This window comes from Frigidibacter oleivorans, assembly GCF_003993775.1.
In the GTDB taxonomy this organism is placed as follows: domain Bacteria; phylum Pseudomonadota; class Alphaproteobacteria; order Rhodobacterales; family Rhodobacteraceae; genus Frigidibacter; species Frigidibacter oleivorans.
In genome coordinates, this window is record NZ_RJRZ01000001.1 from 548969 (window position 1) to 597227 (window position 48259).

Annotated in this window: 49 protein-coding genes (1 of these 49 only partly in view); 2 read left to right on the plus strand and 47 right to left on the minus strand. The window is 68.4% G+C overall.

Annotation, left to right across the window (positions count from 1 at the left end; translation table 11 throughout):
• The 13 genes from EEY80_RS02835 to EEY80_RS02895 form a co-directional block, all read right to left on the minus strand.
• Nucleotides 1–1273 carry the 5' portion of a DNA cytosine methyltransferase gene (locus EEY80_RS02835; RefSeq protein WP_235829689.1) on the minus strand. It extends 86 nt beyond the left edge of the window, so the window shows 1273 of its 1359 coding nt (coding positions 1–1273); its start codon is at nucleotides 1271–1273; the stop codon falls past the left edge of the window.
• 19 nt (nucleotides 1274–1292) lie between these two features.
• Nucleotides 1293–1727, minus strand: coding sequence for a very short patch repair endonuclease (locus tag EEY80_RS02840; protein WP_126975012.1), 435 nt, complete (start codon nucleotides 1725–1727; stop codon nucleotides 1293–1295).
• A 19-nt stretch (nucleotides 1728–1746) separates the two neighbouring features.
• The gene (locus EEY80_RS02845; protein ID WP_126975013.1) at nucleotides 1747–2640 is read right to left on the minus strand and encodes a cation diffusion facilitator family transporter; all 894 of its coding nucleotides are present in this window, start codon (nucleotides 2638–2640) and stop codon (nucleotides 1747–1749) included.
• 60 nt (nucleotides 2641–2700) lie between these two features.
• Complete coding sequence (locus EEY80_RS02850; RefSeq protein ID WP_205749011.1) at nucleotides 2701–3699, minus strand: LysR family transcriptional regulator; 999 nt, start codon at nucleotides 3697–3699, stop codon at nucleotides 2701–2703.
• A gap of 112 nt (nucleotides 3700–3811) precedes the next feature.
• Nucleotides 3812–5338, minus strand: a complete 1527-nt coding sequence (locus tag EEY80_RS02855; RefSeq protein ID WP_126975014.1) for a carboxylesterase/lipase family protein — start codon at nucleotides 5336–5338, stop codon at nucleotides 3812–3814.
• Nucleotides 5335–6111: an ABC transporter permease gene (locus tag EEY80_RS02860; protein ID WP_126975015.1), complete on the minus strand. Its 777-nt coding sequence runs from the start codon at nucleotides 6109–6111 to the stop codon at nucleotides 5335–5337. Before EEY80_RS02860 ends, EEY80_RS02855 begins: the two co-directional genes overlap by 4 nt.
• 2 nt (nucleotides 6112–6113) lie before the next feature.
• Entirely contained in the window at nucleotides 6114–6989 is an 876-nt protein-coding gene (locus tag EEY80_RS02865; protein WP_126975016.1) for an ABC transporter permease, read from the minus strand.
• On the minus strand, nucleotides 6986–8056 hold the full coding sequence (locus tag EEY80_RS02870; protein WP_126975017.1) for an ABC transporter ATP-binding protein: 1071 nt from the start codon (nucleotides 8054–8056) through the stop codon (nucleotides 6986–6988). Before EEY80_RS02870 ends, EEY80_RS02865 begins: the two co-directional genes overlap by 4 nt.
• 22 nt (nucleotides 8057–8078) lie before the next feature.
• Nucleotides 8079–9125, minus strand: coding sequence for an ABC transporter substrate-binding protein (locus EEY80_RS02875; RefSeq protein ID WP_126975018.1), 1047 nt, complete (start codon nucleotides 9123–9125; stop codon nucleotides 8079–8081).
• A 35-nt stretch (nucleotides 9126–9160) separates the two neighbouring features.
• Nucleotides 9161–10186, minus strand: coding sequence for a dipeptidase (locus EEY80_RS02880; protein WP_205749012.1), 1026 nt, complete (start codon nucleotides 10184–10186; stop codon nucleotides 9161–9163).
• Nucleotides 10186–10803 (minus strand): 2-hydroxychromene-2-carboxylate isomerase, encoded by a 618-nt coding sequence (locus tag EEY80_RS02885; RefSeq protein ID WP_126975019.1) that lies wholly within the window; start codon nucleotides 10801–10803, stop codon nucleotides 10186–10188. The genes EEY80_RS02880 and EEY80_RS02885 overlap by 1 nt, the downstream gene beginning before the upstream one ends.
• Nucleotides 10796–12220 (minus strand): FAD-dependent oxidoreductase, encoded by a 1425-nt coding sequence (locus tag EEY80_RS02890; RefSeq protein WP_126975020.1) that lies wholly within the window; start codon nucleotides 12218–12220, stop codon nucleotides 10796–10798. The genes EEY80_RS02885 and EEY80_RS02890 overlap by 8 nt, the downstream gene beginning before the upstream one ends.
• A gap of 203 nt (nucleotides 12221–12423) precedes the next feature.
• Nucleotides 12424–12885, minus strand: a complete 462-nt coding sequence (locus tag EEY80_RS02895; protein ID WP_126975021.1) for an Lrp/AsnC family transcriptional regulator — start codon at nucleotides 12883–12885, stop codon at nucleotides 12424–12426.
• Nucleotides 12886–13100: 215 nt separating this feature from the next.
• Between EEY80_RS02895 and EEY80_RS02900 the strand changes: the two genes are divergently transcribed.
• Nucleotides 13101–14492, plus strand: a complete 1392-nt coding sequence (locus EEY80_RS02900; RefSeq protein WP_235829698.1) for an aminotransferase class V-fold PLP-dependent enzyme — start codon at nucleotides 13101–13103, stop codon at nucleotides 14490–14492.
• A 19-nt stretch (nucleotides 14493–14511) separates the two neighbouring features.
• Here the strand turns inward: EEY80_RS02900 and polA are convergent, their stop codons facing one another.
• The 4 genes from polA to ku all read right to left on the minus strand — a co-directional run bounded on the left by polA (nucleotide 14512) and on the right by ku (nucleotide 21150).
• The gene (polA, locus tag EEY80_RS02905; protein WP_126975022.1) at nucleotides 14512–17364 is read right to left on the minus strand and encodes a DNA polymerase I; all 2853 of its coding nucleotides are present in this window, start codon (nucleotides 17362–17364) and stop codon (nucleotides 14512–14514) included.
• A 125-nt stretch (nucleotides 17365–17489) separates the two neighbouring features.
• Complete coding sequence (locus EEY80_RS02910) at nucleotides 17490–17675, minus strand: zinc-finger domain-containing protein (RefSeq protein ID WP_126975023.1); 186 nt, start codon at nucleotides 17673–17675, stop codon at nucleotides 17490–17492.
• A gap of 95 nt (nucleotides 17676–17770) precedes the next feature.
• Nucleotides 17771–20263 (minus strand): DNA ligase D, encoded by a 2493-nt coding sequence (gene ligD, locus EEY80_RS02915; RefSeq protein ID WP_126975024.1) that lies wholly within the window; start codon nucleotides 20261–20263, stop codon nucleotides 17771–17773.
• Nucleotides 20263–21150, minus strand: a complete 888-nt coding sequence (gene ku / locus EEY80_RS02920) for a non-homologous end joining protein Ku (protein WP_126975025.1) — start codon at nucleotides 21148–21150, stop codon at nucleotides 20263–20265. Before ku ends, ligD begins: the two co-directional genes overlap by 1 nt.
• Before the next feature lie 157 nt (nucleotides 21151–21307).
• Here ku and EEY80_RS02925 point away from each other — a divergent pair, with 157 nt between their 5' ends.
• A complete protein-coding gene (locus EEY80_RS02925) occupies nucleotides 21308–22387 on the plus strand; it encodes a hypothetical protein (protein WP_126975026.1) in 1080 nt (359 codons plus the stop codon).
• Nucleotides 22388–23003: 616 nt separating this feature from the next.
• Here the strand turns inward: EEY80_RS02925 and EEY80_RS02930 are convergent.
• From EEY80_RS02930 to EEY80_RS03075, 30 genes are all read right to left on the minus strand, one after another.
• Nucleotides 23004–23768: a hypothetical protein gene (locus tag EEY80_RS02930; RefSeq protein ID WP_126975027.1), complete on the minus strand. Its 765-nt coding sequence runs from the start codon at nucleotides 23766–23768 to the stop codon at nucleotides 23004–23006.
• A gap of 388 nt (nucleotides 23769–24156) precedes the next feature.
• Complete coding sequence (locus EEY80_RS02935; protein ID WP_126975028.1) at nucleotides 24157–24513, minus strand: hypothetical protein; 357 nt, start codon at nucleotides 24511–24513, stop codon at nucleotides 24157–24159.
• Nucleotides 24510–26984, minus strand: coding sequence for a hypothetical protein (locus EEY80_RS02940; protein WP_126975029.1), 2475 nt, complete (start codon nucleotides 26982–26984; stop codon nucleotides 24510–24512). The genes EEY80_RS02935 and EEY80_RS02940 overlap by 4 nt, the downstream gene beginning before the upstream one ends.
• An 84-nt stretch (nucleotides 26985–27068) precedes the next feature.
• Nucleotides 27069–30434: a TipJ family phage tail tip protein gene (gene gpJ / locus EEY80_RS02945; RefSeq protein WP_126975030.1), complete on the minus strand. Its 3366-nt coding sequence runs from the start codon at nucleotides 30432–30434 to the stop codon at nucleotides 27069–27071.
• Complete coding sequence (locus EEY80_RS02950; protein ID WP_126975031.1) at nucleotides 30431–30859, minus strand: C40 family peptidase; 429 nt, start codon at nucleotides 30857–30859, stop codon at nucleotides 30431–30433. Before EEY80_RS02950 ends, gpJ begins: the two co-directional genes overlap by 4 nt.
• Nucleotides 30856–31383, minus strand: a complete 528-nt coding sequence (locus tag EEY80_RS02955; protein ID WP_126975032.1) for a hypothetical protein — start codon at nucleotides 31381–31383, stop codon at nucleotides 30856–30858. The genes EEY80_RS02950 and EEY80_RS02955 overlap by 4 nt, the downstream gene beginning before the upstream one ends.
• The gene (locus EEY80_RS02960; protein WP_235829690.1) at nucleotides 31380–31736 is read right to left on the minus strand and encodes a hypothetical protein; all 357 of its coding nucleotides are present in this window, start codon (nucleotides 31734–31736) and stop codon (nucleotides 31380–31382) included. Before EEY80_RS02960 ends, EEY80_RS02955 begins: the two co-directional genes overlap by 4 nt.
• Before the next feature lie 70 nt (nucleotides 31737–31806).
• Nucleotides 31807–33972: a phage tail length tape measure family protein gene (locus tag EEY80_RS02965; protein WP_126975034.1), complete on the minus strand. Its 2166-nt coding sequence runs from the start codon at nucleotides 33970–33972 to the stop codon at nucleotides 31807–31809.
• On the minus strand, nucleotides 33969–34220 hold the full coding sequence (locus EEY80_RS02970) for a DUF1799 domain-containing protein (protein ID WP_268885641.1): 252 nt from the start codon (nucleotides 34218–34220) through the stop codon (nucleotides 33969–33971). Before EEY80_RS02970 ends, EEY80_RS02965 begins: the two co-directional genes overlap by 4 nt.
• 95 nt (nucleotides 34221–34315) lie before the next feature.
• Nucleotides 34316–34645, minus strand: coding sequence for a hypothetical protein (locus EEY80_RS02975; RefSeq protein WP_126975036.1), 330 nt, complete (start codon nucleotides 34643–34645; stop codon nucleotides 34316–34318).
• Between the two features lie 19 nt (nucleotides 34646–34664).
• Nucleotides 34665–35597 (minus strand): hypothetical protein, encoded by a 933-nt coding sequence (locus tag EEY80_RS02980; RefSeq protein ID WP_126975037.1) that lies wholly within the window; start codon nucleotides 35595–35597, stop codon nucleotides 34665–34667.
• A gap of 2 nt (nucleotides 35598–35599) precedes the next feature.
• The gene (locus EEY80_RS19975) at nucleotides 35600–35761 is read right to left on the minus strand and encodes a hypothetical protein (protein ID WP_164738112.1); all 162 of its coding nucleotides are present in this window, start codon (nucleotides 35759–35761) and stop codon (nucleotides 35600–35602) included.
• The gene (locus tag EEY80_RS02985; RefSeq protein WP_126975038.1) at nucleotides 35758–36189 is read right to left on the minus strand and encodes a phage tail terminator protein; all 432 of its coding nucleotides are present in this window, start codon (nucleotides 36187–36189) and stop codon (nucleotides 35758–35760) included. Before EEY80_RS02985 ends, EEY80_RS19975 begins: the two co-directional genes overlap by 4 nt.
• A complete protein-coding gene (locus EEY80_RS02990) occupies nucleotides 36189–36614 on the minus strand; it encodes a gp436 family protein (RefSeq protein ID WP_126975039.1) in 426 nt (141 codons plus the stop codon). The genes EEY80_RS02985 and EEY80_RS02990 overlap by 1 nt, the downstream gene beginning before the upstream one ends.
• Before the next feature lie 140 nt (nucleotides 36615–36754).
• Nucleotides 36755–37126: a hypothetical protein gene (locus tag EEY80_RS02995; protein WP_126975040.1), complete on the minus strand. Its 372-nt coding sequence runs from the start codon at nucleotides 37124–37126 to the stop codon at nucleotides 36755–36757.
• Between the two features lie 167 nt (nucleotides 37127–37293).
• The gene (locus tag EEY80_RS03000; protein ID WP_126975041.1) at nucleotides 37294–38187 is read right to left on the minus strand and encodes a Mu-like prophage major head subunit gpT family protein; all 894 of its coding nucleotides are present in this window, start codon (nucleotides 38185–38187) and stop codon (nucleotides 37294–37296) included.
• Nucleotides 38188–38197: 10 nt separating this feature from the next.
• The gene (locus EEY80_RS03005) at nucleotides 38198–38629 is read right to left on the minus strand and encodes a hypothetical protein (RefSeq protein ID WP_126975042.1); all 432 of its coding nucleotides are present in this window, start codon (nucleotides 38627–38629) and stop codon (nucleotides 38198–38200) included.
• Complete coding sequence (locus tag EEY80_RS03010) at nucleotides 38629–39702, minus strand: phage protease (RefSeq protein ID WP_205749013.1); 1074 nt, start codon at nucleotides 39700–39702, stop codon at nucleotides 38629–38631. The genes EEY80_RS03005 and EEY80_RS03010 overlap by 1 nt, the downstream gene beginning before the upstream one ends.
• Nucleotides 39703–39808: 106 nt before the next feature.
• Complete coding sequence (locus EEY80_RS03015; RefSeq protein ID WP_126975043.1) at nucleotides 39809–40306, minus strand: phage virion morphogenesis protein; 498 nt, start codon at nucleotides 40304–40306, stop codon at nucleotides 39809–39811.
• Between the two features lie 87 nt (nucleotides 40307–40393).
• Nucleotides 40394–41656 carry a PBECR3 domain-containing polyvalent protein gene (locus EEY80_RS03020; protein ID WP_126975044.1) on the minus strand — a complete coding sequence of 421 codons (1263 nt, stop codon included), beginning with the start codon at nucleotides 41654–41656 and terminating at the stop codon, nucleotides 40394–40396.
• Nucleotides 41649–43271, minus strand: coding sequence for a DUF935 domain-containing protein (locus tag EEY80_RS03025; RefSeq protein ID WP_126975045.1), 1623 nt, complete (start codon nucleotides 43269–43271; stop codon nucleotides 41649–41651). The genes EEY80_RS03020 and EEY80_RS03025 overlap by 8 nt, the downstream gene beginning before the upstream one ends.
• A gap of 1 nt (nucleotide 43272) precedes the next feature.
• Nucleotides 43273–44937, minus strand: coding sequence for a hypothetical protein (locus EEY80_RS03030; protein ID WP_126975046.1), 1665 nt, complete (start codon nucleotides 44935–44937; stop codon nucleotides 43273–43275).
• Nucleotides 44934–45617 (minus strand): hypothetical protein, encoded by a 684-nt coding sequence (locus EEY80_RS03035; protein ID WP_126975047.1) that lies wholly within the window; start codon nucleotides 45615–45617, stop codon nucleotides 44934–44936. The genes EEY80_RS03030 and EEY80_RS03035 overlap by 4 nt, the downstream gene beginning before the upstream one ends.
• Nucleotides 45618–45721: 104 nt before the next feature.
• The gene (locus tag EEY80_RS03040) at nucleotides 45722–45979 is read right to left on the minus strand and encodes a hypothetical protein (protein WP_126975048.1); all 258 of its coding nucleotides are present in this window, start codon (nucleotides 45977–45979) and stop codon (nucleotides 45722–45724) included.
• 3 nt (nucleotides 45980–45982) lie between these two features.
• Nucleotides 45983–46576: a DUF3486 family protein gene (locus EEY80_RS03045; protein ID WP_126975049.1), complete on the minus strand. Its 594-nt coding sequence runs from the start codon at nucleotides 46574–46576 to the stop codon at nucleotides 45983–45985.
• A gap of 1 nt (nucleotide 46577) precedes the next feature.
• Nucleotides 46578–46877, minus strand: coding sequence for a VpaChn25_0724 family phage protein (locus EEY80_RS03050; protein ID WP_126975050.1), 300 nt, complete (start codon nucleotides 46875–46877; stop codon nucleotides 46578–46580).
• 25 nt (nucleotides 46878–46902) lie between these two features.
• On the minus strand, nucleotides 46903–47241 hold the full coding sequence (locus EEY80_RS03055) for a DUF2730 family protein (RefSeq protein ID WP_126975051.1): 339 nt from the start codon (nucleotides 47239–47241) through the stop codon (nucleotides 46903–46905).
• A gap of 138 nt (nucleotides 47242–47379) precedes the next feature.
• Nucleotides 47380–47634 carry a hypothetical protein gene (locus EEY80_RS03065; protein WP_126975053.1) on the minus strand — a complete coding sequence of 85 codons (255 nt, stop codon included), beginning with the start codon at nucleotides 47632–47634 and terminating at the stop codon, nucleotides 47380–47382.
• Entirely contained in the window at nucleotides 47634–48011 is a 378-nt protein-coding gene (locus EEY80_RS03070; protein WP_126975054.1) for a hypothetical protein, read from the minus strand. Before EEY80_RS03070 ends, EEY80_RS03065 begins: the two co-directional genes overlap by 1 nt.
• A gap of 10 nt (nucleotides 48012–48021) precedes the next feature.
• Nucleotides 48022–48259 (minus strand): SH3 domain-containing protein (locus EEY80_RS03075; protein WP_407920707.1); only part of this gene is annotated, 238 nt, incomplete at its 5' end.

Sequence of the window (48259 nt, forward strand, 5' to 3'; positions counted from 1 at the left end):
GGCTCGGCGGAGCTTCGACCCCGAAGCGCGCGGCGGCACTGGAGAGGTCGAGCGACAGCAGCGCCGGATCGCCGAGCGGGATCGAACCCTCGGGCCGGGTCGGCGCGATCCCCAGCGCTTTCATCACCTCGCCGGCGATCGCCTTGGCGAGCGGCGGCGGCACCGCGTTTCCGATCTGGCGCGCGCCGTGCCATTTGGTGACGTTGAACCGAAACCAGTCGGGGAAACCGTGCAGGCGGGCCATCTCGCGCACGGTGATGCAGCGGTCGTAACGGTAGTGGATAGGGCGCGGGCTGGTGAACGCGCCGCGCGCGCCGTCGGTCCCGGCCCGCAAGGTATTGGAAACGCCGTCGCCGTGCAGCTTGAAGAAGCGGCTGATGGGCTCGACTTCGCCCGGCCCGGTGCCGGAGAAGCGCAGGCGCGAAATCTCGGTATGTTCTGTTCGGGCGCTCGATGTCAGGATGCCGGGCTTCCATTCGCGAACGTAACCGTAGTCCCATGCATCGTTGGCGGTGCAGCGCATCCGCGCGGCGTAGGCAGAAGGCTCGCCGAACGCCGTCGTGGCGACCGCATCGGAACCCAGCAGGGTCCGGAAGCGGTCAGCATCGGGCAGATCGCCGAGCGCGTCGGTGCAACTAGGCCCATCCGGAAGATCGCCGATCCGCTGGCGCTTGCCCCGAATATTGGTCAGGGCGGCGGGATAGTCCGGCAGCGCTTCGCCCTTGCGCGCGCCGAACAGGATCAAACGCTCGCGGCTCTGAGGGGTGCCGTAGTGACCGGCATTCAATACACGCCATGGCTCGCGCACCTCGTATCCGGCGGCATCGAATGCCCGGATCAGCTCCTTCAGGAACGAGCGGTGACGGCCGACGGTGAGGCCCTTCACGTTCTCGAAGACGAAGGTGCGGGCCTTCAGTTCGGCGACGATGCGGACGAAATCCCGGACCAGCTTGTTACGCGGGTCGTCGAGAACGCGGTGGCCGATCAGGGAGAAGCCCTGACAGGGGGCGCCACCGAACACGCAATCGACTTCCCGCTCGCCGATTCCCGCCGCGACGCGAATCGCGGCCGCGCTGAGGCCTTCGACGGAACGCGGAATGACGGGGGTCCTCGGGAAGTTGAACTTATGAACGGCGCAGTGAACCGGGTCGATCTCGACGGCGGCAGCCACGTCGAAACCGGCCTGTTCGAAGCCGAGGCTGAGGCCTCCCGCCCCTGCGAATAGGTCGATCCCGATCGGTCTCATATCCCTGTCCGATTTGTCGTTTCTCATCTCTTCGTCGATCCTAGCGCTATGCCTGTGGCCTGTCGATCGGATTTTCAGGGTTGTCCAGAAAGGCTTTCAATCGGGTTCCGAGCGCATCGAGGTCGCCCAACTCGCATTGCCAGACGACGAAGCACCGCCAGCCGAGCGATTCGAGTTGTTCTATCTTCGTTCTGTCCCGATTGATATTCTGTTCAAGCTTCGGCTGCCAATAGTCCAGCCGGGATTTCGGTAGTCGGCCCTTGGAGCAGCCATGTCCGTGCCAGAAACAGCCATGAACGAAGATCGCCTTTTTCCGGCCGACGAACGCGAGGTCTGGACTGCCCGGCAGCGCCTTGCGATGCAGCCGATAGCGGTAGCCCATACCGTGAAGTAAGCGCCTGACCACGAGTTCGGGCTTCGTATGCTTCGCCTTAACAGCCTGCATGATCCGCCGCCGTTGCTCGGGGGTTCTGCTGTCCAAGTGCTGACTCCTGCCAAGATCACCCCGCGCAGCCCGAGGCGCGGGTTTCCACCTCGAAGGTGGAATGCGCGAGCCTGAAGTCGCGGCGCAGCATCGCCTTGACCCGCGCCACCACCTCGGGCGCGGCGTGGCCCTCGGCCAGCACCAGATGCGCCTCGACCGAATTGCGCCGCTCGTCGATCTGCCACAGGTGCAGGTGATGCACGCCCTCGACCCCCTCCTCGGCCGCGATGGCCTGGCGCAGGTCGTCGCGTTCCATCCCGGGGGGGGCCCCCAGCATCAGGATGCGGATCACCGGCCCCAGATCCTGCGCGACATGCCACAGGATATAGGCCGAGATACCCAGCGTGATGATCGGGTCCGCCAGCCGCCAGTCGAACATCAGGATCAGCGCGCCGCCGACGATCACCGCGACCGAACTGCCCGCATCGGCGAGGTTGTGCAGGAAGGCCGCGCGGATGTTCACGCTGTCCTGCGCCAGCCGCCATGTCAGCGCGGCGGTGATCAGGTCGATGACCAGCGCCACCCCCGCCAGCACGATGACGATGCCACCCGCCACCGGCTGCGGGTCGAGGATGCGCAGCACCGCCTCATAGGCCAGCCACAGCGAGATCAGGATCAGCGCGGTATAGTTGACCAGCGCCGCCACCACCTCGGCCCGGCCATAGCCGAAGGTCATGGTGGCATCGGCGGGCCGGCGGGCGATGCGCCGGGCGGCGAAGGCCACGATCAGCGACACCGCGTCGGAAAAGTTGTGCAGCGCATCGGCGATCAGCGCGACCGAGCCCGACAGGATGCCGCCCGCCACCTGCGCGACGGTCAGGACCAGGTTGACGACAACGGCGAGCGCGACATTGCGTTCGGCCCCGGCATGGGCGTGGGAATGGCCGTGATGGCCATGATCGTGCGGCATCGGTGGTTCCTGCGTCTCGACTCGCGGCCGGTCCAGTATCGCACCCGGTCCGGTGCAGGCTCAAGCGATCTGCCCGGGCTCGGCCGGCACCGCCTCCGCCGCCCAGTCCTCCAGCCGCCGGAAGCCCGGCACCGTGGCCGCGGCGGCCTGCAGCGCGTCGATCAGTCGCTGGACCAGCGGCGACAGCGGCCGCCCGGCGGCGGTGATGATGCCGAAGCGGAACGGGATGCGGAAGGCCAGCGGCACCACCGACACGCCCGCGACCGGCAGGCCCGTCGAGGTCAGCGATTCCACCAGCGCGATGCCCAGCCCCTGCCGCGCCAGCGCGATCGAGACGGGGCTGGAATTGCTGTCGATCAGCGCGGCAGGCTCGACACCCTCGGCCGCGAGCGACTGGTTGATCGACAGCCGCAGACGGAACGGGTTGTGCGAGGCGATCAGCCGCTCGCCCCGCAGGTCCGCCGCCGTCGCGATCCCGGCCCCGGCGAGCCGGTGTCCCTCGGCTACCACGGCGACGCAGGGCACCTCGGCCGTCCAGTGCACCTCCACCCCCGGATTGTCGAGCGGCAGGCTGGTCAGCCCCAGATCGGCGGTTCGGTCCGCGACCGCCTGCACGACGGTTTCGGCCGAGGTCGAGCGCAGGTGCACCCGCGGGGGGATGTCCTCGCGGGCAAGGCCCGCCAGAACCATGGGGATGATGCTGGCGGACATGGAGGGCAGCGAGGCGATCTCGATGGGTTCCGGCGCGGCGGTGGCGATGCCGCGGGCCCGTTCGGCGATGGTGCGCAGACCGCCGAGGATCAGTTCGGCCTGCGCGTAGAACGCGACCCCCTGCTGGGTGGGCGAGATCCGCGGCCCGTTGCGATGCAGCAGCGGAAAGCCCAGTTCCGCCTCGAGCTCCTGGATCAGCCGGGTCACGGCCGGCTGCGACCGGCCAAGCGCCCGGGCCGCCCCCGTCATCGACCCGATCGAGACCACCGCGACGAAGGCCTCGAGCTGCCGGGTGTCGAGATAGGGGCTGCTCATCGCGGCCGGCGGGGGAAGAGAGGCGTCCTGCATGGACCGATCTTCGGGCCATGGCGCCGGATGTCGAGTCCCCGTTTCGCGGGGCTTGCGGAAAATCCCGCCGCTGCGGCCACGGCGCCGCGACAGGCATCATGGCGGGGCCGGGTCAACTGCGCACCGCCCCGCCAGCCCACAGGTCGAGCCGCGCGCCGAACGGGTCGCGCGCCAGCCGCGCGCCCCCGGCATCGACATGGATCACGCCTGCCCCCTCCGGGTCATGGCGCGGCGCCGTGCAGCCCTCGGTCGCGGGCTCCTCGCCCCGGATGAAGGACAGCCACAGCGCATGGCTGCGCCGGGCCAGTCCCGCATCGGCGGATCGCTGGCGCGGGGGCAGGGGGGACTGGTCCATGCCGGGCCGGAACCAGACATGCCCCACCTCGGCCCCGTGGGCGGCGCCGGTCTCGTCCGGTCCGGTCCCGCCCCACAGGTATTTCCACACCGGCCGGTGCCGGCCCTGCGCGCGGGCAAAGCGGATGGCGGGGTTTTGGAACACCAGATCGCCCCCCACCGCCCGCCAGATCCCCGCCGGCCCGTGCCCGGGCAGGGCGGCGCGATAGCGGGCGACGATCTCTTCCCCGGTCAGGCCCATCGGCCGCACTCTCTGGTCCAGCAGCCGGGCCGCGCCTTCCATGTCGAGCCAGGCGGGCAGCACGCCGGAATGGGTCAGGTATTCGGCCGTGGTGCAGCCGATCATCATCGGCACCGGCGCGGTGGCGCCCCGCTCGGCTAGCGCCTCGGGATGGTCGGGCAGCGAGACCCCGTCGATCACCGGCACGAAGGGCACGCCCAGCATCGCCGCACGCCCGTCGCGGGCGGCATCGTGGCGGTCGTAGCTTTCGTTGCAGAGGTCGCGCTGCGCGGCGATCAGCCGGTCGAGCGGGACGGTCTGCAGCCGGTCGGCCGGCAGGTCCAGCGCCGCGGCCATCCGCCGTGTCAGCCGGGCCGCATCCTCGGGCAGGTTCAGCCCGGTGGAGGCGCCCGATTGCGGCATCGCCCGCGCGAACAGGCCCCGCGCCGCAGGCATCGCCATCACCGCCGCGACAGAGAAGCCGCCGGCGGAGCGGCCGGCGAAGGTCACCCGCGCCGGATCGCCGCCGAAACCCGCGATGTTGCGCTGCACCCAGTCCAGCGCCGCGATCTGGTCCAGCAGCCCGCGATTGTCGGGGCAGCCCGGCAGGCTGAGAAAACCCATCGCGCCCAGCCGGTAGTTCACCGTCACCTCGACCACGCCCGAGGCCGCGAAGGCGCCGGATTGCAGCACCGGCTCGTTGGCCGAACCCACGGCATAACCCCCGCCATGGATCCAGACCAGCACCGGCGCCCGCCCCTGCAGGCCCGGCGTGCGGATGTTGACGGTCAGGAAATCCTCGCCCGCGGCGAGGATGGAGGCGGCGGCCCGGCCCACCGGCCCGTAGGTCGGCAGTTGCGGGCAGATCGGCCCCAGCCTGTCGGCCGCGCGCAGCCCTGCCCAGGGCGTCACCGGCTCGGGCAGCTGAAAGCGGTTGCGGGCGGTGACCGGGGCCGCATAGGGCACGCCCAGAAAGGCCAGCGTCCCCTGCGGCTCGTGCAGGCCCGCGACACGGCCCGCCTCGGTCTCGACAACCGGGCGGGCGGGTGCGGGCGCGGCGGTCACAGCGCCTTCCTCAGGCCCACCAGCCGCTCGACGGCGATCACCACGGCGATCGAGATCAGGATCAGGATCACCGACAGCGCCGCGATCTGCGGGTCGGTGGAGATCTCGAGGTAGTTGTAGATCTCGGTCGGCAGGGTCGAGGTCTTCACAGACACGATGAACAGCGAGATCGTCGCCTCGTCGAACGAGATCAGGAAGGCGATCACCCCGCCCGCGATCAGCCCCGGGCGGATCAGCGGCAGCGTGATCCGGCGGAACACCGTCAGCGGCGCCGCGCCATGGACCATCGCCGCCTCTTCCACGCGCCGGTCCACGGCCATCAGGCTCATGGTGATGGTGCGGACGGTGTAGGGGACGGTGATCCCCAGATGCGCGAGGATGATGCCGCGATAGCTGTCCAGCAGCCCCAGCGGCGCCAGAACCAGCATGATCCCCACCGCCAGCACGATATGCGGCACCAGGAAGGGCGCGAGCACGAGGAAGCTGATCGCCTCGCGCCCCCGGAACTTCCACCGCACCAGCGCCAGCGACAGCAGCGTGCCCATCGTCACCGCGGCCAGCGAGACGGCGAGCCCGATCACGACGCTGCGCCCGAAGGACGAGATGAAGGCCGCGTTCCGGAACACCTTGGCATAGCTGCCGAAGGACCAGGATTCGGGCGGGAAGGCCAGGTAGTTGCGGGTGTCGAAGCTGACGACGAAGACCACGAGGATCGGCGCCAGCAGGAAGAGGTAGAGAAGGACGATCAGCCCGGACCACAGGACACGCTGCATTCTCACCCCTCCAGACCGCGCAGCGCGCGTTGATAGAGCACGATCACCGTCGAGAAGATTCCCAGCAGGATCATCGCCAGCGCCGCGGCCAGCGGCCAGTTCAGCGTCACCGTCGCCTCGGAATAGATCTCGGTCCCCAGCACGAAGACCCGGCCGCCGCCCATCAGCCGCGGCGTGACGAAGGACGAGATCGCCAGCACGAAGACCAGCAGCGCCCCGGTCAGCACGCCGGGCAGCGACAGGGGCAGGATAATCCGCCAGAACACCCGCAGCCGGTTGGCGCCCAGCATCGCCGCCGCCTCTTCCAGCGCGGGGTTGAGCCGGCCGAAGCCCGCGAGCATGGCGAGGATGGCATAGGGCATCAGGATCTCGATCAGCGCGATATTGGCACCGAGGCTGTTGTTCGACAGCCGGATCGGCGCATCGGTCAGCGACAGCGCCGCGAGGGTGGAGTTGATGACCCCCCGGTCCCCCAGCAGCACCATCCAGCCATAGGTCCGAACCACCGCCGAGGTCAGCAGCGGCGCCACCGCCAGCGCGGTCAGCACCCCCCGCCAGCGGCTTTGCGTGCGGGCGAGGAACAGCGCGATCGGATAGCCGAGAAGCACCGCGAACACGCTGACGGTGACGCCCAGCCACAGCGTGTTCAGCCCCACCTGCCAGTAGAAGGGATCGGTCAGCGCCGCGCGGTAGTTGGCCAGCGTCAGCTCGCTGCCGAAGGCGGTCATCCCGCCCGCCGACAGCGAGGCCCGGGCGAGCCACGCCATCGGCAGCAGGAAGGTGCACAGCAGCGCCAGCAGCCCCGGCACCAGCAGCATCAGCACGATCAGCCGGTTGCGCCCGGCCGGACACTCGGCGGGATAGGCGGTGGCGCTCATGCCCCGCCTCCGCCGATCAGGGTGACATCGACCGGCGCCACGGTCAGGGTGATGCGGTCGCCGGTCTGCGGCAGCGCCCCGGCATGGGTATGCATGTCGGCCAGCATCCGGCGCCCGGCCACGTCGACGGCCAGCGTCAGGATCTGGCCGCGATAGGTGACCTTCTCCACCTGCCCGGCAAAGCGGTTGGGGCCGGGGGCCGCATCCTGCGCCAGCTTCAGCCGGTGCGGGCGCACCATCAGCTTCACCGCATCGCCCGGCGTGCCCGCGCCGTCGAAGGCGAGCGTGCCGATGCCCTCGACCTCGGCCAGGCCGGGGGCGCTGATCCGGCCGGGGAAGAAGTTGCCCGCCCCGATGAAGCCCGCGACGAATTCGCTGGCCGGCGCGTCGAAGATCTGCCGCGGCGTGCCGATCTGTTCCAGCCGGCCCGCCGACATCACCGCCAGACGGTCCGCCATCGACAGCGCCTCGTCCTGGTCATGGGTGACGAAGATCGCGGTCACGCCGGTGCGGCGCTGGATGTCGCGGATCTCGTCGCGCATCTCGTCGCGCAGCTTGGCGTCGAGGTTCGACAGGGGTTCGTCCAGCAGCAGCAGTTCGGGCTCGATCACCAGCGACCGGGCAATGGCGCAGCGCTGCTGCTGGCCGCCCGACAGCTGGGTGACGCGACGATCCCCCAGACCGCCGAGCTTCACCATGTCGAGCGCGCGCGCCACCTTCTGCGCGCGCTCGGACTTCGGGATGTTGCGCATCTCCAGACCGAAGGCCACGTTTTCGGCCACGGTCATGTGCGGGAACAGCGCATAGGCCTGGAACACCATGCCCATGTTCCGGCGATAGACCGGGATCTGCGAGATTTCGCGCCCGTTCAGGCGGATATGGCCCGCGGTCGGGTCGATCAGCCCGGCGATCATCCGCAGGATTGTGGTCTTGCCGCAGCCCGAGGGGCCGAGAAGGGCCAGCATCTCGCCCCGCGGCAGGGCGAAGCTGACATGGTCGACCGACGGCCGGGCCGCGCCTGGATAGGTCTTGACCAGGTCTTCGACGATGATGTGCGGATCGGCCATCGGGATGTTCCTGCCTCGGATGTCAGTTTTGGGCGATGACTTCGCGGTTGATCCGCTGGATCCACTGCGAATAGACCGTCGCGATCCACGGCCAGTCCAGCGTCATCTGCGCGGCCTGCGCCTCGGGCGAGCCGTAGATGCGCTGCGCCGTCTCGGGCGACAGTTCGACTTCGGTGTTCACCGGACCGTAGAAGCTCTGTTCGGCGAAGGTCGCCTGCGCCTCGGCCGACAGGGCATAGTCGATGAAGGTCTTGGCCGCCTCGGCCTCGGTGCTGCCCGCGACGAGGTTGATGGTGTTGGTCTGGCCGATGGAGCCTTCCTTCGGCGCCGCGATGCCGATGATCCCGCCCTGCGTGTCATGCAGGTACTGGGCGCGGCCGTTCCAGCAGATCGACAGGTCCACCTCGCCCGACTGCACCACCGCATAGCAATCCGGCGCCGGATCCCAGGTCGAGACGTTGGGGGCGAAGGCGTTCATCGCCTCCAGCGCCGGGTCGATGGTTTCCTTGTAATCCGCGCCGGCCATGTGGTTCAGGATCGGCAGCAGGATCACGCCCCGCGTGTCGGCCATGCGCGCGGCGATGCGGCCCTTGTATTTCGGGTCGGCGAGGTCGGACCAGCTGGTCGGCGGTTCGGTGACGGTCTCGGTGTTGTAGAGGATCGTCAGGTTGTCCTGGCTGAAGGCGATGGACCTGTCGCCGTCGATGCGCGCCCAGTCGGGCTGCTTGGCAAGGTTGGGCACCTCGGCCGGGTCGAGCGGGGCGAAGATGCCTTCCTGGTTGGCCTTGATCGCCACCGACACGTCGATCAGCGCCACATCCACCGTCGGATCGGATTTCTGCAGCGTCAGCAGGGCCAGCGTCTCGGCCGAGTTCTTCGACTGCTGGTACTGGATGTCGATATCGGGATGCGCGGCCTCGAAGGGCTCGATGATGAACTTCTGGTAATTCTCGGCGAAGACGCCCGAGAAGCCGACCACGGTGACGGTGGCCGTCTGCGCGCCGGCGGAACCGGCGGCGGCAAGGGCTGCGGCAAGCGACAGCGCCGAAATCGAATGCTTCAGTGTCATGGTCCTACCTTCCTGTTGATTGTCCGCCGGGCCTGTCATCCGGCCGGGGTCCAGCTGCGGTCGAAGAGATCCATCCAGTTCCCGCCCAGGATCTTTCGCACGGTCTCGTCTCCCCAGCCGCGGGCCAGCATGCGCGCGGTGAGGTTGGGCATGTCCGTCATCCGCCGGATACCGGCGGGCTTGTTGATCTTGACGCTGCCGAATTCGGTCAGCGTGCGGGCCGTACCCTTGTCGCGGTTGGCCCACAGCAGCCAGTCCGAGGGGCGCGGCCGGTCCAGCGAGAAATCGGTTCCGATGCCGACATGGTCGACGCCGACGAGGCCGATCACGTGTTCCATCGCGTCGAGCACATCCTCGACCGTCGCCTCGTTGCCCGCCTTCAGCCCCGGCGCGAACAGCGAGAGGCCGATCAGCCCTCCCTTTTCCGCGCAGGCCAGGAACAGGTCGTCGGGCTTGTTGCGCTTCACGTCATGCAAGGCGCGTGGCAACACATGGCTGATGCAGACCGGCGACCGGGAGGCGGCGATCGTGTCCGCCGTGGTCTTGTCGCCCACATGGCTGAGGTCGCACAGCACGCCCAGCCGGTTCATCTCGGCCACCACCTCGCGACCAAAGCCGGTCAGGCCGCTGTCATGCTCTTCCAGATAGCCCGCACCCGAATAGTTCTGGGTGTTGTAGGTGAGCTGCATGATGCGGACGCCCAGATCGGCGAAGATCTCGACATGGTCCAGCTTGTCCTCGATGGGCGAGGTGTTCTGCCAGCCGAGGATGATGCCGGTGCGGCCCTCGGCCTTGGCGGCGCGGATGTCGGCGGTGCTGCGGACCGGGCGCAGGATGTCGGCATTCTCGCGCAGGAACCGCTTCCACATCGAGACATAGCCGATGCCCTCGACGAAATTCTCCCACAGCACCGTCGAGACATTGACCGCGGTGATGCCGCCCGCCCGCATCTCCTCGAAAATCGGGCGGCCCCAGAGCGAAGTCTGAAGCCCGTCCACGACGATGGCCGCGTCATGCAGCGCCTGTGCCTCGGGTGGCACCGTCCAGACCCGGTCTTCCATCACGCGATTTCCTTCTGCTTGGCCGCGGCCAGCGCCTCGACCACGAAATCCAGCCGGTCCTGCCCCCAGAACAGCTCGTCCTCGACCACATAGGTCGGGGTGCCGAAGATGCCCCGCGCTTCCGCCTCGGCAAGGTTGCCCTGCCATTCCGCCACGATCTCGTCCGGCTGCGGATCGCGCACCAGCGCCACGCCATCGGCGCCCAGCGTGTCGGCCGCGATCTGCTGCAGCGTGGCAAGGTCGGCGATGTCGCGATCCTCGGCCCACAGCGCGCGCTGGATCGCGAAGGAAAAGCCGGTGGGGTCCAGCCCCGCGCGCTGCACCGCGATCACCGCCTGCGCGGCCGTCTCGATGGTGCGGCAGGGATAGAAGCGCGGCTGCAGGTTCAGCGGGATGCCGAGGCGGCGGCGCCAGCGGCGCAGTTCCACCTCGTGATACTTCTGCCGATAGTCGGGGCGGGTGCGCAGCGGGATGCCGCCATTCGCCTCGATGATGCGGATCGGGCGCAGGACCAGTCGCGCGCCGGCGTCGCGGGCGATGGCGACCATGCGCTCGGCGCCGAGATAGGCCCAAGGCGACGAGATGCCATAGAAGGCCTGCAGGGTCAGTTCAGACATGTGTGGTTTCCTCGAGATCGGCGTCGGTCCATTCGTCGCCCAGCAGTTCGGGCGTGGCGAAGGCGCGGAAGCGGGCAAGATGCGGGTCCGCATCCTCGACGAACAGCGAACGGGCGATGCCCTGCGCAAGACGCTGCGCGCCGTCGCTGATCGCGGGCACGCCGCTGGTGATCTTGCCGTGGCTGGGGACCGCCGGATAGGCGAAGCAGTGGATATGCGAGACGTTGTCCCCCGGCCGTTTCGGCAGGAATTCGAAGGCGGGGCCGAGATAGGGCATCGCGCCGATCCCGTCATGTTCCATGTCCGGCGCCGGCCGGTGCATATCGCGCCACAGCAGCACGCGCCCCTCCAGCGCGGCGAATTCCGGGCGTTCGCGCAGATCGGCGGAAAAGCCGGTGGCGAAGATCACGAAATCGACCGGGTAGCGGCCCTTGGGGGTGACGACCGTCACGCCCTCGCCCTCTTCGACCAGATCGAGGATCGGGCTCGCCAGGTGGAAGCGGGCGCCGGCATTGCGCGCGACGCGCTGCACCGAATGGCGCGGCGGCGGGATCTGCGCGCGCTCGCCCTCGACCATATAGGCCCATTTGACCGCGTCGGGCAGGCCCAGATAGCCATGGGTCATTCCCGGGCTGCCGATGCCGGTGAACTTGTCGACCCGGGGAATGTCCGGGCGGCGCACGAAGATGTCGCAAGAGGCGGCTCCGGCCTCCAGCGCGGCGGCGGCATTGTCCATGGCCGAGGCACCGGCACCCACCACCGCGACCCTGCGGCCCTTCAGCGCCGCCATGTCGATCATGTCGGCCCCATGCGCGACGAAGCGGGCATCGACCTTGCGCGCGACCGCGGGCAGTGCCGGCGCGCCCAGACCGTCCAGCCCGGTGGCCAGCACCACCCGCCGCGCCAGGACCGACGCGGCACCTTCGGACCCTTCGAGGTCCAGCCGCACCAGCGCGCCTTCGGGTTGCACCGCGGTCACCCGCGTGTCGTTGGTCACCGGCAGGTCCAGCACCCGGCGATACCAGACCAGGTAGTCCATCCACATCTCGCGCGGGGCCAGCACCATCCGGTCCCAGGCCTCGCGGCCGAATTGCGCCTCGTACCAGGCGCGGAAGGTCAGCGACGGCACCCCGAGGGCGGGGCCGGCCGCCTCTTTCCGGGTGCGCAGCGTCTCCATCCGGGCGAAGGTGACCCAAGGGCCTTCGCGCCCCGCCGGGGCCTTGTCGAAAGCGCGGATATGGGTCACCCCCAGCCGCCGCAGCGCCGCCAGCGTCACTAGCCCCATCACCCCGCCGCCGATCACCGCCACGTCGAGCACGCCCTCGCGCGGGATCATCCAGTCCTTCGGCGGCTGGTTGAGCCAGAGCAGGTCTTCGGCAAGGCGCTGTTCGAGGGCGGCGAGGCTGTCGGGGATCATGGGCAAACCGGACTTTGGCAGGCGGACAGACAATTCATATTTCGCATTGTTGTCGCATTACTATGCCACAAATGAAACATGCGTGGCAGAAGTTTCTATCCGCCCATAAATTCAGCCGAAATCCTAGGCTTGTGCCGAAGAAGCATACGCGTTCCGCGGCGAATCGCCGTGCGGGCCGGATCGGGACCGTTCTGGGCAGGGTGTCAGACCGGCATCGGCCGGTTGTCGGCGATGGCTTCCATCGTGATGGCGGAGGACACCGTTTCCAGGTCGATCTTCGAGATCAGCCGCTGATAGACGGCATCGAAGGCGACCATGTCGCGCGCGAAGACCTTGATCATGTAATCGTAGTCGCCGGCGATCCGGTAGAAGTCGATTACCTCGGGGATGGCCAGCACCGTGCGCCGGAACTCGGCCAGCCAGTCGGCGGAATGGTGGCGGGTGCGGACCATCATGAACACGGTCAGCCCCAGCCCCACCTTGTGCGGGTCGAGCCGCACGCCCTGCCCCACGATGACACCCTCGTCGCGCAGCGCGCGCAACCGGCGCCAGCAGGCGTTCTGCGACAGGCCCACCGCCTCGGCCAGATCGCGCTGCGACAGGCTCGAGTCCCGCTGCAGGACTCGCAAGATCGCTCGATCAATATTGTCCAGTTCCCGGGTCATGACCGATCATTTGACCCAAGATTGGCGAAGTTCAAGCAAAAGTTTCAGAACCTGATCGCGGCGCCCTGCCCTAGACTTGCGGCATCGCAGCCAGGAGCCCTTCCGTGAAAGACACCGCAGCCGACATCCAGCCCGACGACTTCGCCTCTGCAGACCATGCCGACGGACCGGAGGCGGCGCTTGCGGACTTCGCGTCGGCGCTGCGGCAGGGGGATGTGCTGGCCAACCTGCGGGCGGGGCTGATCGGCGACGACGTGCCGGTGCCGGGGCCGTTCGGGACGCATCCGATGGTCTATGCCGATTACACCGCCTCGGGCCGGGCGCTGCGGCAGATCGAGGATTTCGTGATGACCCGGCTGCTGCCCTGGTATGCCAACAGCCATACCGAAGCCTCGTTCTGCGGCGCCTATGTCACCCGGATGCGCCGCGCCGCACGGGCCGAGATCGCCCGCATCTGCGGCGCGACCGCGGATCATGCGGTGATCTTCGCCGGCTCGGGCGCCACGGCGGGGCTGAACCGGCTGGTGGGCCTGTTCGGGATCGACGCGGCGGTGCGGGCGGGGCAGCGGCCGCTGGTGCTGATCGGACCCTACGAGCATCACTCCAATATCCTGCCCTGGCGCGAAAGCGGGGCGGAGGTGATCGAGGTCGGCGAGGCGGCGACCGGCGGCCCGGACCTGGCAGAGATCGAGCGGCAGCTGATCGCGGCGCAGGGGCGGCCGGTGGTGGGCAGCTTCTCGGCCGCGTCGAACGTTACCGGCATCCTGACGGATGTCGATGCGGTCAGCCGCCTGCTGAACCGCCACGGCGCCCGGGTGGTCTGGGACTATGCCGGGGGCGGCCCCTATCTGCCGATCGACATGGCGGCGGGCGGCCCTGCGCAGAAGGACGCGGTCGTCGTCTCGCCGCACAAGTTCATCGGCGGGCCGGGCGCCTCGGGCGTGCTGATCCTGCGCCGGGGCGCGGTCGCACGCGACCGGCCGGTCTGGCCGGGCGGCGGCACGGTGCGCTTCGTCTCGCCCACCGGGCAGGACTACTCCGGCGATCTGGTGGCGCGGGAAGAGGCGGGCACGCCGAACGTGGTCGGCGACATCCGTGCCGCGCTGGCCTTCCTCGCGAAAGAGGCGATGGGTCAGGACCGCATCGCCGCCCGGCTGGAAGACCTGCGGCAGCGGGCGCTGGCCATCTGGTCGAAGAACCCGGCGATCCGCCTTCTGGGCGATCCCGCGGCACCGGCGCTGCCGATCTTCTCGATGCAGATCGGCGACCCGGCGACCGGCCGGCCGGTCCAGCACCAGATGTTCACGCGGATGCTGTCCGACATCCACGGCATCCAGGCGCGCGGCGGCTGTGCCTGCGCCGGTCCCTATGCCCACCGGCTGCTGGCGCTGGATGCCGAGGCGTCGGACGAGATCCGCGCCCGCATCCTGGCCGGGGACGAGGCGGCGAAGCCCGGCTGGACGCGGCTGAACCTGAGCGTGCTGCTGACGGATGCCAAGGCCGACCGGCTGATCGCGGCGGTGGACGCGCTGGCGCGCCATCCGCATCCGCCGCAGGGCCGCTACGAGATGGACCCCGCCACCGCGCGGTTCCGCCACATCGCCTGACGGCGCCGGGCCGGGGTGCCTAATGCGCCTCGGCCCAGTTGGCCCCCTGCCCCGCATCGACGACCAGCGGCACGTCGAGACCCACCGCCGGTTCCGCCGCGCCCTCCATCACCGCGCGGGCGCGGGCGATCAGGTCGTCCACCGCCTCTTCCGCCACCTCGAACAGCAGTTCGTCATGCACCTGCAGCAGCATGCGCGCGGGCAGCCCGGCGATGGCCGCAGGCATCCGCACCATCGCCCGCCGGATGATGTCCGCCGCCGCGCCCTGGATCGGCGCGTTGATCGCGGCGCGGCGGGCGAAGCCGGCGGTGGGGCCGCGGGCGTTGATCTCGGGCGTGTGGATCTTGCGCCCGAACAGCGTCTGCACGAAGCCCGTCTCGCGCGCGAAGGCGACGGTCGCGTCCATATATTCGCGGATGCCGGGGAAGCGTTCGAAATAGGTGTCGATGAAGGCCTGCGCCTCGGCCCGCGGGATGCGCAGGTTGCGGGCAAGGCCAAAGCCGGAAATGCCGTAGATCACCCCGAAGTTGATCGCCTTGGCCTGACGGCGCACCATCGGGTCCATCCCTTCCAGCGGGACGTTGAACATCTGGCTCGCCGTCATCGCATGGATGTCGATGCCGTCGCGGAACGCCTCTTTCAGCGCGGGAATGTCGGCGACATGGGCGAGGATGCGCAGCTCGATCTGGCTGTAGTCGAGGCTGACCATCCGGTTGCCCGGCCCGGCGACGAAGGCCTCGCGGATGCGCCTTCCCTCGTCGCTGCGCACGGGGATGTTCTGCAGGTTCGGGTCGGTCGAGGCGAGCCGCCCGGTATTGGCCCCGGCGATGGAATAGGAGGTGTGGACGCGCCCGGTCTCCGGGTGGATATGGGTCTGCAGCGCGTCGGTATAGGTGGATTTCAGCTTGGAAATCTGCCGCCAGTCCAGCACCCGCGCGGCCAGCGTCCGCGCCGTGTCGGAATTGCCCTCGCTGGCGATGTCCTCCAGCACGTCGGCCCCGGTCGCATAGGCGCCGGTCTTGCCCTTCTGCCCGCCTTCGGCCCCCAGACGGTCGAACAGGATCTCGCCCAGCTGTTTCGGGCTGCCGACGTTGAAGGGCCCGCCGGCAAGCTCGTGAATCTCGGCTTCCAGCCCCGCCATCTTCTGCGCAAAGGCATTCGACATGCGGCTGAGCGTGTCGCGATCGACCAGCACCCCCGCCATCTCCATCTCGGCCAGCACCGGCACCAGCGGGCGTTCCATCGTCTCGTAGACGGTGGTGACGCGGGCCCGATGCAGGCGCGGGCGGAACAACTGCCACAGGCGCAGGGTGATGTCGGCATCCTCGGCGGCGTATTTCACCGCCTCCTCCACCGTCACCCGGTCGAAGGTGATCTGGCCCTTGCCGCTGCCCAGCAGCGACTTGATCGGGATCGGCGTGTGGCCGAGGTAGCGGTCGCTCAGCTCGTCCATGCCGTGATTGTGCAGCCCCGAATGCAGGGCATAGCTCATCAGCATCGTGTCATCGACCGGCGCCACCCGGATGCCGTTCCGTTCGAGGATCTTCACGTCGTATTTCGCGTTCTGCAGGATCTTCAGGACAGACGGATCCTCCAGCACCGGCTTCAGCAGCGCCAGCGCCTCTTCGGCCGGCATCTGCCCGGGGCACAGCTGCAGCGACGCGGTGGTGAAAAGGTCGCCGCCCTCCACGCCCTCGCGGTGGCAGATCGGCAGATAGGCCGCCCGTCCCGCCTCCACGCACAGCGAGATGCCCACCAGTTCCGCCCGCATCTCGTCGAGCGCCGTGGTCTCGGTGTCGATGGCGACATGGCCGCGCTCGCGGATGTCGGCGATCCAGCGCAGCAGGGTCTCTGCATTGCGGATGCAGTCATAGCCCGCATGGTCGAAGGGCGGCTGTTCCGGTTCCGGCGGCGGGTCGTCGCTGGCCACCGGATCGGGCCGGGCCGGCACCGGCTCCACCATCGCCGGCGGCGCCACGCCCAGGCTGTCGGCCACCCGCTTGGTCAGGGTGCGGAATTCCATCCGGTTGAGGAAGTCGAGCAGCATCGGCGCATCCGTCGGCCGCATCGCCAGATCGTCCAGCGGACAGTCGAGCGGCGTGTCGCAATCGAGTTCCACCAGCCGCTTGGAAATGCGGATCATCTCGGAATGCGACAGCAGCGTCTCGCGCCGCTTCTGCTGGGGGATCTCGCCCGCGCGGGCCAGCAGCGTTTCCAGATCGCCATATTCGTTGATCAGCAGGGCTGCGGTCTTGATGCCGATCCCCGGCGCGCCCGGCACGTTGTCGACGCTGTCGCCGGCCAGCGCCTGCACGTCGGTGACGCGGTCGGGATAGACGCCGAACTTCTCGAACACCTCGTCGCGGCCGATGCGCTTGTTCTTCATCGGGTCCAGCATCTCGACCCCGTCGCCGACCAGCTGCATCAGGTCCTTGTCGGAACTGATGATGGTGACGCGCCCGCCGCGTTCCCGCGCCCGGCAGGCATAGGAGGCGATGATGTCGTCGGCCTCGTAGCCGTCGGTCTCGATGCAGGCGATGTTGAAGGCCCGCGTCGCCTCGCGCGTCAGCGGGAATTGCGGGCGCAGATCCTCGGGCGGTTCCGGGCGGTGGGCCTTGTACTGGTCGTAGATCTCGTTGCGGAAGGTCTTGGCCGAATAGTCGAAGATCACCGCGACATGGCTTGCCGCATCCGGCCCGCTGTTGCCCGAGACATAGCGGAACAGCATGTTGCAAAAGCCTGCCACCGCGCCCACCGGCAGCCCGTCGGACTTGCGCGTCAGGGGCGGCAGCGCGTGATAGGCGCGGAAGATGAAGGCCGATCCGTCGATCAGGTGCAGATGGCTGTCGGGGCCGAAGGGGGCGGTGGTCATGGCGGGCGATCCTTCCTGCGGCCGGTCGCGGAGGGCGGCGCCGGGGGGCTGTCTGCCCCCCGGGCCCCCCGAGGATATTTCGGAACAGAAGATGGCAGGGGCCTGTCTTCCGCCCGCAAGGTCACCTAGTGGTCGTCATGGGCATGGTCGCGGTCGATGACGAACTTCCGGTCGCAATAGCCGCATTCGACGAAGCCGGTGTCGCGCGGGATCGTCAGCCAGACGCGGGGATGGCCGAGCGCGCCCTCGCCGCCGTCGCAGGCGACCTTCCAGTGGGTGACGGTGACGGTTTCGGGGGCCTCGATGCTCATCTGTCTGGGTCCGGTGCTTGAGGGCGCGGCCCGCGGGCCGGTCGCGCGCCAGAATAGCGCCGCGCGCCCGGACGGCAAGGTGCGACGGTCGCGCCCTAGCCGGCGCCGCGCGCCGCCAGCCGGTCCAGCACCGCGCGGCCCAGCGTGGCGGGGGGCGGAACCTCTGCATCCCGCCACTGCCGTTCCAGCGCCGCCGCCATGTCGAAGGCGGCGGCGCTGCGCAGGCGGGCCAGCTCGTCCCAGCCCACCGGTACCGCCACCGGCGCGCCCGGACGCGCCCGGACCGAGAAGGGGGCGACCGCGGTGGCGCCGCGGTCGTTGCGCAGCCAGTCGATGAAGATGCGGCCCTTGCGCCGCGCCTTCGACATGGTGGCGACGAAGCGGCGCGGCTCTTCCTCGGCCATCAGGGTGGCCAGCAGCCGCGCGAACAGCTTCACCGGCTCCCATTCCGTGCTGCGGCGCAGGGGGACGATGACATGCACGCCCTTCCCGCCGGAAACCAGCGGCCAGGAGGGCAGGCCCAGGTCGGCCAGCCGGTCGCGCAGGTCGCGGGCGGCGGCGGCGACCTCGGCAAAGCCCAGATCCTCGTCGGGGTCGAGGTCGAAGACGATGCGTTCGGGCCGGTCCAGCCGGTCGCGCCGCGCGCCCCAGGGGTGGAATTCCACCGTGCCCATCTGCACCGCGCCCACCAGCCCCGCCGCATCGCCGATCCAGATGTAATCGGCGGTGCCGCCATCCGATTCCTCGACCGGCACGGTGCGGATCGAGTCCGGGAAGCCCTTGCCCGCGTGCTTCTGGAAGAAGCGTTCGCCCTCCAGCCCCTCGGGCAGGCGCACGAGCGAGCAGGGACGGTCCTTCAGCGTCGGCAGCACCCGGTCCGCCATCCGGTCATACCAGCGCGCGAGGTCCAGCTTGGTGATGCCCGGCTTCGGGAACAGCACGCGGTCGGGATGGCTGATGCCGATGCCCGCCACCTGGGGCCGGCCATCGTCCTTCGCCGCGCGGCGGGCGCGGGCCTTGGGCCGCGCCACGGCGGCCTCGGTCTTGTCGGGGGTCATTGCCGGGTCCTCCATCCCCACCTCGCCGGCGGGCTTGTCCTCGCGCAGGCCGAGGAAGCGCGCGTGGCGCAGCCGGCCCTCGGGCGTCAGTTCGGCATAGGCCACCTCGGCCACCAGCACCGGGTCCAGCCAGCGCGCGCCCCGGGTTTCGGCGGTGGCGGCGGCCAGCGGGCTGTTCGGCCGGGCGAGCGCCTTCGCCCGGGCCGCGATGTCGTCCTGCGCCGCCTCGTCGAAGCCGGTGCCGACCTTGCCGCGATAGGTCAGCGTGCCGTCCGGCGCATGGGTCGCCAGCAGCAGCGAGGCGAAGGCGCGGCCGCGCTTGTCCGAGGGTTGCAACCCGCAGATCACGAATTCCGCGCGGCGCTGGCACTTGACCTTCAGCCAGGAGGTGTTGCGCCCGCTCCGCCACGGCGCGCCGGCGCGTTTCGAGATGATGCCCTCGCCGCCCGCCTCGCAGATCGCGGCGAAGACCTCGGCCGCGTCGCCCTCGATGGCGGGCGACAGCCGGATCAGCCCGCGCGGCGGCTGATCCTGCAGCAGAGCCTCCAGCGTGGCGCGGCGTTCGGCCTGCGGCGCGCCGGCCAGATCCCTGCCGTCCAGCGCCAGCAGGTCGAAGGCGTAGAACAGGAACGGCCCGCCCGCCGCGATCGCCGCCTGCAGCGCGGCAAAGCCGCCCATGCCGGCGCCCGCCACCACCTCGCCGTCGATCAGCGCGGTTTCGGCGGGCAGTTCCTCGAAGGCCGGGATCAGCGGGGCGAAGCGGTCGGACCAGTCCTGCCCGCTGCGGGTGAAGAGCCGCGCCCCGCCCTTGCCGATGGCCGCCTGGCCGCGATAGCCGTCATGCTTGACCTCGTGCAGCCAGCCCTCGCCCTGCGGCAGGTCGGTGACCGCGGTGGCGAGCTGCGGGCTGCGGAAGCGGGGACGGGCCTTGCGGCGCGGCGGGCCGAAGGGGACAGGCTTCGCCCCCGCCGCGATGGCCGGGATGTCGCGCCCGGTGGCGACCGAGGTGGTAAAACGGTCGGGAAGGGCGGCATTCCGCGTGGCGGCGGCGGCATCGCGTTCCTTGACGATCAGCCAGTTCTCGCGGTCCTTCTCCTTGCGGCCCTTCATCCGGACGAGGTTCCAGTTGCCGGTGCCGCGGCGGCCATGCAGGGCGAAATGCAGGTGGCCCTTCGCCAGCCCCTCCTCGACATCGTGGAACGGCTCCCAATGGCCGATGTCCCACAGCATCACCGTGCCCGCGCCATAATTGCCCTCCGGGATCACGCCCTCGAAGGTCAGGTAGGACAGCGGGTGATCCTCGGTCCGTACCGCCAGCCGCTTGTCCGCCGGGTCCAGCGACAGCCCGCGGGTCACCGCCCAGCTGAGCAGCACGCCGCCCCATTCCAGCCGCAGGTCCCAGTGCAGCCGCGTCGCATCGTGCTGCTGCATGGAATAGCGCGGCGCGGTCGGGCTGGGGCGGCCGGCGGCATCGGGCTCGGGCGTGCGGGCGAAGTCGCGCTTGGCGGTATAGGCGCCCAGATCGCCCATCAGCCGGCGCTCTTCTTGCGGGGGCCGCCGCTGCCGGCCGGACGCTTGGCCGCGGGTTTGGAAGCGGATTTGGCGACGGTCTTCTTCTCGGCCCCGCCGCTGGCCTTCAGGCTTTCGCGCAGCGCCTCCATCAGGTCGACCACGTTCTCGCCCTTGGGCCGGGCCTTGTCGTCGCCGGTCAGGGCGCGCGGGGTCTTGCGGTTCTTGCGCTTCGCCTCGATCAGCGCCCGCAGCGCCTGGTCGTAATGATCCTCGAAGGCCGAGGCGTCGAAGGGCGCGGTCTTGCGGTCGATCAGCTGGGTAGCGACGGCCAGAAGCTCCTTGTCCGCCGGTTCGTCCTCGATCCCGGAGAACAGCGGCTCCGCCTCGCGGATCTCGTCGGCGTAGTAGAGCGTCTCCATCAGCAGCCCGTCGCCGCAGGGCCGCACCGCGCAGAGATATTCCTTCCCGCGCATGGCCAGCTGCCCCAGCCCGACCTTGTTGGCCTGCCGCAGCGCGTCGCGCACCACGCGATAGGCATCCTCGGCCAGATCGTCCGTGGGCACGACGTAATAGGGCTTGTCGTAGTAAAGCGGCGCGATCTCGTCCGAGGACACGAACTGCACCAGCTCGAAGGTCTTCTTCGTCTCCAGCCGGATCGCCTCGATCTCGGCCGGTTCGATCAGCAGGTATTCGTCGTCGCCCAGCTCGTAACCCTTCAGGATCTCGTCGGTCTTGACCGGCCCGATCCCCGGCACGGTCTTTTCATAGCGGACGGGCTGGCCGCTCGGCTTGTGGATCTGGCGGAAGCTGACACGCGCGCCGCTGCGCGTGGCGCTGTGGATCTCGACCGCGATCGAGACCAGCGACAGCCGCAATTGACCCTTCCAGACAGCGCGCGATGCCATGATGCCTCCGTCCGCCGCGCCCGATGGCGGCCCTGCTGCGAAACGCCGCAGGGGGCGGTGCCGGTTCCCGAGGCCGCGCGGTTGGCTGCCGATTTCTCGCGCATGATCGGTTATAAGGAGGAATGATGAACTTTGCTCAACAAGGAACCGCACCGATATGCTTCCACACACCTTGCAAGAGGATACGTTGTCCAACGTCCGACGCGGCATAATGCTTATAGCGCTATTAACGCTTGCGATCTGCGAGAGCGGGGTCACGGAGGTTGATGTCTTTCACACACTATCGCTGGGAGCAAATACGTCTCCGAGACCAATCGAGATCGATTCCATAAAAACTTTACTCGCCTTGCTTACGGTTTACCTCTTGGGCCGCATTATTTTCCTAGTTCCTTCAGAAGTTTTCAAACAGAACAAGGAACATCAAGATGTATTGGCTGGCGCCCGATCGATTGCCGCCGGAACAGAGGAAGCCCTAGCGCAGGCAGCACAATCGTCCGTAAACATTTCTAAACGCCTCGAAGAATTTCGACTCGACGACGAACACAAAGCGCTAACTCAATTATGCAAGCAAGCTTTGGCCGGCTTGTCCTGCGAAACACTCGAGTTATTGCGCCAGCCGGATTTCGAGACCCTCATAGTAGAGGCACTCACCACAGACGCACCTGATGCAGACGAAGACGGAAAGAAGATGTTTCTACGAGATCGAGAGCGCGCGCTCGCTTGCCTTCGGGAATACAATTACACTTTGCCCGCTCGCCTCCAACAGACGTTTTTATCCCTGAACCACAGCGTGGAAGACCTTGCCAAACTTGACGAGTCAGTTCAGCAGGAGCTCAGCGGCCTAATTGAGAAAACTTCAAACCTGAGCTGCCTCTCACAGGAGTACAGCAATGACGTGCAAGAAATAATTCGCCAGTTTGAACGGGCGATTGCCGATTCGAGAAGGTGGGTAGGAGCTGAAAGATTACTATTCGGAATTGCAACTCCATTCGCTATCGGGGGGCTGACGCTCCTTTCCATCCTCAAAACTTGGCCTGCCACGACAGAAGGATTATCTTTTGACTTTTGGGAACTTCTCGCCGTTGTAGTGTTTTCGCTGCTTGGCGTATCTGCCGCTACCCGATCTGGCCTAAGAACGGTTCTTGATCGCATTGACCGGCAACTGAGCCAAGCCAATCAGAGGTCGAGGAAGCATGCAAGAGCAAGCCTTCGCAAATCGCGGCAATACGAGCGGTAATCACGCTCAGGACCTACACTTGCGCGACCTCAGCAAGGGTCCGATCTTACGGAGCCGTCGGCTGTCAGCATCGCTGTGGTGGCTCTGGTGTGAACGATAGAGGGGCGGCAGTCGAAACTGAAGGCATGTATATAGGTGTCACCGTAGATCCAGTGTTGTCGGACGAGGCGCCCTGCCGCCCCCGCTCCCTTCCCCGCGATCTGCACTCAGTTGGTCCTCTAGGCGCCGGAGGTACTCGCGTGACAACATTGCGGCAGAGCGGATCAAGGTAGAACAGGTGCCGGGCAACGCCACGGATAACTCCGTTTCACAGGCGTTAAAGACCGCTTCAAGGCCCTGCGACAGATCGCCCCCCGGTCGCCGCCGCCGCGCTTCCGGGCGGGTGACGCTTCAAGAACGCTCGCAAGCCCATACGCCTTGCGTTCCCTCGGATAAGTCGCTGTATAGAGGATATTTTTCGCTTTTCCGGATGACCCCACCTGATCCCGGATCACTGCAGGAATAGGTGTCAGCCGACGCCCCGCACAGCCGCTGTAGCGTGACAGCAAAATTTGCAGTGTGTGACAGCAGAACTTGCAGCGGAGTTATTTCCGAAGCCCCGTCGCTGGCCAGCAGATCACGCGGTCTTCCTGATCGATGTGGGCATGACGTCGGTGCGCTGCGGCCTCATGCCACCAGACATCGAGAAGAAGATCTGACGCTGCAGGGCCAGTTCGCGCGGATCGATGTATTTCGGCGTCCTCGCCTTCTTCCGACCGGCCTCCGCAGCAGACACGCTATCGAACATGAAGGGCACCCGAATCGACGCTCCGGCAAAGATCTCCTCAAGGCTCAAAATCTGAATGGCCGGATAGGAACCAAAATCCGTTTCAACCGAGCCTGCTGCTCGGGCTTCCTCAAGCATTCCTTTGGTCGGCTCCCGCGCGCAGATAAAGACCGCAATTGCGTTGGGATCTCGGTTGAAATCCCGTTCGCGCCGAAGAGTGCCCGCGAGATCCCGAATCATACTCGGATTAACGTTCTGCCCGCCCTTCACCGAAATGATCCCGCGGCTGGCGTCCCTTTGTTCGTCCTTGCCAGTCAGGAAGAAGAAGGTCCCATCGACCCCACCGTCGCCTCGATACTTGCCCGAATGCATCCCCCCAACACGAAGGACAGCCCATTCCTCGAACTGGAACGTGTTGGATGAAGCTAGATATTTCATCAACGTCCACGAACACTGGCTTCCCGCCTTTGTGACGAAAAAACTGAGATCTGCCCACAAAACAATCGACAAGACAGAAATGGCCTTCGCTCGATTTGGCGAGATCCAGAGCGAAATAGTGGAAAGCTCGAGAGAATTGAACCGCCTCCTGGAGAATTCCAGAGACGAAAACTCCAAGATTATTCTGCAGTATGAGAAGGCGGCACGCGATACAAGATTGTCAGGGAGGGTGGATCGACTGGTATTCGGAGTGGTTACTCCATTCTTAATGGGAGGGATAACCTTTTTGGCAATCTGGAAGACTTGGCCTGCGGGCGCCAACGGAATTTCTCCAAGTTGGAGGGATGCTTTATATTTGTTGGCATTCACGGCGCTCGGCGTCTTCTGTACTATCCGTTGGACGGATTATAGTGCTTCGAAAGCTTAGTCGCTATTTCCGAGGGCAGAGGTAGAAATGCGTCGATCTTCGACTTTTTTCGTCGATGCTGGCCACCACCTGAACCTCCGAAATCGGTCCCCGTGGCGGGAGGCGTTGGCGCGCCTCCCGGCCCCTCGTGGGCCTTATCTAGATCGGCACGTTCTCACCGATCCAACTCGCTGCGGCCTCGATAAACAGAGCGTTGCGCTCCTGCAGTTCCGGAGTCAGTTCCGGCCATGGCACGATACTGGGGTGGGTTTTAGCGACGGCGTCGTAGACCTCACCCCACGTCCAGCCCCCCTTGCGCAGAGTGGTGATGAACACCTGATGTACCGCGGACGGCGAGACCGACTCGACCTCCACGCCGCAGGCGACGAAGCCGACCACCGCGGAGGCGAACTCCCTCACCCAAGTCTCAGCCTCGTCCCAACCCTCTGACGCGGGATCCGCGGCGAGGCAATAGCGCGCAGCGGCCTCGATCTGCGCGTCGGTCATCTCGGTCATCCGTCGATCTCCCACTCCACCCAGTTGGCATCGGAAGCGTTGCTCGAGCGCACGTCGACATAGCCGCCTGCACCCGTCGTCATCAGTTCGACCGTCAGGTTCCCCTTGTTGTCGATCGCGGTTGTCTGGCTGTGCCGAACCGTCAGCTGGGTCTGGTAGATCGGATCGCCGGTCCGCCGGTACATGCCGGGGATGGGGATGCGCGCATATCCGCCAGAAAGCTGAGCCCGGCCCCGTCGCTCGCTCGCCACCGCGCTCATGACATTGCCGCGACGGACGGGTCCGGCCCCACCTGCAGCGCCGCCCCGCACCAGGTTCGAGCCGTAACCAGGCACCCGACAGCCATTGAGGATCACGTCGGACGCGCTGCGCGTTGCAGCGACGTGGACCGCCCATTGGCCGGCCGCCTCAAGCGGGATCTGCACCCCCTGCATCGCCAGCGGTTCGTCGATCCCTTCGCCGATCTCGTTGAGATAGACGATCTGATCCAGAACGAGTCCGTCCCGGCCGCGCAGCAAAGTCCCGTCGATCTCGCCGCCGCGCGTCGCGAGTGCGTAGCCCCCGGCGCCCGCGCGCGAGTTGCGCTCGACCTTGCCGCCCTTGACGACATGCCCGTAGTTCAACGAGAGGCCGCTGCGCCCGTTCATGTACACATGCGGGTTGTAGATCTCTGGCCGTCGACCATCCGTGCGGCACACGATGCCATCGAAGGCGTTGTAGGCGGCGGTGGGGGCGTTCAGGCGCACGTCGGCCGAGCGGAGCTGAAACCCGGCATCGCCCCTGCTGCCGAAGGCGCGCGGGGCGTTGAAGACGATGTTTCGGCCGGTGTCGTGCGTGTCGTAGATCGCCAGGTTGCAGTTGCGGCCTGTCACATCGGTGAAGGTGAGGTTGTGGGGCTCGCCATAGCTGGCCGACCAGACTACCGAAATCGCATGCCGGCAGTCCCAAAAATCGCCGCCGATCACCTCCAGCCCGTCGACGAACCCGCCGACGCCGATCCCGTACCAGGCGATATGGCCGATGCTCGCATCGAGGATGGTCACGTCGATGCAGCCGTGCCCGATGCGGATCGCGTTCACGCCGGAGTTGGTGTCCGGACCGTTCCTGGGCTTGCTGCCGTATATCGAGGGCGCCACGATGGTGACGCGGGCGCAATAACCAAAGTAGAGGCCGAAGGCGATCTCGGTATCGAAGTCCTCCCGGTTGATGTTCGGACACTCGATGTAGATGTTCTCGAGCATGGTCGGCTGGCCGGCCACCGCCGCGTCCGCCACGAGGAAATCATCGTAGAGCGGCTTGTCGAAATAGAAGGTCAAGCCGACGCGGGCCACAATCCGACCGATCCACGCCACCTTACCGCCTTCGGTATTCGTGCCACGGATCGGTTTGTTGGATCGCAGCTCTACCCATTTGCCCACGTCCCAGGAAGCGCCCGGGTCGGTCAGGAGGGTCATCTGCGAACTTCCCTCGGGGGCGTCGGCAGCCAGATCAAACCAGACCGTAGGTTCCGAACCGGCGATGTTCAGGCAGCTCGACTTCTGCGTCGGCATCAGCCGCGCGTCTTTGGCGAAGGACAGGTGAACATCCGACCGTCGGATCAGCAGCTGCGTGTCAAAGCCGTACTCGCCGGTGTCGAAATGCACCTTGCCTTCGGCCGCGACCGCCTTTGCAAGACCGGTGGTATCCAGCGGCGAACGGCCACCGATCAGCCCATAGGCGCGCGCGCTCCGCCCGGCAGGACCGGACAGCACCTTGAGCTTGGGACCGCTCGTCCCGGTGTAGTCCAGGTCGGGCTGACCCGCGTCGGCCGCCAAGACTTCATAGGCCCCACCACCTGGAAGGTCGACGGTATCGCCCCCCGCAACCGCAATCTGATCGCCCGTCGCGCCGGAATAGCGCAGCCGCGCGGCCAGGTCGCCGAAGGTGCGCAGCCGATAAGGCGATCCCGCAAGGGCCAGATTGGCCGCCTGCTGCGCTGCCTGTACGCCCCCGTCGAAATCCCCGATCTGGTCGAGCCGCGCCTCGACCTTGGCCTGATAGTGGCGCGCCGAGTAGAGTCCGTCCGCGACAGCCTGATCCTCGGGGGTCGCGGCCCAGGCCTTTGACTCCTCGCGGGCCTGGCGCGCCTCCTCGGCGCTCAGATCGTAGGTCAGGATCGCCGGGATGGGCGCGCGCTGGACCCACTCCCCGGCCACCCGCTCATAGACGCCGCCCTCGGGCTCGTTGGAGATGACCGCGCCGTAGGCTCCGTCCTCGGCGTCGACCGCCTCCAGCTCCTCCAGGGTGGAGCGGAAGGCCGTCATCGACGCCATGCCGGCATCGACCATCTCGGCGAAAGCCGGTGTCGACATCAGCTGGCGGGCAAGATCGAGGACGGTGATGCGGCGGGACGAGCCCTCGCGGTTGCCGACGAGCTCGTCGATCAGCGACGCCGGGGTCAGCCGCCCGGTCGGCACACCTGCAGTTGCCATGTCTCACCCTCGGCCCGAAGTTTCGCCGCAGGATGCGGCGAGACGGGCGCGCGATCCGCCCGCAAGCACCTGCGGGGCCGGGCTTCAGAGGATGGTGACGGGGACCGGGCCGGTGACGGAACTGCTGCCGCCCGCGGCGTTGATGGTCTCGAACCAATAATCGTAGTCGCCGGGATCGATGGCGGTCGCGCTGTCCTGCCAGATGGCGACGTCGTCGATCGTGCCATCGAAATCCGCGCTCGCGAAGAAAGCAAGGGCCGTGTTCCCGGCGGCGGCGACCAAGGGCTGACGCTGCAGCCCGTCTGCTGTCACGGCCGATCCCGCGACCGTGGTGCTGCCCCCGATGAACTGCGGGGTGACGCTGCCGGCGGTGCGGCCGCTGACGGTGAAGGAGAGGTGGTAGGTCGCGCCGGCGACAGGCGCGCGGGCTTGCGACAGGATGCTCTCGGCGCCGGGTGTATGGACGGCCGCCCCCCCGATGCCAGGCATGCTCGCAATGGTCCAGCCGCCGGCGGCGGTCCAGTCGTCGGCCGCCTCGAACCCGCCGTTGGTCAGCAGGTTGCGGCGAGTGCCGTCGCCGGCGATCGCGGAAACGGTATCGCCGGGGCTCACGTCATAGCGGCCGGCGACATCCCAGAAGGCGGGCGGCTCGCCCGAGGGCACCCGATACGCCTGGACCGCGACGATGGTGGGGTCGCCCGGCACCGCAATGGCGATGCGCGCCGCACCGTAGCCGCCCTCGATCTCGATTCCGGTCAGCGGAATGGCTTCCGGGAAGGTGGCGCCCAGCTCCACCGGCACCGCCAGCGTCGGGCACGGCGGCCCCACCGTTCCGTCGATGCTGATCGCCGCCGCACGCATCTGCACCGTGGTACCGGCCGCGAAGGGCCCGATCCGCGTCGTGCCGTCGGCCGTCGGCACCAGCCGCCAGACCCAGCCCGACGCGCTGGTTTCCCGCCATTCGAAGCGGAAGGACTGCAGATAGGCGGTCTCGCCCTCGCCCGGAACCATCGTCACGTCCAGATAATAGTCGGTGCGCCGTCCACCCCCATCCGGATCGTCCTCCCAGGGGATCAGCACCGTCTCCCAGCTCGAGCGCGCGCGGACGATCCGCGGAGCGACCGGGGTCATGGTATCGTCGAGGATGCTGCCGACCCGGCCAGACCAGTCGGGGATTTCCTCGGCGTCGATCAGGTCGTCGATCTCGGGCGCTGCTGCCACCAGGCGCAGGATCGAGGTCATCTCCTCCCCCGCCTCGACGCCCTTGACGCGGAAGGCCGCGCTCTGCGTCGACATCGGCCCGAAATGCACGAGATCGCCGACGGCCGGCGCCGGCTCGGCTTCGGCGAGTCGTACCAGCCGGGACTGCCCCGCCTCGGTCACCACCGGGCGCAGAACCGACACCCCCACGGTGTCCTCCTCGTCATAGACCCGCCAGCGCAAGCCATAGCTCTCGCCCTCGGCCATCTCGACCGCCTCGTCGAGCTCGACCAGGGCGCCCAGGACCCGTGTCACCCGCGCCGCGCGCTGCATCCGGTCGAGCACGTCCCAGGAGCCGATCACCAGATCGCCGCGTGTGGCGACGCGGGCGAGGCCGGATTGGGTGGCTGCGAAGGTATCGGGCCGGTGGATCAGCTCGTACATCCGCCGCCGCGTCTCGCGCCAGATCTCGTCGGGGTCGGTCTTGCCCGGGAGGGCGAGGGTCTCGGTGAGGCTGATCTCCCCCACATGTCCCGGCCAGGGCACGATGCGTTCCGCGCTCTGCCAGTCGGAGGTCTCGTCCTGGAAGGCCACCCTGAAGGCATGCGGCGGATCGAAATACTGCCGCGACCAGCTGAAGCCGCCCGCGTTGCGCGGGTTGATGTGATCGACCACCAACGTCTCCGGCCGGTCGATGACAACGCCCCATTTAAGCCCGTCGTGACGCGGCGTGGCGCGGCCCGCCGCGCAGATCGCCGCCAGCGCCGTCTGCAGATCCTCGTCCTGGTCGTGGACGCGGTCGTATTTCAGGCGATGGAGCTCGCACCACTCGTACCAGTCCGCGATCTGGTCGAGGTAGATCTCCTCATCCGTCGCCGGAAAGGGGTTCTGCGGTCCCTGCAGCGCGCGCAACATGGCGGTCGCCGGGTTGCGCGAGAGCCCCTCCACCCAGGCGGCGCCGTTCCAGACGCGGCCGTAGCGCTGCACGACGGCCGAGAAGGTGTCGAGCGGCCCGGAAAGCTGATGGGTGGCCCTGACCCGCATGGCCACCAGCGCCAGAGGCGTCGCGCTGGCGATCGGGTATTCCGGCCGGATCGACTGGAGCGCGGACAGCATGGTCCGGTCCGCGACCCGGGTCGAGGTACGCTCGTCGGTCATCCGCGTCACCTCGATCTCCCATCGCCCGCGCGACGGGAAGAGCCAGGTATGGGCGCGGAAGAACATGTCGCGCTCGTCGGCCGAGATATTGAGCTCCACGACATCCGACCAGTCGGTGTCCCCTGGCAGGCGCTGGCGGATGCGGATCGCGACCGACAGCGACTCGACATCGCCGTCGTCATCGAGTTCGAAGAGACCGGAAGGGAAGCCGATGATGACCGTGCAGCCCCAGCTGTCATGCGCCGACCAGCGCAGCACCGGCGTCTCGATCGCCGGACCCGAGATCACCTCGCCATAGGCATCCCGGGGGCGCGGGCGGGTCAGCTCGACCGACGCCGCTTCCTCGAGCACCTGCCGCGGGTAGAGCAGGCAAGGCGGGTCACCCGGCCGACCCTCGCGGATCTCGATCTCGACATCGTCGTAATTGTCGATCGCGGTCTCGCCGATCTTCAGCTCGCTCAGGTCGACCGGACCCGCGCCGAAACAAAACATCGCGCGCACGTACTGGTCGTTGCCGACGATTTCGGTGTAGCTCGCCGCGGCATAGGGCGGTGCGTAGCGGATGCGGCCCATGACCTCGGGCAGGGGCTGGTCCGGGCGCTCGTCGTTGCGCCAGCCGCCGATCGTGTAGCGATTGCGGCGCGTCTCCTCGCTGACTTTCGGCACGGGGACCAGCGCCGAGACGAGCATCGAGCCGACGATCGTCAGCCCGCCCGCGATGACGCCGCCGAGGATCTGCTGACCGAACCCCGCCTGCGGGATGATCAGGCCGGCCCAGTACTGGCCGAGCGCGAGCGCCGCCACCGACACGACGACCATCAGGAGCGAGCCAAGAGCGTCGTCGCCCGGTAGCGCGCGGATCACCACCCGGATGCCCGCGCGCGGACGGATGCGATGCCACAGCGCCGGTGCGATGGGCATTGCGCCGCCGGCGCCGACGAGCGTCAGTCGCAGGCTGGACCAGGCGCTCTCCGGCAGGCCCGGTAGTGCCCGGGCGACGATCTCGGCCAGCGTCAGCCCGTCAGGGAGCTCGAGGTCGATCCGGCCTGCATCGGGGGACAGGAGCGGCGCGGCGAGGACAGGCACGGTCATGGTGCAATCTCCATCCGGTCGATCATAAGGCGATGCCGCCAGATGCCGGTCAGCCGGGCCGCCCAGCGGGGGCGGGTGAGGCTTTCGACGCGCGCCCCATCCTCTCCCATGTGGAGAAGGCGTGCGGCGTCGATCATGATCCCGACATGCGACCGCCATGGGCCGCGCCGGAACAGCGCCACGTCGAACGGCTTCACGGCTGTTTCAAGCACCGCCTGCCAGTCGGACCAGTCCGGCGCCCCGTCGATCAGCGCCGCGATCTCCGCCGCCTCGGCCGCACTCTCATAGGCGCCCACATAGGAGGGCAGTTCGATCCCGAGCTCGGCGGCATAGACCAGCCGCAGCAGGCCCCAACAGTCGGCGCCGTCGGCGCTGCGGCCGAGATCCAGGCGGGGGATGGCGAGATAGCGGTTCGACCAGCTCATGTGCGATGCAGCCCCGGAAAGCGGTCCTTGGTGAAGCGTATCGAGGGAAACGGCTCCTCCTCTATCGGTTGGCGGCTCAGGCCGATCTCGACCTCGCTTGCGGTCCCGTCCGACGAGACCAGCCGCAGGTCGCGGTACTGCGTCTCGATCAGGTCGGGGCTCGATGCGAGCACGACCGCCATCGAGACGAGGGGGCGCGAGGTGAAGCTGCGCAAAAGCCGCGCGATGTCATTGGTGACGGCCTCCAGCACCAGCGTCGCCTCCGACGGCGCATCCTCCAGGTCGGAGGGCAGCTCTGCCGAAACCAGCACGAAGAGATAGGGCTCGGTCAGCGGGTCGGCGCCCATCCAGGTAGAACGGGTGCCATAGGCCAGCGGGTCGACCGACAGCCGCACGGTCGGATCGGTCGAGAGCCGGATCGGATGCGTCAGCGCAGGATGCGTGATGTGGATCAGCGCGATCTCGACGTCGGGCGAGACCGGCTCGTCATGGGCGCGGCGGGCATTCAGGCTGAGCCGTCTCATGGCAGCACCGACACGGAAAAGCTGATGCGTGCCCGGCTGCCGAGGATCGTCTCGACCGGCATGCTGGCGCCGAACAGGCAAAGCCATTGCGCGGACAGCAGCATCGGCGCGCCCTCGGCGGTCAGCAGCGGGGTGCCGTCGGCGGTCAGCATCGGCCAGCCGTCGGTGGTCGGATCCGGCATCCAGAACGTACCCGCCCCCTGCTGAACGCTGTCGAAGAACGCCTCGAAGGAGGCCTTCTGGCTCCGCGTGAGGTCGACCACCAGCGACACCTCGCGGGCGGTGCTGGACCAGCGGCGGCGATAGCCGGGGGGTCCGGCCTCGGTCTGCCGCGCGAGGCGCGGATCCTGCATCTGCGCCTGCCATCCCTGACGGTTGGGTCGCGGCAGATCTGCGGGCCATGTGGGTACGGTCATCTTGCCCTCACCGCCGCGCTTTGGGTGGCTGCACGCCCATGGCCTTCAGCGCCCGGCGTGCGCCACCGCCCTTCTTGGTCATGCCGCCCGCCACGGCATCCGACAGGGTGAAGGCGATGGAGCGGCCGCCGCCCGGAGCGATCGTCTCCTCGGAGCTCACGGCCACGCCCCGCCCTGTCTGGTCGTAGAAGGCGATCTGGGTCGGGCTCGCACCGGAACCGCCGGACGGCTGCTGGCGGGACCAGCCGCCGATGATGCCGCCCGCGGCGAAACCCGGGACGAGATTGGCGCCGCCATTGATCGCCTCGAGCAGGGACCGGTGCTGGGCGGTCGCCTTGGCATTGACGACGAACTCGCCGTTCGATCCCCACATCAGCACGTCGTCAGAGGTGCCGCTGCCGGGGCCGCGGATCATGCCGCCCTCCGCCTTGGCCGGGATCCCGAGCGACGTGCCGATCATCCCGATCAGCCCGCCATCACCGCCCACGCCGAAGAGGCCGGCGAGGGGCCCTTCGCCCAGAAGGAGCGCCTGCAGCCCCGCCTGCGCGATCGCTCGCGCAACGTCCTCCATCACGTCGGCCAGTTCCGCGCCCCCGAAAATCAGCGCATCGAGCGAGTCGACGGCGGAGCTGCCGAAGAAGTCCCAGCGTGCCTCCACCTGTTCGAGCCGGTCCTCCTCCTCGATCCGCTGCGCGATCAGCTTCTCCACCGCGGTGCGCTCCGCCTCGGTCGCGCCTTCGAGCGCCCGCCGGTTGCGGATCAGCTCCTGCTGCACCGGATCGAGCTCGCGCAGAAGATCGAGCTCGGTCTGCTGGCGCTCGATCAGCCGCTCGAGCGCGTCGGCCTCCGAACGGCGACCGCCGCCGGAACCGCGGGCGGATCGCCGTGCTGCAGCCTCCTGCTCCCGCTCAAGGCGGGTGACATCCTCCATGGTCCATGCGGCGCCCGGACCGGGTTCCTGATAGTTCCACTGGTTGATCGTGCCTCGGCCGCCCTGCACCCGTGCGGCTTCGCGGTTCTGGATCGACATCGCCCGAAGGACTTCGTCGGCCAGCCTTGCCGCTTCGTCGGCCGCCACCGCGATCGGGCCGGCCATTTCGCCCGCGGCACCGGCCGCTCGCCAGAGCGCGCGTTCGGTGGCGAGAACCTCGTCATAGAGTTCACGTTGCTCTTCGGTGGCGTCTCCCGCAGCGAACCCCGCCTCCTCAAGGGCTACTCGGAAAGCCCGGGCGGCCTCTGCCTGAGCGCGAGGGCCTTCCGCTTCACCGATGGCCTGCAGCAAGCCGAGCGCCTCGTCGAAACCGGCTGCCATCTGCCGTCCGCCGTCCTGCCCTCCCAACTGCCAATCCCACAGGTCGGCAAGACGGGCGCTCGCCGTCCGGCCGAACCCGTCGAAACGTTCGGAGAGCATGTTGGCGGCCTCGGCCGCGTCGAGGAGGATGTCGCGAAGCCGCACCTCCTGAAGGGCGCGTTCCACGTCGATGATCTCCGGCGCAACCGATCCGAACTGCTGTCGCAGATCGGACATGCCGGCCGTCAGCCCCTGGCGGTACTCGCCGACCGCGTTTTCCAAGCCCGAGACCAAGTCTTCGAGCGTCCGCGCCTCCTCTCCTGCCGAGGTGAGCCACTGGATCATCGCGGCGCCGGCGGCGATGCCGCCGATCGTCACCAGGTTGATCGGCGAGAGCATGGAGACGAAGGCAGTGCGAAGCGCCGTCGCGGCGCCTGCGGCACCCATCGGCCCGATCACCTGGGTGATCTGTGTGCCCTGCTGGATCGCCAGCTGCAGCGGGTTCTGCCCCGCGGCCATCATCACGCCGAGGTCGTTGAAGTTGGCGACGAGGTTGCCCATGGAACCGGCGGCGCCGCCGCCGCCGCGTCCCCCGCCGCCGCGCCCGAGCCGCGTCTCCAGCTCCTGCACCTTGGCGCTGAGTGCGGTCATTTGCTGAACGGCTCGGGCTTCGGCCTGCGTCATCGCGGCAAGCTGGCCGTTGAGCGCCGCGACCTGCTGCTGCAGCGCGGTCAGATCGGCATCCGCCTTCTGCCCGGCGGTGCCGAGGCCAGCGACCGAGGCCTTCGCCTTGTCGGCCTCCGCCGCGGTCCGGGCGAGTTCGGCCTGGGCGGGCTTGCCGTTCGCGTCGATCACCAGCGATGTACGGAACTGCGCGGTCACGTCCGGTCCTCGTTCAGCGCCTCGAGGGCGCCCACTTCGATCAGCCTGAGGTCGGCCCAGATGGCGGGCGTGACCTCGATCGCTTCCGCCTCGAGCCCGGCGCGGGCCGAGGCATAGTCGAGGCCGATGAAGCGGGTCGGCCCCATGCCGCCGACTGCCCGCCACTGGGTGGAGACGGCGAGGAAGGCGCGCATCGCGGGCAATGCGTCAGGCCAGAGACCGTCCTCCGTATCCTCCCAGCTCCCCACCAGGCGCAGGCCCCAGCGGCGCGCGTCGTCTTCGGCCTCGTCGTCGCGGCCGCCGCCCGAGAGCGTGCCGGTGGCCCAGGCACGCCCGGCCGCCCTCAGTTTCCCTGGCGGACCTTCGTCACCGCGGCGACATAGGCCGCGACAAGCCCCGTCCGCACCCAGGGCAGCCGGAGCAACTCGTCGCGCGCCGCGTCCGACCAGGGCAGCGGCGCGCCATTGGCATCGGCCACGTCCTCGAAGCCCACCCAGGCCGCGCGGAAGAACGCGGCGATCTCTTCGGAGCTGCGGGCGCGGAAGATGTCGGGCGCATCCTCGCCGGGCACCTGGAAGCGGGCGCGGAACGTCTGTTCCTCGTGCCCGCCGTCGATGGGCGCGAGCACGGTCACGGGATGGGTGAAGCGGGGGTTGTGGGTGACCTTCAGCATGTCGTCTTCCTTCGGGGGATCAGGTGAGGTTGAGGGTCCACTGGTCGTTGCCCGCGACGGGCAATGGCGCGAGCCGCAGCGGCCATTCCTTGATGCCCTGGGCGTTCTCGAGCCCTTGGGTGCGCTGCATCTGCGCGGCAGGCACCTCCAGCGTGGCGATGCGCCCGGCCGCCGTGCCATGGACGAGTTCGACCGCGACCGCCTCCTGATCGAGCGCCAGCTGGAACGGGTCGAGCGTTGTCAGCGGCACCGCATGGACCCGCGTTTCCACCAGCTCCTGCCGATCCGTGATCTCGATGCTCTCCGCACCGATCAGGAAGATCGGCTCCACCGTGTTCCGCAGGTCGAGCGAGAAGGACCGCATGACGAGCGAAACGCCGTCGACGGTGAAGCCCGGCGTGTTGGCCTTCGTCGCGACCTGGGGCTTCTGGAAGTCGGTCAGGTCCGGAGTGCCCCGCGCAGCCTCTGCGGGCTTGGTGAAGAGCCCGGTGAACTGGAACTCCATGTAGACGATGCCCTGGGCATTCACCCGGAAGACACAGGTCCCTCGCCCGCCAACGAGGGCATAGAGCGTCCCTCCGATCCACAGGTGATGGGTGACCGATTCATGCCCGTCAGAGACGGGGTTATAGGCCACCGACGCGCCGGCGCTGACGACCTGGGCGCAGCCGCAGGCGCGAAGGCACGGCGCCCAGGCGGGCGCCGTGCCGGCGGTTCCGGAGCCCACCAGCTCGACCCGGTAGGACAGCATCATGTGGAGCTCGGTCGGGATCGTCGGCTGGCCGCCGAGCCAGGGCGTTTCCAGATCCCGGCTGACATCCTGCCCTTCCATCGGGCGCAGCTCGACCTGGGTCGCCAGGATCGCGTTGTCGGCCGCCGTGGGGGCGGCATCCACGGCATAGCTCGCCTCCAGCTTGGCGAGCAGGATCTTCGAACGCCATTTAATGGCCATGTTCAAGCCTCCGTTTCAGGGGCAGCGCCGGAGGCCTTGCGGCGCCCCTTCGGCTTCGGTTGCGACGGTACCTGTGCCCCCTCGCGCGTCAGGCTGCCGTCCGCTGCGCGGATGAAGGCACCACCGGAGGCGGGGACGGGCGGTTTCTCGGCGAGGTCGGTCACGGGTAGATCCTCAACTGGTCGGTGATCGCGAAGTCGATCTGGTAGACGAGGACGCCCGGCCCGGCGTGCACGAGTCCGCCGCGCAGGAGGCGGAAGACCCCGACCGCCTCCTCCGGCCCCCAGCCGGCGATGCCGCCGATCACCGCGCGCAGCAGCGCGTCGATATCGGGCAGGTCGCCGGGTGCGGATCCGCCGGGTGTGCGGAAGGTCACGATCACCGCCACGGTCTCTTCGACCATCTGGGTGAAGAAGCCGGTCGCGGCCTCGCCGCCGTCTCCCCGCCAACCGAGCGGCAGGACGTGGGCGGCGGGTGTGTGCTGAGGCAGCGCATTGCGCTTGACCAGTTCGGCGAAGTCGGCAGCGCCCCGGACGCGACCGGCGAGCGCCGGCACCTCCGCGATCAGCCGGGCGATGACCTCCGCCAGCATCAGATGAACCCCTTCATGTTCTCGGGAGTGAAGGGCCGCTCCCGGTCGATCAGCCGGACGCCGCTGCCTCCCGGGGCCTCGGGCTCCACGCCGGCCACGTCGAGCCGCATCGCGCCGGATGACAGGTCGCGCAGCTGGCGGATCGCCTCCTTGTAGTCGGCTTCGATCTTCGGATCGGCGGCGGAGGTGTGGAGCTTCCAGATCGCGATGGCGAGAGCGAGGTCGGTCACCAGGGCAGGAACCTCGGCCAGCGGCAGCCGGTAGCGGACCATCAGGTATCCGTCGATCGTGGCGGCGGTATCGGCCAGCGCCCGATCCACGGTCGGCACATCGATTTCGCCGGTCGACATCTCGCCGCGGTCGGTCAGCGCCACGAGCATGCGGGCGCCGTATCGGTCGGTCAGCTGCTGCAGCGTGGCGTACATGAGGCGATCCGTGGCTGGTTCTCGGTGTTCCTGGCGGCGATCGAGCCGCCGCCAGGCAGGCCCACGGCGGAGCGGGGGCTTAGTCTCTCACGGCCGGAGCCCATCCCGACCGCTGCCCGCCGGCCTCCCGCCGGGGATCGTCAGGCCAGGGCGACCGTCACCGTCAGCACCGGGTCGTCCATCAGCTGCGCCCGCTCGGCCTCGGTCAGGTCGGCGGCGACAAGAGTCACCGGCTCTGGCCCGAAGTGGCGCCCGGCGCGCCAGCGGCCCTTGCGGGGGCCGGTGACGACGAGCACCACCGCAGCCTGAGGCTCGGCCTCGGGAGCATCGGTGCCGGGGAGGATCACCGCCTCCCCGACCGGAGCCGCCGCTGCCTCTTCCGAGGCCCGCTCTTCTTCCGAAGCGCCCGGCGGCGGCTGGATCGGGGCCTCGGCGGTCTGAACCGCGTCGCCGGCCCCCTCGGTATGGGCGGCGGGGGCAGCCGTCCCACCCCCGCCTGTGCCCTGCGGCATCCCCTCCGCAGGGCGTTCGGGGGTGGTCTGTGCCGCTTTCGCAGCGCCAGGCTCCCCCTCGGAGGCATCGGCCGCTGGCGGCCTGATCGTCTTGCGTGCCATCGCGTCTCTCCTGTCGGCTTATCGTGGGGGCGGGACCTGCCCGCCCCTCCGGAAGCCGACCGACCTCAGGCCAGCCAGGGGCAGACCAGGAGCTCGGCCGTGCTCTTCCAGACGTTGGTGGCGCCGGCGGCGTTGCGCTCGGCATTGAGGATTTCCAGCCCGGCGCCCTCGAGCGAGGGCGGAACGACCAGCAACCGCGGAGTGATGCCGAGCGGCGAGCCGTGATCGCCCTTCATGCCCTGCAGCGCCGCCCGCGCCAGTTCGTAGTGATCGGCGTCCAGCGTCTGCTTCGATCCCCAGGCCATCTGCCAGAACCCGAACCCGGTATTGGCTCGGGCATCGGCGCCGTAGACGAATTCGCGGCGATCGAAGACGTTGTCGTCGGTCACCTTGTCCTTCGCCACAAACTCGAAATCCTTCCGCTTCTGCAGGATGATCGGCTTCAGCGGCCGCGAGACGTCGAGCAGGTACCAGCCGATGCCGGAACCGCCGTCGGTGTTGGCCACCGTCGTGGTGGAGCCGTCGGCTGCAATGACCGGGTGGTCGGTGTCGAAGAAGTTCTGGCCGTCATAGCAGGGCGTGGCGAAGCCGGCCTTCAGCTGGGCGAAGACCCGCAGGTCCCATTCCTCCCCGGTTGACTGGCCCATGTGCTCGAAGAGGGGCGTGTAGATGCCGAGATTGTCGGTCTCGATATCGTCGCGGTCGACCCCGAGCGTCAGCTCGAGCGGGATTTCCTTGATGGAGTAGTCGTGCTGCTCGAGGTTCTGGATGGCGCGCGGACCGATCCATTCGCGGACCCGGGGGACCTTGCCGAGCCAGCCATACTTCTGCTCCTTCGCGGTGGAAGGCACGACGGTAGCGACCCGCTTGTATTGCGACGGCGCGCCCATGAACCCCTTCTGGAAGGAGGTCTTGAAGCCGGCGCGCAGCGCTTCGAGGTTGGCGGCGTTGACGAGCATGTGGGTGTCCTCAGGTGTTGCGGGTCAGCGCTTCGTCGAAGCGCACCCAGACGCCGAGGTCGTCGACCATTTCGACGAAGCCGGCTTTGGATCGGGTGTTGGTGGCGCTCGTCTTTGCCACGGTCTGGTCATCGACCACGTAGCAGAGGGCGCCGATGTCGGCGTCGGTGATCTCGTCCGTGGAGGCCGAGTTCGCGAAGCGGAAAATGCCCGGCATGAAGCGCAGGCTGGCATCGCCAGCCGAACCGGTGGAATTGTCGACCCGCTCCTCCGCCCGGCCCGCGCCGATCAGGCCGGTGGCGGTGCTCCCCTTGACGAGATAGCCCGAGCTGTTCCGGCAGACGAGGCTGCCCGCATAGATCAGCTGCGAGGCGGCGACGAGCCCTTGGCGAAGGACGCCGAGGGCTGCGGGCGTGTTGCGGTCCTGGGTGAGCGCGGTCATCAGCGGGCCTCCTGTTCGGCCTTCAGGGTGGCGGCATAGTCGCCGACCGGGATGCCCAGCAGGCGCGCAGCGCTGACCTGCTCGGCATTGAGCGAGATCTGCAGGTTGTCGACGGTGACCGGGGGCACGCCGCGCGGCATCTCGCCCAGGGCCGGGAAGCCGTTGACCAGCGCCTCGGTCCCATCCGGGTCCGCCATGTGCATGGTGATGAAGCGCTCGCGCGAGGGCTTGACCCCCACGCGGCCGGCCTTGATCGCGCCATCGACGAAGGCGGTCGCCTTGTCGCGCTTGGAGCCCTCAGTCATCGTGTTCAGCCGGGTCGTGACGGCGGCCAGCTCCTGCTGCAGCGCCGCGACCTCGCCGGGGGCGCCCCGCGCAGCCTTGGCCGCGGCGACGATCGCGGCCGTGGTGTGCGCCTCGGTCATGCCGAGGGCCGTCGCGATCTCGGTCATCGCGGATTGCAGGGCCGGCGCTTCGTCGGCCGGCGCCTTCATCTTCTTGATCGCCGCGACGAGGTCGTCCTCCGTCGCGGTTGCGGGCAGGCCGAGCAGCTCGGCCAGCTTCGCCATGAAGTCCATCTCACTCTCCATGTGCAGCGCGGCGAGGCCGCGAAGGTTCGGTCGGTTGACCAGGCTTGCCCGCAGGATGCGGGTGATGCGCTTGTCCGGGTCGTGCAGGACGACCGGAGAAATGCCGCGATAGGCGCGGTCGCGGACCAGGCGCGCCCCGGCGCTGTTCCATTCGACCCGGCCCCAGATGCCGTCCGCGCGGACCTCCATCCCCGTAATCCAGCCGCGCGCGGGCGCCGGCAGGCCAAGGGGGGCCGCGAGGTCGGAGGCATGGTTTTCGTCGATCGGCAGGCGGTCCTCCTGGGCGAAGGACGCTTGCACGATCGCCGCCGCATCCTCGACCGCATAGGGGCCGCGCGCATCCTGCGTCTGGACCGGCCCTTTGGCGGTCGGCAGCAGGTGCACCCACTCGGGCGCCGCTACTGCCTCTCCGAGGTCGAGCGACTGCACCGCCATCAGCGCGGTCAGCGGAGGGATCGAGGGGATGCGGTGCGGGTGTTTCATGGCGGCCACAATGGCCGTCAACGCGCTGCCGATCCGCCCGCAAGGATCTGCGGGTCACGGGATCGGACCGCCGCCCCGTCAGATTGGCGGCGGGCGCGCGCCGGGGTCAAGAGGTCTCGCCGGCGACGTCCTCCAGCCACTCGGCGATCACGTCGAGGACCATCGAGCGGTCCTCGGCCGAGAGACCGAGATACGGCCGGGCCGGGATGTCGCCCCAAGGGATCGGCCCGCCGCGCCCGGTGGCGCCGAACGCACCCTGCGCCGCGCCGAACTGCATCACCGCCGACTGGATCGCGTTCGACCCGATCGTCACGAAGTCGGCACCGCTTTCCACACTGATGGTGGTGGAGAGCCTCTTGCTCGGCCCGATCAGGGGACTGGTGAGACCGGGCGTGCCCTGGTCGGCATAGCGGGCCAGCGTCACCGGCGATTTCGGCGCCCAGGGGCTTCCATCTGGTGCGGTACCGGTCTTGAACCGTTCGTTCGTGGAATGGAGTAGCCCCTCTCCGATATCGGCCATCGGCTGAGACAGGTCCGAAAGTGCCCGCACGAGGCGGTTGAGCCCCTCCGAGATACCGTCTTCCTTCAACTCGATGCGGATCATGCTATATCCGTCTGGTCGGCGCGCGCATCGTGACCACCGCATTCGGGATGCGGGAACGTTCAGGGCGTATGGTAGGGGGCGCGCCGATCACCGCTCCACCCACATCGTTGCCAGAGCCAGCCGGCGGCGTCCGGGCCTGAGCTCGAAGATCGCGACCAGCCGCCCCTCCGCGAACCCCTTCTCGTAGCGGATCATCGCCCCACGCCCGGGCGAGGTGCCCGCAGTCGCGACCTGGTCCGGGCTGTTGATGAGCGCCGCGACCCGCCCCACATCCTCCGCCGTGACCGGCCGCTGTCCGCGCGAGGTCTCGACCTCGGCGGTGGCGTGACGGCGGAAGATGTGCCGGATCGTCATGGGATCGATGGTGTAGTCGTAGAGGTCGTCGGCGAGATCGGCGCCGGTGAGGTCCTCGAGCGCGCGCTTCTGCGAGAGGGTGGCCAGTCCGAGTGTCCGCTGCGGTTCGACCTGGACGCGGGGATCGATGGGGGCGTCGTCGCGCTCGCCTCGCACCCGCTCGACCCACCGCCGCACATCCGTCGCGAGGCCGGGCAGATCCCGATACCCCGTCGAGAAGGCATCCCGCACATCATCCGGCAGGCTGCGCATGTAGGCGGTGGCAAGGCTGTAGTCCCAGCGGAGCGCCTTCTCCGTCATCGCCCGGATCGTGCGCTCGACGCTGCGGCCCGGAGCATAGCCCCAGCCCTTGCCGACGCCCCTCTGCTCGCCGGTCTTCGGATCGACGGCATCCCAGCCATCGGGCAGCCTTTTGGAAGGGTCGCCGCCGACGCGCGCCGCGCCCCGCTCCGACCGCGCACCGTAGACCTTGCAGCCGCAGCCCCAGCCATTCGGCGGATAGTGCTGCACCCAGAACGGGTGATCGACGGGCAGGACCAGCCGGTCCCAGGCGAGGTGATCGAGGCGCGGATGCTCGGCGCCGCTGTGACGGTAGACCAGGAGCCCGAACCCGTCCTTCATCAGCTGCGACCAGCGGCCGGCGGCATAGCTCACCGACATGTTGGTGCGGTAGATAACCCGCGTGCGCCACGCCTCGCCACGCTTCGACCCCTCGCCGGTCCAGCCGTGCCAGCCATGCTTCTCGACGATGGCGCGGAAGTCGCGGCGGAAGGCCTCAAGGGTTTGGCCTTCGCTGATGGATCGGTCGACGGCCGCCGCGAGATCGGCGAGAAGGTCGGCTTTCATGGCGCCGGCCACCATGAAGCCGGTGTCATGACCGTCCTTCCAGAGATCCTGCCAGGTCGCGGTGGGCACCAGGTTGCCGAGCCTCAGCCGGAAGGCTGCGACCTGCTCGGCGAAGGGCTGCCGGAAGACGGCTGCGACCGTGTCAGCCATCTTCGCCCTCGATCGCCGCCCGCCCGCCGAGATCGGCCGCGATCAGCGCCTGCGCCAGCCGGCTGGCCAGACCGCCCGCATCGACGTCGTCGAAGCCCGCCCGCAGCATCTCGCGCAGCTCCTCGAGCGAGCCGGCGGCGAAGATCATCGCCTCGATCTGTCCGAGCATCGCGGCCATCTCGGGCTGCGCCTCCGCCTCCAGCCGCTCTGCGAGAAGGTCCTCGTGAGACGGCTCGCCAGCCGCGCCCGCTGAGCCGCCCTCTGCCTGCAAGGCTGTCACCGGACCGGGAGAGCCCTCACCCCGTTTAAATCCGCCGGAATCCCGTTTAATGGCACGATCCGGCGGGGAGGGGGCGACCACCGGCGCGGCGGGCGACAGGATTTCGTCCTCGGGTGCAGGTTTCGAGAGCTTCAGGCGGTCCCTGAGCTCGCTCTGCGACACCTTCAGCCCGAGGGGCACCAGCGCCGCGACGCCGCTCACCAGTTGCGCCAGGTCTTCCACCTCGGGCCGGGCGATCTTCAGCCGCGGATAACGTGCCTGAGGCCCGTATTCGAGATCCACCCAGGGACGGATCAGGTCGCGGTTCAGGATCGCCGAGAGCGCCTTGCAATCGGCGCGCTCGATGTCCTCCTGCACCTCGCGATGCTCCTGGCCCACGGCATGACCGCCCGCGATCGCATCGGTGGTGGCCGTCTGCCCCAACACGGCCTTCGAGATCTGCCGGTCTAGCCAGTCGGCGCGCTTCAGATAGAGGTCGGAGCTCTGACCGACATTGCCGGTCTCGACGAAGTCGATGGACATCGACTCCGGCACGATCGCCGCGCAGTCGCCCGCGATGTTGGCGACGGCGCGGAACAAGGTCGCCTTGTCCGCCTCCGATGCACCGGGCGCATACTTGCCGAGGCGCAAGGGCTGGCCGAAGGTCTGCGTGAAAATGGCCCAGTCCCTCTGCGTGTAGGCCTTGAACATCCAGCCCCACGCGGCGACCCGCGCCAGCCCCGAGCGAAGTGGCAACCCGCTCTTGGCCTTGATCGTCGCGAAGATGAATTTGAAGGGCGCAAGCGGGATCTCCCGCCCACCTTCATCGAGCTGCACCGGGGTCGAGAGGTCGCGACGATCGAAGCGGAACCATCGCGGGTCGCGCGCCTCGAGCCGGACGGGGCGCCATTGACCTTCCGAGGTGTCCCAGAGGATTTCGGTGAAGCTGTAGCCCTTGCCCACGCAGTCGAGGATGTCGAAGAGCTCTTCCGCCAGCTCGTCGCGGTCGATCCACTCGCGCACCATGTCGGCAATCGCCACGTCGCGGGCATCGTCGCTCGCCGCCTCGACGGTCACATCGATCTGGCTGACGCTGCGCCGCCGGGTGCCGAGGACGCCGAGATAATGCGGGTCGCGCTCCTCGATCGTCTCGGCCAGCTCGAGATAGCGCACCGGGTCGCCCTGGTCGGCTTCGCGCAGGATAGTGGCGAGGCGCGTGGGGTCGAGCCCGTCGGCCGGATAGCCCGAAATCGGTGAGCGCACACCGCCGATCGTCGCTGCCGCGATTTCCTCGGTCAGGATCGCGCGCTGGATCGGCCGGCCCCACCGATCGAGGAGGACGGGTGTCCGTGCCATGTCAGATGCTCCCTCTCAAACCCGTTCCGAGCGGCGGGCGCCACCAGCTGCGGTCCTCACGGTCCTCCGGATCATCGGCCATCCGGCCCGGTGCGGCATCGCGCCGCTCGAGCGGCCGGTAGCCATATTCGACCCATCGCATCCGGCTCGCGAAATGCGCGAGCGCCAGCGCGATGGCATAGTCGCCATGCCGCCGCTTGCCCTTCTCCCCCTCGCGCGTCGGCGGCACCCGCGGGATGCCGCGGATCAGCTTGACCAGCCGCAGGTCCGACAGATGTTCGGCATCCGGCGCGAGCTCGATCTTGTCGTCCTCGAAGGCTGCCTTCAGCGGCGGCATGTGCAGCCGATACCATTCCTCGGTGAACTTGATCGCCCAGACGATGCCGGCGCTGTCCTCTGTCTCGCGCAGGCCGAACTTCCGGCCCATGTCCTCTGCGACGGTCCAGCCCATGCCGGTCGCGTCGAAGGCGGCGCCGACGAGCCGCTCGCGCACATGCTCGAGCACCGCCGCGACGATCAGCTTCTGCTCCTTGCCAGGGACGTTCCGAAGTTCGAAGACCAGCCGTTCACGGCGCTTCAAGCGGTCTTCAATGGACAGAAGAACGCCTACGGTCAGGTCCGCCACCCGGGCAAAGTCGAAGCCGAAGGCATAGTGCGGATCGAGCGGCAGGCGCGCCAACGCCTCCGCGAGTTCCTTCATGAAGGGCGCCAGCAGCAGCGCCTGCTCGATCGGGCTCTTCTGGAGATAGTCGCCCGGTAGATCGAGCCGCAGCACCTGGACGTCCTTCGCCGTCATCCGCGCCTCGATCAGCGGCGCCGGCAGCCATGCGCCGGAGCCCATGGTCGGAATGCAAAACAGCTCCTCATCGGCGCCCTCGCCGTAGAAGTCGATGATCTCCTGGCGCCAGTCCGCCTCGCCCTCGGGCGTCCAGTCGGTCCCGTTGCGCAGACAGATCCGCTGGTAGAGGCCCTCGCGCAGCGCCTGGTCGAAATCGATATGGACATGGGCGAACTTCGAGCGCCCGGCCAGGATGTCCTGCACCTGGACGTTGAACTCGTTCTCGGCCCCGTCATGCGTCGAGCAGACGATCACCTGACCGCCCCACATCAGGAAGGCGAGCGCGGACTTGAGCAGTTCCTTCAGGCTGTCGACGAAGGCTGCCTCGTCGATGATCACCACACCCTGCTTGCCGCGCAGCGAGCGGGGCGCGGAGGACAGGGCGATCACCTCGAAGCCCGAGGCGAAGCGGATGCGGAACGCCTGGATCGAGCGGTCCCCGCTGGCGTCGGCATCCGGAAAGAGGAACTCCTCGGCCTCGGCCGCGGCCATGTTGAAGGCGCGCGCCCACATCGCGCAGGCGTCGATGAACTCGCGGGTCATCTCCTGGCTGTAGGAGATGTACATGGCATCCATGCCGCCGGCCGCGCGCTCGCGCGCCGCGCGCAGCACGGCATAGGCCGCCAGCCCCCAGGTCAGGCCGATCCGTCTGGACTTCTCGACGAACAGCACCCGCGTCATAGCCGTGGACTCGAGGAGGCCGACGACGCGCTGCTGATAGGGCAAGAGCGCGGCCGGCAGGCCCACGGTTGAGATGATCTGCGGCATCGCGTCGACGGCCGCGCGCCGCTCCTCGGCCCAGTCCTGGGCGGACACCGGCGCCGTCATAGCGGCACCCCGTGGGTGGCCGCGATTTCGAGTTCGACCGCGGCCAGCAGCGCGTCCGAAACACCGCGGCCGTCGGCGAGGATCAGTCGCTCGAGGGTCATCTTTGCCCAGGCGGAGGTGCCCGCTCTTGCACCGATGTGCAGCGTGCGGCTGCCGTAGTTGCCCGTACCCTGGGACGCGGAGGAACTGGCGATCTCGGCCCCGTCGATGCGGAGGGCGAGCCGGGCGGAGCCGATGGCCGCGCGACCCGACACGAGGATCCGCGATGTGTTCGGAGGGGCGTGAACGGCGGAAGCGGTTGCCGTGCCGCGGGCGCTCAGGGTCAGGCCGGAGGCTCCGTAGGCGAGGCGCAGCCCGGCGACACTCGCCACATCGGTGCCCAACTCGAAGACGGTATTGTCCGTGACCGTGCCGTCATGGTCCAGCACCGCGGCAAAGACCAGCTCGTCGCTGCCGCTGAAATCCAGCGCGGCCGCGCCGACCAGGGCATCGTTCACGCCGTCGAAGCCGATGCCGCCGACGACGCTGGCGGGCCGGCGGGCGCTCTGCGTCTGCGCGGCCGGACCGCCCTTGCCGCTCTGGTCGAGCATCGCCGCCACGGCCTGGCCCGCCGCCGAGACTGCTGCGCCGGAGGCCAGCCGCAACGTCGACCAGTCCGCGGGGCGGTAGTCGATGCCCACGGCCGCCCGCTCCCAAAGCCGGACCACAGCCGGCCGGGGAGCGATCCTGTGCCGCCAGATCGGCCCGGGACCCGTACGTTGGCTGCGCCGGCGGATCGTCATCATCACCCGCCCAGCACTTCCCGCACCACGATCGCGCGGGCGCAGGCGTTCAGCCGGTACCTGACCTGGTCGCCGACGGCGAACTCGTAGCCCTCGAGCGGCGAGCCCGCGAAGAGCGGGATGCCTCGCGTGTCGCCGGGAACGGCCTTGGTGGTGAGGCTCACGCCGCCCCGCACGCAGATCCAGACCTGCGCCTCCGTGATTTCGACCGGGTCGGACCAGGTGTCTGAGGTCACATCGATATCCGCATAGTCCGCCATGACCTATCCTTTCACTCCGAGGATCTGCGCCTTGATCTCTTCCACCGTCTCCGCGGTGAGGCCCTTGGCCTTCGCCACCTTGTCGACCGCTTCGCCCACGTCCTTGGCGAACTCCTTCTCCAGCCGCTGGCGGCGATCGGTCGAAACCCCTTGAGCCGCCGCCGCCGCCCTGAGCGCATTCGCCAGCTCCATCGCCCCCTTCGTGCCGACACCGGCTTCCCCGGCGGTGGTCACGATCTCGAAGACCAGCGTCTTGATCGCCTCGGCCGCGATCCGCGTCAGGTCGTCGGAGCCCTGCGGGTCGAAGCGCGCGGCCATGGTCGCTGCGATCTCGCGCGTCTCCTCGAGACGCCGGGTCATCGTGGCGAGGCGCAGGGCATAGCGGTTGAAGGAGGAGAAGCTCGGCACCGCGAAATCGATCTCGCCGCGATGCTCGCGGATCAGCTCTTCGCATTTCGACACGAACTCGGCGTAGATCTCCGTCTGGGTCTTGTCGCGGCCGGCCAACTCCTGCGCCGCCCAAGCAATGACGGCATCGCATTCGGGTGGCAGCAGTTCGATTGAGGAGAGGCGGCCGCGACCGCGGAGGCGCGTCATCTCAGGACCCGACGCGCGAGGGGCGCTGGATACCTTCGATCGCGATCAGGCGGTCGAGATGGCGCTGACCGTGATCGGCAAGGGTTGCCACAAGCACGCTGCCGGCCTGGACGAGGCTGACGGCACCCATGTCGGCCAGCCAGCGCAGTTCGCCATGCACCCATTCGCGCGTCTTGCGGATGCCGAAGGTGGCCAGCTCATGCAGCAGCAGGTCGCTGTTCAGCGTTTCGGCCACCTGGGCCGAGAGCGCTTTGAGAATGATGAGCCGGGACTGTTCCCGGATGAGCTGATCCATGTCCATGTCAGTGTCCCGCCGTCTTCGTCTGTTAGCGCCGCGCCTGGTCGAGCATCAGCTCCTGCATCCGTTCGGCGATGGCCGCGACCGGCTTCAGCCGCTCGTCGAACTTTTCGATATGCCCCTCCATCCGCGCGATCGACAGTTCGACCCGGTGGATCATGTCGCCGGTGGGCACGTTGGTGAGTTGTGCGGACAGTCGCTCGACCTGCCGCTCGAGGGCGTCGGTCCGCACCATCAGGTCCTCGAGCCGCTTGTCGGCCTTCCGCGCCCCGGCCGTCAGCGCGGTCCAGATCGCGGTGCCGAGCGACAGGAGCGTCGAGAGCGCGGCGGCCCAAGCGACCAGCGGGCCGATATCGAGCACCGTCATGCGCCGCCCTCGAAGGTGCAGCCCGCCGCGAGCCCCGATATCAGCAGATCGCCCGAGACCACGGCGGCATCGTCACCGCCTGTCGCCAGCGCCCGCGCATGGGCGCGGGCCAGAGGTTCCAGTGCGGCGCAGAGCGCCTCACCGCTCGGGCGCAGTTCCGGTCTCGCCGGCGCCGAACCGGCGCAGGCGCTCACGAGCAGCATCAGGAGGCAGAGGAGTGCGGGTCGCATCGTCGATCCTTTCGCGGGTGTCGATGGTGTCCTGGGCGGCATCGGCGGCGATTTCCTCGCGCACCTCTGCCTTGGCCGCGTCGCGGATCAGCTTCCGGCCGGTGAAGAAGACGATGACGAGACCGAGGAGGGTCGCGGCCATCTCGGCCAGGCTGCCCAGCATCAGCGGACCCCCCAGCCCCAGAGGTCGCGCCACCGCTCGACCATCCGGGACCAGAGGCGGACAAGGAAAGCGCGAAGGCGGGCAATTGCTCCGGACAGCACCTCCACGACCCGCTGCAGCGGCGGACGCAGGGAGAGCGACAGGCGGTAGTGCGGCGCGCGGCGCTCCCACCAGGCCCAGAGGCCGAAGCCCAGCGGCGCGAGCAGCATGATCTTCTCGACCACCTGATCGGGGGTGGTGCCGAGGCCCAGATGGGCGAGCCAGGGCAAGGGGTCCCAACCAAAGGCGTTGCCGATGACGGTCAGCGCCAGCAGGAGCGAGGCGTAGAAGCTGCGGGCGTGCCAGGCAGGCAGGACGGGCAAGGAGGCGTTGGCCATAGTGATTTCCTTAACGGGTGACGTCGGCGGTGTAGGCGGCCAGCACCCATCCCTGCTGGCCGCCATATTCGACGCAGAGCCAGTCGCGGCCGGCGAAGACGCCCTGGCGGAGCAGCGGCAGGATGGTGCCGTCGGGGATCGCGGCGATGACGTTCGGGTTGAAGCTCGGCCAGCGGCGGAGGTTCAAGGTGTCGCCCGGCGTGTCCGTCTGCACGAAGCGGCCGGGCCGGATCGCGATCGAGCCGGCA

What these genes read in the sequence shown, in the direction of transcription:
- polA (WP_126975022.1), bottom strand. Translation starts at nt 17,364, where the DNA reads ATGACCACCGCCCCCTTCGGCCCCGACAGCCATCTGCACCTGATCGAC.
- EEY80_RS03055 (WP_126975051.1), bottom strand. Translation starts at nt 47,241, where the DNA reads ATGACGGTGCTCGATATCGGCCCGCTGGTCGCTTGGGCCGCCGCGCTC.
- EEY80_RS02870 (WP_126975017.1), bottom strand. Translation starts at nt 8,056, where the DNA reads ATGGCCGATCCGCACATCATCGTCGAAGACCTGGTCAAGACCTATCCA.
- EEY80_RS02910 (WP_126975023.1), bottom strand. Translation starts at nt 17,675, where the DNA reads ATGAGCATCGAGGCCCCCGAAACCGTCACCGTCACCCACTGGAAGGTC.
- EEY80_RS02950 (WP_126975031.1), bottom strand. Translation starts at nt 30,859, where the DNA reads ATGAGCTGGTCGAACCGCTATCTCGCCATCCCCCGCCTGGATCTCGGC.
- EEY80_RS02995 (WP_126975040.1), bottom strand. Translation starts at nt 37,126, where the DNA reads ATGCCGCAGGGCACAGGCGGGGGTGGGACGGCTGCCCCCGCCGCCCAT.
- EEY80_RS03005 (WP_126975042.1), bottom strand. Translation starts at nt 38,629, where the DNA reads ATGACCGCGCTCACCCAGGACCGCAACACGCCCGCAGCCCTCGGCGTC.
- EEY80_RS03040 (WP_126975048.1), bottom strand. Translation starts at nt 45,979, where the DNA reads ATGGCGGACTATGCGGATATCGATGTGACCTCAGACACCTGGTCCGAC.
- gpJ (WP_126975030.1), bottom strand. Translation starts at nt 30,434, where the DNA reads ATGACCGTGCCTGTCCTCGCCGCGCCGCTCCTGTCCCCCGATGCAGGC.
- EEY80_RS02960 (WP_235829690.1), bottom strand. Translation starts at nt 31,736, where the DNA reads ATGCAGGATCCGCGCCTCGCGCGGCAGACCGAGGCCGGACCCCCCGGC.
- EEY80_RS02980 (WP_126975037.1), bottom strand. Translation starts at nt 35,597, where the DNA reads ATGGCCATTAAATGGCGTTCGAAGATCCTGCTCGCCAAGCTGGAGGCG.
- EEY80_RS02935 (WP_126975028.1), bottom strand. Translation starts at nt 24,513, where the DNA reads ATGACCGAGATGACCGACGCGCAGATCGAGGCCGCTGCGCGCTATTGC.
- EEY80_RS02990 (WP_126975039.1), bottom strand. Translation starts at nt 36,614, where the DNA reads ATGTACGCCACGCTGCAGCAGCTGACCGACCGATACGGCGCCCGCATG.
- EEY80_RS02845 (WP_126975013.1), bottom strand. Translation starts at nt 2,640, where the DNA reads ATGCCGCACGATCATGGCCATCACGGCCATTCCCACGCCCATGCCGGG.
- EEY80_RS02955 (WP_126975032.1), bottom strand. Translation starts at nt 31,383, where the DNA reads ATGAGACGGCTCAGCCTGAATGCCCGCCGCGCCCATGACGAGCCGGTC.
- EEY80_RS03010 (WP_205749013.1), bottom strand. Translation starts at nt 39,702, where the DNA reads ATGAAACACCCGCACCGCATCCCCTCGATCCCTCCGCTGACCGCGCTG.
- EEY80_RS02865 (WP_126975016.1), bottom strand. Translation starts at nt 6,989, where the DNA reads ATGAGCGCCACCGCCTATCCCGCCGAGTGTCCGGCCGGGCGCAACCGG.
- EEY80_RS03070 (WP_126975054.1), bottom strand. Translation starts at nt 48,011, where the DNA reads ATGGCCAACGCCTCCTTGCCCGTCCTGCCTGCCTGGCACGCCCGCAGC.
- EEY80_RS02860 (WP_126975015.1), bottom strand. Translation starts at nt 6,111, where the DNA reads ATGCAGCGTGTCCTGTGGTCCGGGCTGATCGTCCTTCTCTACCTCTTC.
- EEY80_RS02975 (WP_126975036.1), bottom strand. Translation starts at nt 34,645, where the DNA reads ATGCTGAAGGTCACCCACAACCCCCGCTTCACCCATCCCGTGACCGTG.
- ligD (WP_126975024.1), bottom strand. Translation starts at nt 20,263, where the DNA reads ATGGGCGATCTGGGCGCCTATACCGCCAAGCGCGACTTCGCCCGCACG.
- ku (WP_126975025.1), bottom strand. Translation starts at nt 21,150, where the DNA reads ATGGCATCGCGCGCTGTCTGGAAGGGTCAATTGCGGCTGTCGCTGGTC.
- EEY80_RS02925 (WP_126975026.1), top strand. Translation starts at nt 21,308, where the DNA reads ATGCTTCCACACACCTTGCAAGAGGATACGTTGTCCAACGTCCGACGC.
- EEY80_RS03015 (WP_126975043.1), bottom strand. Translation starts at nt 40,306, where the DNA reads ATGATCCGCATCGAGTTGAAGGAAGACGGTATCTCGGAGGGGCTCAAC.
- EEY80_RS02880 (WP_205749012.1), bottom strand. Translation starts at nt 10,186, where the DNA reads ATGGAAGACCGGGTCTGGACGGTGCCACCCGAGGCACAGGCGCTGCAT.
- EEY80_RS03025 (WP_126975045.1), bottom strand. Translation starts at nt 43,271, where the DNA reads ATGGCACGGACACCCGTCCTCCTCGATCGGTGGGGCCGGCCGATCCAG.
- EEY80_RS02940 (WP_126975029.1), bottom strand. Translation starts at nt 26,984, where the DNA reads ATGGCAACTGCAGGTGTGCCGACCGGGCGGCTGACCCCGGCGTCGCTG.
- EEY80_RS02890 (WP_126975020.1), bottom strand. Translation starts at nt 12,220, where the DNA reads ATGATCCCCGACAGCCTCGCCGCCCTCGAACAGCGCCTTGCCGAAGAC.
- EEY80_RS03000 (WP_126975041.1), bottom strand. Translation starts at nt 38,187, where the DNA reads ATGCTCGTCAACGCCGCCAACCTCGAAGCGCTGCGCGCCGGCTTCAAG.
- EEY80_RS02985 (WP_126975038.1), bottom strand. Translation starts at nt 36,189, where the DNA reads ATGCTGGCGGAGGTCATCGCCCGGCTGATCGCGGAGGTGCCGGCGCTC.
- EEY80_RS02850 (WP_205749011.1), bottom strand. Translation starts at nt 3,699, where the DNA reads ATGCAGGACGCCTCTCTTCCCCCGCCGGCCGCGATGAGCAGCCCCTAT.
- EEY80_RS03050 (WP_126975050.1), bottom strand. Translation starts at nt 46,877, where the DNA reads ATGGACATGGATCAGCTCATCCGGGAACAGTCCCGGCTCATCATTCTC.
- EEY80_RS02895 (WP_126975021.1), bottom strand. Translation starts at nt 12,885, where the DNA reads ATGACCCGGGAACTGGACAATATTGATCGAGCGATCTTGCGAGTCCTG.
- EEY80_RS02875 (WP_126975018.1), bottom strand. Translation starts at nt 9,125, where the DNA reads ATGACACTGAAGCATTCGATTTCGGCGCTGTCGCTTGCCGCAGCCCTT.
- EEY80_RS03020 (WP_126975044.1), bottom strand. Translation starts at nt 41,656, where the DNA reads ATGGCTGACACGGTCGCAGCCGTCTTCCGGCAGCCCTTCGCCGAGCAG.
- EEY80_RS02885 (WP_126975019.1), bottom strand. Translation starts at nt 10,803, where the DNA reads ATGTCTGAACTGACCCTGCAGGCCTTCTATGGCATCTCGTCGCCTTGG.
- EEY80_RS03065 (WP_126975053.1), bottom strand. Translation starts at nt 47,634, where the DNA reads ATGCTGGGCAGCCTGGCCGAGATGGCCGCGACCCTCCTCGGTCTCGTC.
- EEY80_RS03045 (WP_126975049.1), bottom strand. Translation starts at nt 46,576, where the DNA reads ATGACGCGCCTCCGCGGTCGCGGCCGCCTCTCCTCAATCGAACTGCTG.
- EEY80_RS03030 (WP_126975046.1), bottom strand. Translation starts at nt 44,937, where the DNA reads ATGACGGCGCCGGTGTCCGCCCAGGACTGGGCCGAGGAGCGGCGCGCG.